This is a genomic window from Saccharibacillus sp. O23 (genome assembly GCF_002205895.1).
In the GTDB taxonomy this organism is placed as follows: Bacteria; Bacillota; Bacilli; order Paenibacillales; family Paenibacillaceae; genus Saccharibacillus.
Genome location: NZ_NJDE01000018.1, coordinates 57,672 through 115,342, shown reverse-complemented (window position 1 = coordinate 115,342; position 57,671 = coordinate 57,672). Strand labels below are relative to the sequence as shown.

The following is a 57,671-nucleotide window of genomic DNA, read 5'->3' as shown; positions in this document are numbered from 1 at the left end:
GTCTGGAATTGATCGAAGTGATCGAGAACCGCAAAAAGCTGCCGGTTCCGTGGCTGCGGCTGGAGTCGGAATTTCCGGCCGCTTTTCGTTTTCGCGGAAATACCGTCTCGAAGATGGAACAGGGCAGCGTGTATCAGACGCATACCAGCGGATTCGCTTTGCTGCCGGGCCGGCGCGTGACGCGTCGGCATTTCGTCGTCTGCGAAAATCGCGGAATCTTCCGGCTGTCGACGGTGTTCATGACGGCCGGGGATCTGCTCGGGTTCGTTATTCGCTCGCGCTCGCTGAACGTCGAAAGTCCGCTGATCGTCTATCCCGCGCTGCTGGAAGATCGCGAGCTGCCTTATGCTTGGCATAGCTGGCAGGGGGAATTCGCGGTGCGCCGCTGGATCTTGGAAGATCCGTTCATGATCGAAGGTTCCCGGGAATACGCGCCGGGCGACCCGATGAACCGAATCGATTGGAAAGCGACCGCGCGGACCGGTGGGCTTCAAGTCTATAAGCAGGGGCATTCGGCCGATCCGCGGGTGATGATCGTGCTGGATATCGGCAACGTCGTCGCGGGTCTGGCAAGCGGGAGCGGCGAAGCCGAAGCCGAGCGGGCGATCAGTCTGGCCGCCACCTGCGCCGATCGTTTGATCGCGTCGGGCGTGCCGGTCGGATTCGTTCATAACGCGCATACGCTCTCCGCTCCGCGAGTACTTGCGGGAAGCGGAGCACCGCATCGGCATCTGCTGCTGGAAGCGATGGCCGGCATCCGGCTCAAAGAACGGCAGACGCTGGCCGAGACGTTGAACGGCGAAGCGCGGGAACGCTCCGCGGCCTGCGATTACTTGATCGTCAGTTCGGCGGACGAGGCGGAGATTCGGCGAGCCGCCGAACCGCTGGAGCGCATGGGCCATCGCATCGGCATTTTCCGTCCGACGGACGATGCTTCCGCCGCTTCGGCCCGTCCGGAATCGCCTCGCGAGCCGGATCTGCGCAAGGAGGTCGGCGCATGAAGAAAACGGGATTATGGAATACGGCGCTGCGGTCCGCGCTCGGCGAAACGCTGCCGATCTATCCGCTGCTGCTGATCTTGGCGGTCTACGTGATCGAAATTCCGCCCGTCTTGCTCTGGGCCGCGTTCGGACTGGGCGTGCTCGGCGGCGGCGTCGCGGCCAAGCGCCTGCGGCGGGAACCGGCTTATCCGGCTTCGGCGGCGCTGCCGATCCTGCTCGTCGCGGCGATCGCGGCCTCGCAGCCCGAGTTCGCGTTAGGGCAGATCTTCTGCTTGCTGATCGTGCTGCTGATCGCGGGCAGTCGTGGCGTGTACCGGGAATTCCGCATACCGCCGAGCAGCCGAGCGGAGACGCTGGCGGCTTCCGCATGGTTGGCGGCCGGAATCGTCTTATATCGGCTGTCTTTCGTTTTAAAGTTGGGGCTGAGCGAATACCGCTTCTCTCTCTATCTGTCCTGCGCGCTGACGCTGGCGCTGATCCTGCTTCGCCGGAACACGCATCGGGTGAGGGAGTCGCAAGGATTGTCCGCGAGCGAAGAAATGCCCGCCAATCGGCTGTTATACGCGAATCGGGGATTCGTGGCCGTACTGCTGCTGTTGATCGTGGGCGCAGGTCTGCTGTTCCCGTCGAACAATCCGTTCGGCGGCCTGCCTCGTGCGCAAGAAACGCAAGGCGTTCCGGTCGTTGCGGACGGATCCGCGCCGACGCGCGAACCGGCTGTCGAATGTTTGATCCTCTACGAGAAAGAGCGCGATCAAGCCGAGCAAGAAGGAAGGCCGGTCTCGATCGATCGTCTGCCGCCTCAATGTCAGCAAGATTATGCCGATGCGGCGAACGAACGGGACGACGGCAGCTACAAATGGATCGATTGGGTCGTCGCGATTAGCGCAGCGGCGTCGATCGTGCCGGCAGCGTATTACTCGCTGAGGTTCTTGTTCGTCGTATTCGGCGAGTGGCTGCCCGATTGGTTCAAGCGGCTGCTGGCGAATCTGCGGATCACCGCCGGGATCGAAAGCCGAGAAGACGAAGAAGCTTATCGGGATACGACGGAAATCATCGGTTCCCGTCGTTCGGGCAAAGTCCGGTCCGGACTTTCGCGGTTCGCCGAGCCCGCAAGCGGCCCGCGCCGCGATTATTTCCGATTGGTTCGCGAAGCCGTGCGGCGCGGCTACGCGTTCCGTCCGTGGTTGACGCCGAGCGAGACAGGCCGCGAACTTGCGGCTCAGCCCGCTTATCGCGAACTCGACGAGACGCAGGTCGAACAAGTGATCGAGCGCTATAATCAGACGCGTTACGCCGAGAAGCCGAAGCAAGGCGACGGATGAACCTTTTTTCTTCAAAGCAAGAAAAACCGCGAACTTCCCGATGAAGTTCGTGGTTTTTCGCATGCCGGAATTCCAGGCCGAAAAAGCGGAGTCAGCCGCGTTTGCGCATCGCGGCCCGCGCTTCTTCCGAAAAGCCGATCGGCGAACAGCCCGGACAGCCGGCCGGGGTTCGTCCGTCTTCTTGAACGGAACATCCCGCGCAAGCGCCTTGTTTGCTTTTTTTCCAGAACCGAACGAACACGCGGGCCGAATACGCCAAAGCCAGCCCGATAATGATCCAGTTGATCATAAACGTTCTTCCTTTCGCCGGGATTCAGCCGAGACCGATCAGCTGGCCTCCCTGATAGATGACGAGCGCGACAATGTAAGCCAGCACAAGCGAATAGCCCATCGAGAAGAAGGTCCAGCGCCATGAAGCCGTCTCTTTGCGAATCACGCCGACCGTAGCCAGACAAGGGATATAGAGCAGAATGAACGCGATAAAACTAAAAGCTTGAAGCGGCGTGAACGCCATCGAGACTTGATGTTCCAGCCCCGCCATGTCCGGCACTTGATAGATGATGTTCATGGTCGAGACGACGACTTCTTTCGCCATGAATCCGGTAATCAGCGCCGCGCCGGCCTGCCATGTTCCGAAGCCGAGCGGTACGAAGAGCGTAGACAGGGCGCCGCCGATCGAAGCCAAAAAGCTGTCGTTCATCCCGACGCCGAAGCCGCCCGGTCCGGTGTTCGACAGAAACCAGATGACGACCGAACCGGCCAAGATGATCGTGCCCGCTTTGCGCAGGAACCCTTTGACTTTTTCCCACGTCATGCGCAGCAGCGATAACGGCTGGGGCATGCGGTAAGGAGGCAGCTCGACGATAAACAGCGACGGTTCGCTTTTCATCAAAGTGCGGGAGAACAGTTTGGCCAAAGCCAGCGCCAGCGCCATGCCGAGCAGATACAGCGCCATCACGACGGCCGCCCGATCGGAAGCGAAGAAAACGCCGGCGAACAGGGCATAAACGGGAAGACGGGCCGAACAGGACATGAGCGGCACCAGCATCGTGGTCAGCAGACGGTCTTTGCGCTGCTCCATCGTACGCGCGGCCATGATCGCGGGAACGTTGCAGCCGAAGCCGATGATGAACGGGATAAACGCTTTGCCGCTGAGGCCGACGGCTTCCATCGTGTGGTCCATCAGCAGCGTGATCCGCGCCATATAGCCCGAGTCTTCGATAAACGAAATCAGCAGGAACAAGATGGCGATCTGCGGCAGGAAGACCAGCACGCCGCCGACTCCGCCCACGATGCCGTCCACGATCAGGGAATGGGCGAAATCGGAAGCTCCGAGTGCCGTCAAGAGCGAAGAGATCCAGCCGCTGAGCGTGCCGGAGATCAAGCCGTCGAGCAGATCGGACAAGACGCTGCCGAGCCAATCGAAGGTGAGCTTGAAGATCAGGAACATCATCGCCAGAAAAAGCGGGATTCCGAAGATGCGATGGGTCAGAATCGCATCGATTCGTTCCGTCGCGGTATGCGTGCGCTCGCTCGAACGATCGATCGCGATACGGCAGATCTCTTCGATGCGCGAGGCGCGAACCTGCCGCAGGTAAGCGGGCAGATCGCGGTCCGAGCCGGAATCGTACAGTTCTTGTTCGATCTGCGCGATCAAACGATCGAGCTCTCCGCGATCCGACCGAGCAAGCAGCATCTCGCGAACCGTTTCGTTTCCTTCCATCAGTTGAAGAGCCGTCCAGCGGGGAGCCGCAAACGAGGACGAACCTTTCCCGCCCAGAAATTCGCTCAAACGGTCAACCCCGGATTCGACGACGGGGCCGTAATCGACGCGAAAGCCGCCGCGCCCGGATTGCCCCGATTCGCCGAGCGCCCGAAGCACTTCTTGGCAGCCGGTTCCTTTGCGGGCGACGATCGGGACGACGGGAACGCCGAGCGCCCGTTCGAGCGCCGCCGCGTCGACGGCGATGTTCCGATCGCGCGCCACGTCGACCATGTTCAGCCCGATCAATATCGGACGTTCGCACTCCAGCAGCTGCAAAGTCAGGTAGAGATTGCGTTCAAGCTGAGAAGCATCGACGATATTGAGCATGCAGTCCGGTTTTTCTTCCATTAAGAAGCGTGCGGCGACGCCTTCGTCCGCCGTGAGAGGAAGCAGGGAATAGAGACCGGGAAGGTCGACGATCCGCCCGCCGCGGCCGCGAAGCGTGCCTACCCTTTTCTCGACGGTGACTCCCGACCAGTTGCCGACGGTCTCGTAAGAACGGGTGAGCATATTGAACAGAGACGTTTTGCCCGTGTTCGGATTGCCGAGCAAGGCGTACTGATTCATACCGGCAGGACCTCCATGCGGCCCGCTTCTTCGCGGCGAATGCCGATCAGTTGGCCGGAACATTCGAAAGTGAGCGGTCCGCCCATAGGCCCGAGGCGCAGCACCTTCAGCAGACTGCCTTCCTCGACGCCCAAATCGCGCAGCCGTCGGCGCAGCAGGGGGTTGACGTCTTCGAGCGCGCCGAGCTTGGCCGAGCCGCCCGGTTTGATCTGAGCCAGCATCGTGCGCCGGCCGTTCGAATCCTGTATACGAAGCATCGGAATCCTCCTGTAACGTTCGTTTTCATTGAGAATGAATATCATTAACTTTTTCTGTAATGTATCATCGGAGAGCGCAAAACGGCGGTGACAAATGTCACAGGACAAGGGAATTTCACTTTACTTTATGCGCCTGCTTAAGTATGATGAAAAAGCGAAAAATAAGGTCGTTTCCGACTCCGATGTCGCCCGGCGGCAAGCCGAAAAACGGGCGTATGATAGACAGGTTCCGACAAGGGAACCTTTTTTCTTGCTTCGACGAAGAAATTTGTCTCATTTTGACGAAGCGCGGCAGGAGATAGCAAGACGGCGTAGAATCTAAAACGAAGGTGAGACTGATCCGATTTTATGACATCCCAGCAGGACGGAAGTGAATTAATGAACACAACTTGGGCAACGCGCCGACTGACTATTTACACCTTTTCCGTCTTTCTTCTCGTTCTTGCGTGTGAAGCGGCCGATTACTTCTTCCGCACCGCAGGCGGCGACAGCCGATGGGCCTCCGCATTGACTCTGATGACGGCGTGTTTCTCGGTAACGGCGTGCTTGACGGTCTATTTCCATGCCACGCCTTTGTTCGATCGCCGAATCGGCAGCTACAGCAAACGCATGGTCAATCTCATGGGCGCCGCCGGCGCGGTCGAGCTGCTGTACTTGGCGACCGACCTCCATCGTTTTATGACGGTGCCGGCCGCGAACCGTTCGGGAGCGGAATGGCTGCTGTCTTTGGCCGCGTTGGTCTATGCCTCCGGCCTGCTGCTTCTGTTCTTAAGCCCGGACCGCAAAGACGGCGCTTCGCACCGGTTGTTGTATTTCGCTTTGCCGCCGATCGCGGCTTCCGCGGCGGGCTTGCTGTTCTTCCTGCGTCTCGAACTTCCGGCCGCGGCGACGCGAGTCGTCGATCTGGGACTGGAGATCTCGGCGCTCGGCGTCGCCGTCGCGGCGGTGAGCCTGTTGTTCGCGCGTTATCGCCGGAACAACGTCAAAGCGCTGTGGGTCGCGATCCAATCTCTGGGACTCGTCGTGGCGGCGCAGATCCTGATGCTTCAAGCCGGAACGTCTTCGGGAGTTCCGTTCCTGCTCGCGTCGGGACTTCACAGTCTTTCTTACGCGATTCTCGTCAGTCAAGGACTGCGTTTGGCGATCGCCGAACCGCTGCGCGAACGCCGCGAAGCGGAGGAACGCATCGAATTTCTGGCTTATAACGACGACCTTACGGGTCTTCCGAACCGCCGCAGTCTGCATGCCAAGCTGAACTCGCATTTCGGCAAAGACCATGCGGGCAAGACGGCTCTCATGGTATTGAATATCAATCGTTTCAAAACGATCAACGATTCGCTCGGTTACGAAGCGGGCGACCGCCTGCTCGGAATCGTCTCGGAACTGCTGCAAAATCATGTCGAAGAGCCGGAGGAAGTGTTCCGTACCGGCGGAGACGAATTCGCGGTCGTGCTTCCGGAGAGCGGGGGAGAAGAAGCGATGAACCGCGCGCACGCGCTGCTCGAAGAGTTCGAGCGTCCGGTCAACGTGGGCGGCATGGAGCATTATATCGCGTTGTCGGCCGGCATCGCCGTGTATCCGGAAGACGGCAGCGCGGCCGACGGCCTGCTGCAGAGCGCGGACGCCGCGGTGCATCTGGCCAAAGAACAAGGTTCGGAGGTCAAGCGTTTCTCCAAAGGGATGACCTTGAACGCGCGCGAGAAACTGATCTTGGAGAGCGACTTGCGCAAAGGTTTGGATCGCGGCGAGTTTTACCTCGAATATCAGCCGAAAATGTCGGTGGAAAACGGACGGATTCTGGGCATGGAAGCGTTGGTGCGCTGGAATCATCCGAAACGGGGACCGGTATCGCCGGGCGAATTCATTCCTTTGGCGGAAGAAAGCGGCTTGATCGTTCCGCTCGGCGAATGGGTGCTGTACGAAGCCTGCCGCCAGAACAAAGAATGGCAGGACAAAGGCTACGCGCCTTTATGCATGTCGATCAATCTTTCGATCCGCCAATTCCGCCAGATCGGCTTGGCCGACCAAATCGAACAAATGCTCGAAGATATCGGGTTGGATCCGCAGTACGTGGAACTCGAGATTACCGAGAGCATGACCGTGGATAAGGATGCCGCGTTCGAACAACTAAAACGATTCAAACAGTTGGGGCTGCATATCAGCATCGACGATTTCGGCACCGGCTACAGCTCGCTGCATTACTTGAAGAACATGCCGATCGACCGTTTGAAGATCGACCGTTCGTTCGTCAGCGAAGTCATGAGCGGGCAGAGCGACGCCGCGATCGTCTCCACGATCGCTTCGATGGCCCATCACTTGAAACTCAAAGTCACGGCCGAAGGCGTCGAGAACGAAGAACAGCTCGAATTCCTGCGCAGCCAGCGCTGCCACGAAGCGCAGGGGTTCTTGTTCAGCCGCCCCGTTCCGGCCGGCCGATTCGAGCGCATGTTTTTGCGGGAGCAAAAGCTGGGCTAAAGTCGGAAACCGCGTCATAAACAAGCTTGCCGGATAAGCCCCGCGAAGGGCGAGGCGTTTTGTCGAATGGGACAAAACGCTTTTTTTAAAAAAGTGCTTGCAATCTTCTTCGCTGCATGGTATATTATTTCTTGTCCTCACAAGGACGCGCAAGCCAAAAGGCAACATCAAATGTCGGGACGTAGCTCAGCTTGGTAGAGCACCTGGTTTGGGACCAGGGGGTCGCATGTTCAAATCGTGTCGTCCCGACCATCTTATTTTATAACGAAGTTTACATATGCGGGTGTAGTTCAATGGTAGAACTCCAGCCTTCCAAGCTGGTAGCGTGGGTTCGATTCCCATCACCCGCTTACAGCAAGAAGCCCTTTGCAGGGCTTCTTTTTTTGCGTTTATCGCGAAAACGGATCTCGTACGCAAAAAGCTCCGCCGGAATCATTCCGGCGGAGCTTCTGTTCGGAGCCTGCGCATAGTTTCTATCGAGGTTTGGCGAATGCCGCCCGCCGCGTCAAGCCGACAGCGCGGAAGAGAAGCTTACGGCCAATACGGGCTGTTGGCCTGCGCGGACTTCGCCGCCTGCCAAAGGCTCGACTTCGAGGACCGTATCGAGCCCGTCGGGGATCAGGACGGGCGTGATCGGCGATAAGCCGGCTGCCGCGATCACGTTCAGATCGAACTCCAGCAGCGTCTCTCCGGCTTTGACCGCATCGCCGGAAGCGACGCGGGCCGTAAAGCCGCGGCCTTTGAGCGAGACGGTATCGACGCCGACATGGATCAGCACTTGCGTGCCGCCGGCATGTTCCAGAATCAACGCGTGACGGCTCTTATCCATGACGTGAGCGACCGTTCCGTCGAACGGAGCGACGACGCGTCCTTCGGTCGGCAGAATGGCGATGCCGCGTCCCATATGGCCTTCGGCGAAAGCCGGATCGGGAACTTCGCTCAGCGGAACGGCGATGCCGGTCAGCGGGGCTTGAATTTCCAGACGGCCCGAAGGCTGTACGGAAGCGGCCGAATTTTCGGACCCGGACAGCGCCGGAGCGGAAACGTTCGCCGCGGCGGAAGCCATAGGAGCGGCCGGAGCCGTCGAAGCCGTACCGCGCGAAGCTTGCTCGGACGATCTGCCGGCAGAAGCGGAAGAAGTTCCGTCCGCGGTCTCGGCCGCGGCAGGTTCGTCGCGGTAGCCGAACAACCAGGTCAGCGTGAAAGCGACGCCCGCGCCTACCAGATTGCACAGAATATAGAGCGGAAGCTGATTATTCAAGTAGAGCAGCGTGCCCGGAATGACGGTGACGGACATGCCCGTTCCTGCCAAATGGAACAGAGAAGCCAAGAAGCCGCCTGCCGCGCCGCCGATCAAGCCCATGACGAAAGGTTTCATGTAGCGCAGGTTGACGCCGAAGATCGCCGGTTCGGTAATGCCGAGGAACGCGGACAGCGACGAAGGCAGCGCCAGCGCTTTGAGCTTGGCGTTTTTGGTCTTGAGACCGACGGCCAAGCAAGCCGCGCCTTGTGCGGCCATCGCGCAGGTAATAATGGCGTTGAACGGGTTGGAGCCGGTACGTTCGAGCAGTTGAATCTCCAAGAAGTTGAAGATGTGATGCACGCCGGTAACGACGACGATCTGTTGGAAGAAGCCGATCAGCAGACCCGCGATGCCGAAAGGAAGATTCAGCAGGAACGTCGTGCCGTGCAGCACCCAAGTCTCCAGCGAGTGGAAGACCGGACCGATCGCGAACAAGCCCAGCGTAATCATGACCAACAGCGTAAGGAACGGCGTAAGGATCAGATCGAGCGCTTCGGGAACCCTTTTGCGCAGAAACTTTTCGAACTTCGCGCCGATCAGACCGACGAAGAAGGCGGGCAGAACCGATCCTTGATAGCCCACGACCGGAATGAAGCCGAACATCGTGAGCGCTTCCGCGCTGCCGTTGGCGACGGCGTAAGCGTTAGGCAGCGCCGGATTGACCAGCATCAGCCCCAGCACGATTCCGAGCACGGGACTGCCGCCGAACACGCGGAACGCGGACCAAGCGACAAGAGCCGGCAGAAAGGCGAACGCCGTATCGGTCAGCACTTCCGTGAACAGCAGGAAGTTGGGCGGAATGCTGTCTTTCGTCGTGCCGAACCAAGAGAGTACCTGATCCTGCGTCAGCAGGCCGCGCAGACCCATGAACAAGCCGGTCGCGACGAGGACGGGAATGATCGGAACGAAGACGTCGCCGAACGTGCGGATCGCGCGCTGGAACGCGTTGCCCTGCTTTTTGCCTTTGCTTTTGATATCGTCCTGCGAAGTGCTCTCGATCCCGAGTTTCTCGACTTCTTCGAAGATTCGGTTAACGGTCCCCGTACCGAAGATGATCTGATACTGTCCCGAGTTGAAAAAAGCGCCTTTGACCTTATCCGTGCTCTCGATGCGTTTCTGGTCGATCTTTTCTTTGTCGTGCACCATGATGCGGAGACGGGTCGCGCAGTGCGCGAACGAAGCGATGTTTTCTTTGCCGCCGACGGCGTCGACGACTTGCTGGGCGATGTCGCGATTTTCGGACATATCGTTCATTCCTTTCCTCGTTGGGCTTTATTTTAGACGGCGGAAGATCGGCCTGCTATCAGCGATTCGATCGCGCCGCGATCCGGAAGGGCGGAGATGGCGCCCGAACCGGTCGTCGTCAATGCGCCGCTGGCGTTGGCGAAAAGCAGGATGTCGGCATGATGACGGTCGAGCAGAGCCGACAGACGATCCGGATCGGCGTTCAGTTCGAGCAGGCGATGCAGCAGGCCGCCTACGAAAGCATCCCCGGCGCCGGTCGTATCAAGCGCTTTCACCGGAAAGCCGGGCGCGGCGTAACGCCCGCTGCGCGTATACAGCTCCGCGCCGTCCGCGCCCCGCGTGTAGACGACGGCCTGCACGTCGCCGCGCATCAAGGACAGAATTGCCGTTTCCGTATCGGAAATGCCGGTGACGAACTCCAACTCCTCGTCGGAGATCTTGATCAGATGCGCGGCCGGAAGAAATTCCAGAATGGCGCGTCGGCAGTCGTCGGCGCTTCTCCACAGCGGCAGGCGCACGTTGGGATCGAAGCTGACGATGCCGCCCGCCGTTTTGGCCGCGCGAATCGCTTTGCGGTGAGCCGTTTTCATCGGACTGTCCACCAGATCGACGGAACCGAAATGCAGGATGTCTCCGGGCGCGAACCAAGCCGGATCGATCTCGTCTTCGCGCAGCAGCAGATCGGCCGAAGGATTGCGGTAGAACGAGAAATCGCGTTCGCCGTTCTCTTTGAGCGATACGAAAGCAAGTCCCGTGCCGGCTTCGTCGGTTCGGCGGACATGTTCGGCGTTCACGCCCGCATTTTGCAGTTCCTGCAGCAGATAATCGCCGAAAGCGTCTTGGCCCAGCTTCGTCAGCAGGTACGAAGGCGAGCCGTATTTGGCGGCCGCGGCCGCTACGTTGGCCGGAGCGCCGCCCGGAGCGCGCTTGAACGAAGTCACTTCGTGCAGCGGACGTCCGGTTTGCAGCGGAATAAAGTCGATCAGCATCTCGCCGATCGTGTACAGACGGCTCATGATTTCACCTTCCCGTTATCGATAAGATCGGCCGGCAGCCCGCGAGGAATGGCGCCTTCGCCGTACGGCCGGAACGCAGCTTCGAAATCGGCGCTTCCTCCGTTCGCGAAAAAAGCGATGCCCGTGCTCGACGGATCGGGGAAGAGGCGGGCGGTAAACACTTCTTCGCCGTCGCCGACGAAAATTTCGACCGAAGACACGTCGACGAACAAACGGAATTCGATGCGATCCGTCGGATTCAGCGTGCAGCTTCGCGTCGTCCCGTAAGCCGGGTTGACCGGGACGCCCGATGCCGAGCGGTCCAGCATGACCCGGCCGGTGCGAGTATCGTAGCTCAGTACCGTACGCTCGTCGCCGCCGACGCGGAATTCGATGCCGACCGTTCCCGCTTTATCCGCGTCCGTCAATCCGCCGACGGTCAGGCTCAGTTCATAAGCCGTTCCTTCCGCGTTTTCGAACGACCGGCGTTCGTCGCGCAGCTTCGAAGCGAAAAGCCGTTCTTCGCCCCGCAGAGCGTTCAAGCTCTCCGCAGGCCGCTGAATCAGACGGCCGTTCCGTACGGACAGCTCGCGCGGCAGCGTCAAGCAGTGCGCCCAACCGTGTTCGTCCGTCGGGTATTCCAGATCGGGCAGCCCCATCCAACCGATCAGAATCCGTTTGCCGTCGGGACCTTCCGTCGTTTGCGGCGCATAGAAATCGAATCCGCGATCCAATTCGGCGAATTCGCCGTGCGCGAACTCGCGGGTCGCCGTATTCAGCGGAGCGCCGAGCAGATAGCCGGATTGATGAACGTTCCGCCGACCGTCGCCTTGCGGTTCCAACCCTTGAGGGCAGAGCAGCAGCACGCCCGCGCCGCCGAGTTCGAAATAGTCGGGACATTCCCACATGTAGCCGAAGGAAGGAAGATCCGTTCCGATCTCGCCTTCGAAGTTCCAATGCAGCAGATCGGTCGAGCGATAGAGCACCGCGGCGCCCGTCAGGTCGCTTCGCTGCGCGCCGATCACGCAGAGATACGATTCGCCTTCTTTCCAGACTTTGGGATCGCGGAAATGTTCGGTATAACCGGCCGGCACTTCGGCGATCACGGGCAGCTCCCGTTTGACGATTCGGCCGTCTTCGTCCATCGAGGCCAAACATTGATAAGGATGGCGCGTCCAGTCCGCGTCGCGAACATTGCCGGTATACAACAGATGCGGCGTCCCGTCTTTGACGATCGCGCTGCCGGAATAAGCGCCGTGCGAATCGTACGGACCGCCGGGCTCCAAGCCGATGCCCGCGTCGTTCCAGTGCGCGAGATCCGGCGAGGTCAGATGATACCAATACTTCATGCCGTGATCCGTCCCGAGCGGGAACCATTGATAGAAAAGATGATATTCGCCGTTATGCCAGACGAAACCGTTGGGATCGTTCAGCAGTCCGGCATGCGGCTGGATATGGTAGCGCTGGCGCCAACTACAGGCAGCGGCCTGCTCGGCCAATCTTTCCAGCTCGCCCGGCTCCGCCTGTCCGATCAATCTGTACTTTTGTTCGTTAGTCATTTTCATAAGAGCGGACATTCCTCCGGATGATTTTACGGAACCGGTTCCATTTTGTTTTAAAAAAGGAACCGGTTCCAAATCAGGATAAAAGAGATTCGAAAGCGATAAGCGAAATAAAAGGTTCATTACGGATAAGCTTACGGAAACTTCGGTTCGGCTCCAGTTCTCGACGTTTGCGAATCGATAAACTGGAACCGGTTCCGATTGCATTATACCGAAGGCTTGTTCAGATTGTCAACGCTTTCTTGAGCAAGGAATTCGACGTCCAATATCGTGCGTTGTTCGATTTCTTCGCCGGCAGCCAGCTTGTGCACCAGCCTTGCGGCCAGCTTGCCCGCTTCGAAATAAGGGAAACGCACCGTCGTCAGCGCCGGATGGATGATCTCCGTCACTTCGTATCCGCCGAATCCCGTAATCGACAATTGTTCGGGGATCGACAATCCGCGCAGATGAGCCGTCTTGACGACGCCGAGCGCGATATTGTCCGTGGCGCAGACGATCAGGGTCGGCGAACATTCGTCAAGAATCCGTTCGGCCGCGAGGCGCGCGTCGGCGATCTTGAAGCTGCTCTCGTATTCGAACACTTCGCAGTCTTCGCCGCATTCGGCCACGGCGTCGCGGAAACCTTCTTTGCGGCGCAGTCCGACCGCTTCGTCGTCTTCCGTCACGCCCAGATACGCGATGCGCCGGTGTCCCTGCTGCAGCACGTACCGTCCCATCAGCAGTCCGGCCCGATAATCGTCGTATACGACGCTGTGCAGCTGATCGCTGCCTTGTCCGACCAGAAGCACCGGGATTCCGGCGGCTTCGGCGGCGCGCAGATGGTCCGGGGTAACGCGCGCCGGCATCAGGATGATCCCCGCTACTTTTTGCCGAGCCAATTCCTGCATCGCTTCGATTTCGCGTTCCCGCTCTTGTCCCGCGTTATAGATCAGCATTTGTCCGCCGGCGGCCCGCACTTCTTCGTCGATGCCGGTCATCGTCTGGGCGGCCGCGAACGAATCGAGCCGGGGAACGATGGTGCCGATCAGATTGGTCCGTTTGGCTTTGAGGCTCTGGGCGAACGTATTGGGCACGTAACCGGCTTCCCGGGTAATGCGCTCCAGTTTTTGTTTGGTTTTGGCGCTGACGGAGCCGCCGTTCAGATAACGGGAGACGGTACTTTTGGCAACGCCCGCCATCTGCGCGATATCCGATATGGTTTTGGTCATATGCGTCGATTCCCTTCTTTTTCGCTACGTCGATTTTAGCATGTTCACAGAACTTTTGCAGACGAAGACTATCGAGAAGAGCCAAGCGAACCGATAGTAGAAAAGAAGGGCTTTTTACCCGGGGGAGAAGTACAGGGCACAAGGTCCAATCGGTTGAATAGGGAGCGTCGCGATATGGAGAACGGCATGAACGGCAAAAGGGGAACCGGCATCGGGCTGGCGTTGATCTCGGGAATCGGACTGCTGACGTATCTGGCTTTCGTCTTGAGCGTTATTTTCTTGGCGGGGATGGGACTCAAAGCGGTCTGGATCGCGGCGGCCGGATTGATCGGAGGATAAAAAGCTTGCGCGAGCGCGCGAGTTTGGTTATACTGGCCTCATTCACTTATTCTGTAGAATTCGAGAGGTAACCACCCTTAACATGAAGAACAAGATGTACGACCTCATCTAACTCGGCATAGTCGTTTTTTCGGTTCGATCCTATTCGGGTTGCCGCAAGAACGCGTAACGACAGGCAGGCGCGCGATCGCTTGGCTGCGGCATGAGTGCGAGAGGGATACGTCTGTCTTCCGTCGGGGAGTCGGTGCCTTTTTTGCGTATCTTTTTATTCAAAAAAGTGTCGTTCTTTCCGTGCGCAAACATGCGTTTCTCCATCATCTTCTCTCACCGAGTCCGCAGCGGCGATCCGTCGTTCCTGCGGACTTTTTCTGTATAGAGAGGATGAAGCCTGTATGCGTACATGGATGATCGGAAAAGATTTGGCGAAAGAATGGGACGGCCGGCTGCTGTTCGAAAAAGTAAACGTGGAAGTCTATGAAGGCGAAAGACTGGCGCTGTTCGGACGCAACGGCTGCGGCAAAACGACGCTGCTGAAGATTCTCGCCGGCATGGAAGAACCGACCGAAGGCGCCGTCGAACGGATGCTGCCGCTCGAAGAATGGGGCATGATGAAGCAGCACGAAGAGATTCCGGACGGACTGACCGCGTTGGAGCGGGCTTATCGGGAACACGGCAGGCTGCATGAGCTCAAAAACCGGCTGGAAACGCTGACCCTCCGGATGAGCGGCGGCGGACCGGAAGCGGAAACGGCGCTCGAAGCTTACGGCTCCGCGTTCGAAGCTTACGAGTCGCAAGGCGGTTTCGATTGGGAAAACGAAGTCGAGAAGCAGCTCCGACGCATCGGGATTCCGCAGGAGACATGGAATCTGCCTTATGCGTCGCTCAGCGGCGGGCAGAAGACGCGTGTACGCCTCGCGGCGCTGTTGGCCAAATCGCCCAAGCTGCTGATTCTCGACGAGCCGACGAACCATCTGGACGAAGAAAGCCTGCACTGGCTGGAAGAGCAGCTTCGGTCTTACGCGGGAACCCTGCTATTCGTGTCGCACGACCGGCAGTTCATCGACGAAGTGGCGACGGCGGTCTGCGAGCTGAACCCTGACGGGATCAAGAAATACCCGGGCGGCTACAGCGATTACAAAGCTCATAAAGAGCGCGAACTTCGCGAGCACGAAGCGCTGCACAAAAAGCAGGAACAGCAGCGCAAAGCGCTCGAAGAATCGATCCGCAATTATCAGCAGTGGTTCCTTCAAGCGCATAACGCGGCGACTCACCAGAACGAAGTCAAGATCACGCAGAGCTTCTACAAAGCCAAAGCCAAAAAGAATGTCTCGCGCTACCATGCCAAGCAGAAGCAGCTCGAACGGCTGGAAGCCGAAAGCGTGGGCGGCGTGCGCAAAGCGCCGCAGCTCAAGATGACGCTGGAAGACGAAGGCTTCGAAGCGCGCACGCTGCTGCGGTTCGAGCATGCGGACTTCGCTTACGGCGAGCGCGAGATCCTGCGCGATGTCCATTTCCGGTTGAACCGGGGCGACCGTCTGGCCGTGCGAGGACCGAACGGCAGCGGCAAGACCACTTTGCTGCGCCTCGCGACGGGCAAACTGGAACCGACGAGCGGCGAAGTCAAGCGGCATCCCGGCGTGAAGATCGGCTACTTTTCGCAAGAGTTGGAAGGACTGCCGGTCGATCAGACGCTGCTGGGCAGCCTGCTGGAACTGCCGAACATGACGCAGACCGAAGCGCGGACCCTGCTCGGCTGCTTCTTGTTCCCGAGAGAAGACGCGTTCAAAACGATCGGCGATCTGAGCATGGGTGAGAAATGCCGGGCTGCGTTTATCCGGCTCTATTTCGGCGGAGCCAATCTGCTGGTACTGGACGAACCGAACAACTATCTCGATATCGACACCCGCGAAGTCATGGAGTCGGCGCTGATGCGTTATCAAGGCGCGCTGCTGCTCGTCTCGCACGACCGGATGCTGGTCCGCAAAGCGGCCAACCGGATCGCCGATCTGGACGGGCAGGGTGGCTTCGAACTGTTCGAAGGGACTCTTGAGGAGCAGGAGGAGAACCGCGAACTTCAAGCGCGCAGCCCCGGCGGACGCGAAGAGAACGAGCGGCGGCTGATGCTGGAGCTGAAGTTGGCGGAGCTGCTGCGGGGGGAAGCGGGACAACGCAAAAAAGAAGACGCTGCTCCGATAAGCATCGCCTCTGCCGAAGTTTTCGACGAAATGAGAAAATTGAAAAAGGAATTGCAAGAACTAAACGATTCTAAATTTTAATAGCAAAAAACCAAAAACATAAACCGAGGAAAGGAATGAAATAGATCAAATAAAAAAATAAAGGATTCAGGTTTCTTTTTCGGCTGAAATGTTGGAGAACTTCTCCGAGTCTCGGACTCGTCCGGCAAGCGGCCAAAGCGACGATCAGCAGAAGAAGCAGGATCCAAAGGTTGATTCGGTAATCGAATAGACTGTACAGAAGGATCGGAATGACGATCAAAAAAAGCGAGAAGTACACATGATCCGCAAAGTCTTTGTAAGGTTGCTGCCGGAAACGTTTTTTGACGTTATCGATCAGAGTTTGAGCCATCGAATTACCTCCAGTCATCATAAGAATCGGCGGTCGTATTCATACTTTAAATACGACCGCAGCTTTTACAAGTTTCGATTTATTTCGTATCGGCGTATATTTCTCCATACTGTGTACTAATGACTTTATTAAACGAATTGTTTGTGTACCTCACCACTGACAAATAATAATGATACAATCCGGTATTAGGATTGTAAGACTTAGTTGTCCAATACCCGACGTACGTAGGCTGGACTGCAGCATTTAAACCGAAAGCTTGAAGCGTTGTGAACAACCATGCTTGTACTTTAGTTGGATTCTTAATGAACGGAACCTTGCTCGCTGCCCACGAAAAAATAGCATCTAAAACAACACGTTCTGTTGTGTTTGAAAAAGTTTTGTAAACAGGACCATCTACAAGCATACCTGCGCCTCCCATGTCATGGGAGTTGACGGAAATTCCTGGGCCGTTACTTTGAATGATTTTAACTTGATTATAAACTTGTTCAAGTTGTGAATCTGTCAATTCATTACTTGAAGAAACAGGCAGACCATTGTAGTTATAGTTGTATGATGTTGAAGATACAACAGTGTTGTCGTTACTTGTTTCATTAATTGACTGGGCTGATATTATCGGAGAAATACCAGAAGCGATTAAAGAAGTAGAAATGAAGGCTGTTAGAATCTTTTTCAAATTAAAACCTCCTAATTTTGGATTATACATATACTATTATGTATAATTCTTACTATACTAAAAAGGGGGATTTATTTCAATTTTATTCGATACTAATTTTAAAAGAAATTCATTTCGGAATCCAAACTTGTAATTGACGAGTGTTGCAGAGTTTTAGTAAAATGCATAAAGGTAACAGGAACTACAAGTTCAAATTTTCCGCGATGATGGAGAAGAGTAAGCGCCGCCGCCGTACAGGGAGAAAATGCCGTGGATTGAGAGCATTTTCGCGATCACGCCGACGCCGAAGTTCGCTCCGGAGCCGCTGTCTGAACCGGGCATGCCCGCATTAGGACCGCCGGATTGACGACCCGATATCCTCGTCTCTGAGAGAAGCCCGGCCGATCGGCCGCTTGGTTCTTTGTCCGCCGTAGCGGAGGAAGGCTTCTGAATTAGGGTGGTAACGCGATCTTTTCGTCCCTTGGGGCGGGAAGATCTTTTTGTTTTATCCGGCAAAGGTAATTCTTCAAAGCTTCCCTACGGGAAAGGAGTCTGCGGACGATGAGAGAAAGATTGGAACAACTGAAGCAAGAGGCGCTCGAGCATTTGAAAAGCGTAGCGGACGCCAAGCAGCTCGACGAGCTGCGCGTAAAATATCAAGGCAAAAAAGGCAAACTGACCGAAATCCTGCGCGGCATGGGCGGATTGTCGGCGGAAGAACGCCCGGTCATCGGCCAACTGGCGAACGAAGTGCGCGACGCGATCGACGCGGCGGTGTCTTCGCACGCCGAGCGTTTCGAACGCGAAGAGACCGAACGCCGTCTGGCTTCGGAAACGATCGACGTGACGCTGCCGGGGCGCAAACTGCCGCGCGGCGCGGTACATCCGCTGACGCAGGTCATTCAGGAGATCGAAGAGATCTTCATCGGCATGGGCTATCAGATCGCCGAAGGTCCGGAAGTCGAGACCGACTACCATAACTTCGAAGCGCTGAACCTGCCCAAAGACCATCCGGCGCGCGATATGCAGGATTCGTTCTATATCACGGAAGAACTGCTGCTCAGAACGCATACGTCTCCGGTTCAGGTCCGCACCATGCAGAGCATGGACGGCGAAGTGCCGGTCAAAGTCATCTGCCCGGGCAAAGTGTACCGCCGCGACGACGACGACGCGACCCATTCGTTCCAGTTCCATCAGATCGAAGGTCTGGTCATCGGCAAAAATATCCGGATGAGCGATCTCAAAGGCACGCTGCTGACGTTCATGCAGAAGCTGTTCGGCGAAGACACGCAGATCCGCATGCGTCCGAGCTTCTTCCCGTTCACGGAACCGAGCGCCGAAGTGGACGTGACTTATAAGAAAAAAGGCGCGACCGAACCGAGCTGGCTCGAAGTATTAGGCTGCGGCATGGTACACCCGCGCGTGCTCGAGATGAGCGGTTACGATCCGGAGCAGTACAGCGGCTTCGCGTTCGGCATCGGCGCGGAACGGATCGCCATGCTGAAATACGGCATCGACGATATCCGTCATTTCTACAACAACGACGAACGTTTCTTGAAACAGTTCGCCCGTCAATAAATCGAACGTATCGAAATCGGCAGTATCCATATCCAAATAAGGAAGTGAGCGGGCAGTGAAAGTATCTACGCAGTGGTTATCCGAATATGTGAGCCTGGACGGCGTGACGCCTGAAGAATTGGCCGAAAAAATTACGCGCTCCGGCATCGAGATCGACGAGATCGAGCAGCGCAACCAAGGCGTGACCGGCGTGGTCGTCGGCTACGTGAAACATAAAGAAAAACATCCCGACGCCGACAAGCTGAACGTCTGCACGGTGGACGTAGGTTCGGGCGAAGATCTGCAGATCGTCTGCGGCGCGAAGAACGTCGACGCCGGCCAGAAAGTGCCGGTCGCGGTCGTGGGCGCGGTCCTGCCGGGCGACTTCAAGATCAAGAACGCCAAGCTGCGCGGCGTGGCTTCGCAGGGCATGATCTGCTCGGCCAAAGAGCTGGGCATGAACGACAAACTGCTGCCAAAAGACCAGCAGGAAGGCATCCTCGTCCTGCCGGAAGGCACGGAGATCGGTCTGCCGATCACGCACGTGCTCGGTCTGGACGATGCGGTGCTGGAATTCGATCTGACGCCGAACCGCTCCGACTGCTTGTCGATGATCGGCGCGGCTTACGAGACGGCGGCGATTCTGGGCCGCGACGTCAAGCTGCCGGCGATCGATTTGATCGAAGCGGGAGGTTCCGCTTCGGACAAAGTCGGCGTTACGGTCGAAAACGGCGAGTTGTGCTCGCATTACGCGATCCGCTACATCTCGGGCGTGAAGATCGGCCCGTCGCCGCAGTGGATGCAGAATCGCCTGATGGCGGCCGGCGTTCGTCCGACGAACAACGTGGTCGATATTACAAACTACGTCATGCTGGAATGCGGACAGCCGCTGCACGCGTTCGACGCCGACAAGCTCGGCGCGAACATCGGCGTGCGTTCGGCGCGCGAAGGCGAAGTGCTGACGACGCTCGACGGTCAAGAACGCAAACTCGATCCGTCGATGCTGCTGATCACCGGCGAAGATCGTCCGGCTGCGCTGGCCGGCGTGATGGGCGGCTTGGAGACGGAAGTGACGGAATCGACGGTCAACATCGCGCTCGAATCCGCCAAATTCTCCGGCGCTTCGGTACGCAAGACGTCGAGAAAGCTCGGCCTGCGTTCGGAAGCGAGCCTGCGTTTCGAAAAAGAAGTCGATCCTTCGGCCGTCATCGCGGCGCTCGATCGCGCGGCGCTGCTGCTGGCCCGTCATGCGGGCGGCTCCGTCGCGCACGGCATCGTGGAACAGCGCAGCGGCAGTATTCAAGAGAAGACGATCTCGCTGTCGCTGCCGAAACTGAACGCGTACCTCGGCACGGACATCTCGATGCTGGAAGTCAAAGCGATCTTCGCGCGCTTGAACTTCAAATGCGCGGACAGCGCGGAAGGCATCATCGACGTGCAGGTACCGACGCGCCGCGGCGACATTACGCGCGACGTGGACCTGATCGAAGAAGCGGCGCGCATTCACGGTTACGACAACATTCCGACGACCGTGATCGACGGTCCGACGACGCCGGGCGCGTATACCAAATCGCAAGCGGTTCGTCTTAACATTCGCCGGACGCTGACGCACGGCGGGTTCCACGAAGCGATCACGTATTCGTTCACCCGTCCGGAGAACACCGAACTGTTCCGAGCGTTCTCGGCCGGCACGAACGCGGTTCCGCTGGCGATGCCGATGAGCGAAGAACGCAGCGTGCTGCGTACCAGCCTGCTTCCGATGCTGCTCGAATCGTCGGAATACAACCGCAACCGCAAGAACGCGGATCTGTCGCTGTTCGAGATCGGCAAAGTGTTCCATTCGAACGAACAGAAAGTCACGGTCCAGCCGACCGAACTCACGATGCTCGGCCTGCTGCTTACCGGCAGCAAAACGGAAGACGTCGTAGGCGCGCAGCCGCGCAAAGTCGACTTCTTCGATCTTAAAGGAGCGGTAGAGAGCGTATTGGCAGAATTGGGTCTCGAAGGCCAATACCGCGCCGACGCGCCGGACGGATTCCACCCGGGACGTTCCGCGTCGCTCTATCTGAACCAATCGCCGGACAAACGCGTAGGCGTGCTCGGCCAACTGCATCCGCAGCTTCAGCGCGATTTCGATCTCGAAGATACGTACGTCGCGGAGATTTGCTTGGACGAACTGTACGCGGCCGCGATGCCGGAGATCGAATACCGCGAACTTCCGCGTTATCCGTCCGCGCAGCGCGATATCGCGATCGTGGTCGACCGTTCGGTCGAAGCGGGAGCTCTGCTGTCCGCGGCGCGCGCCTCGGCCGGAGAGCTGCTCGAAGACGTTCGCGTGTTCGACGTGTATACCGGCGAGCATGTCGCTTCGGATAAGAAAAGCGTCGCGATCGCGCTCACGTACCGCAACCCGGAACGTACGCTGACGGACGAAGAAGTCGCTCAGGCGCAGCAGAACGTCGTAACCGCTCTTGAACAAACTTTCGCCGCCGAATTGAGAAAGTAAGCGATCTTTCGGCAGGAGAAGACAAAACCGCATCGAATTCTTTAGGGACCCGGTCCGCCCTTGCGGGACGGGCTCCTGAAGAAGGATGCGGTTTTTGGTTGTCGGGCATGCGGTTCTCGGCGCGGAAAAAGTAAGCCGAATAGGCTTTCTGTTCGGTCTCGGAGCAACTTTCCGATCCGAAAGGCGTCATAATGGCGATAGGATCAAACGACTTTATTAAATGAAGCGGTTCACGCAGGCGAGTCGGCGAGACCGGCTTGCCATAGATGATCGATATAACGGAGAGGAGCGGGCGAAGATGGCTGAAGAACGGAAGACAGTCAACGTGGAGATATACGGAACGTCCTATAAAATTCTCGGAAGCAGCCAAGAATACGTAAAGCGGGTCGCCCACATGGTCGACGAGCGCATGACCGCGATCGCGACCGGTCACCCGCGTCTGGATACCGTACGGATTGCCGTGCTGGCTGCCGTCAATATGGCGGAGACGAACGTCACGAATCAAGGTTTGCAGCAGCAGTTGGACGAAGCGGCCGCGCGTTTTACCGAATTGGAGACGGAACTTGCGAAGCAGCGCGAACGCGGCGCGGCTTACGAGTCCGAAGTCGAGTCGCTGCGCGCGGAAAACGCGAGGCTCGCGGCGGCGGAGAAAGAATTGGCTGTCCGCAGCGACGAACTGAAGCGCGCGAACGGCGAACTCCAGAGCTTGACCGGATTGAAAAAGCAGTTGGAAACGAAGCTGGCCGAAGCGGAAAAAGCCGGCAAAGAAGCCGGAGAAGCGCTTAAGATCAGCGACGGCAAACTGTCCGCGGAACGCAAAGCGGGCGAGGCGCTGAAAAGCGAACTCGCGGCGGCGCGTCAGGAAAAAAGCCGCGGCGACCAGGCGTTGGCGCAAAGCCGCGAACAAGCGGAAAAATGGCGGAGCGAAGGCGAAGACCTGCGCGGCCGTCTGGCCGACAGCGATTCCCGCCGCGAAGAGTTGGAATTGGAACTGGCGCTGCTGCGCGAAGAAGAAGCCCGTTTGAACGGGGTGCGCGTCGAATTGGAATCGCAGACGGCCGAACTCCGTCGTTCCGGCGAACAAGCGTCGGAGCGCAACCTCGCTCTCGGCAAAGAACTCGAAACGCTGCGCGCGAGCGAAGCGGAGCTGCGCGAACGGTCGGAAGCGGCCGCGCTGCGTGCCGAAGAACTGGAGAGCGGACTGCGTTCGCAAACGGAGGCTCGCGAACGTCTCGAAGCCCGCGTCGGCGAACTCGAAGAGAGCGAAAGCATCTGGAGCGAAGAGACGGCTCGTCTGGAATCGGAACTGAGCGAAGCGCGGCAGCGCGAACAGGAAGCGGCCGAGCGCCACGAAGAAGCGCTGGCGCGTCTCGAAGAACTGCGCGTGCGCGAAACCGAGGAGAAAGAGCGGAGAACCGCGCTCGAAGCCGAACTGTCGGACGCTCGCGAGACGGAGAGCGGATTGTTGGACGAACAGCAGCGGCTGCGGCTTGCGCTCGACGAGCAGCGAAACGAACGCGAAACGCTCGAACTTCGCGCGGCGGAACTGGCCGATGCGGAGTCGGCGCGCGCGGCGGAGAATGCCGAATTGGCGTCGAAGCTGGAAGTTTGGCAGGAACGCCGAAACGAATGGCAGGAAGAGAAAAGCATGCTCGAAACGCTTGCGGCGGAAGCCGAAGCGGCGAGCGGCAGGCTCGAACGGAAATTGGAGGAGCAAGCGGCGGAAGCGGCTCGTCTGCATGAAGAGCAGGAAGCGCTGCAAGCGGAAACGGAGCGGCTGCGCGGCGAACTGTCGGCTGTCGGCAGCGACAAAGATCGTCTGGCCGGCGAGCTGGAGCAGGCGCAAAACGAACGTTCCGCTCTGCAAAGCGAACTTCGGGCCGTCGTCGAACGGAAAGAGGTTCTGGAAAACGAACTGGAATCGCTCAAGCTCGAAAAGATGCAGCTTGAAGACGAGCTGTTGATCGTTACGGAAGACAAAGAAAGCTTGAACGGCAAGCTGGAAAGTTCGGACGAAGAAAATACGCGCCTGCAAGAGCGCTTGTCGTCCCTGCAAAGCGAGAAAGAACGCTTGGAAACGGAGCTCGACGCTTCCTCGGAAGAACGGGCGCGTCTCGAAGAACGTCTCGACGCGCTGAACGGCGATCGAAGCCGTCTGGAAACCGAACTGCGGCTTGCCGGCGAAGAGAAAGAGCGCCTGACCGGCGAACTGGAAGCTTCGGTCGGCCGTTATGCGGCGCTGCAAAGCGAAGCGGATACGCTCCGGAGCGAGAAAGACGCGCTGGAAACCGAATGGCTCGCGCTGAGCGAAGAGAAGGCCCGTCTCGAAGCGGAGACGCAAGCGCTCGGCGGCGAGAAAGCGGCGCTGCAAAGCGAAACCGATGCGCTTCGCGGCGAGAAAGACGAGCTGGAGATCAAATGGCTCGCGCTGAGCGAAGAGAAGTCGCGCCTCGAAGCGGAGACTCAAACGCTCGACGGCGACAAAGCTTCGCTGCAAAGCGAACTGGAAGCTCGGCAAGCCGAGTTGGACGAAGCCCGGACGCGCGGCTCGGAGCTGGAAGAGCGTCTGGACGGTTATCGCCGGGCGGAAGAAGGCTGGGACGCCCGCCGTCTGGAGCTGGAAGAAGCGGCCGAGGCACGCGGCGCGCGGATTGCCGAGCTGGAAGCGGAGCTCGGCGGTCTGGAAGCGCGTCGCTCCGAAGCGGAAGCGGCGCGCGCGGAGCTTGCCCGCCGCGTGGACGAGCTGACGAGCAGCGAGGAGTACTTGACCGGCGAAGCGGTCCGGCTCGAAGAGGAAGTGACCGAGCTCGTGCAGCGGGAACGCGCGCTGGAGAGCGAATTGCAGCGGCAGGCTCAAGCCGCAGGCGAGCTTCAGGCGCGGATCGCGGAGCTGGAAAGCGAACGCGGAGCGCTGCGAAGCGAGCTGGAAGCCGCGCGCGGAGAAGGCGCGCGGCAGGCGGAAGCGGCGGAGTCGCTGGAGCGGCGTTTGTCGGCGCTGAGCGAGAGCGCCGATGCTCTGGCGGCGGAGAAATCGGCGCTGGAAGCCGAACTGGATTCGGCCCGCGCGCGTCTCGGCGAGCTGGAAGCGGCCCGTCAAGCCGCCGCCGAAGAAACGGAGCGTCTGGAGCGGCGTTCGGCCGAATCGGATGCGGAACGGGCATCGCTCGCCGAGCGCTTGGAAGAAGCGCGGCGGCGCGAACAGGAACTTCAAGATCATCGCGAGCGCGTGCAAGCCGAGCTGGCGAACCTGCAAAGCGAGCAGGAAGCGATGCTGCGGCTTAACGAAGAACTTCGGGCCGAGCGGGAACGACTGCAAGGACGTCTGGGCGAGCTGGAAGGCCGTTTGTCGGAGCTGACCGGCGAAGTGGACGGTTATGTTCGCCGCGAAGCCGAGCACGGCGCCGAACAGCGGCGTCTGGAAACGCTGGCGGGCGATCTCGAAGATCAAGTGCGTTCTCTGCGCGAGCAGAAAGACGAATTGGAACGCGGTCTTGATGCGCTGACCGCGGGCGAAGAGCAGCGCGCGCGGGAATATGCGCGCTTGGAAAACGAACTGTCCGCTTCCCGCGAACGCGAGGAAGCCGCGGCATCGGAATCGCGCGATCTGAACGCGCGGTTGGACGAAACCCGCCGCGAATCGGCAGCCCTGAACGAGCGCGCCGCTTCTTTCGAAGCGCGGATCGCCGAATTGGAGACGGAATTGGAACAGACCCGTCATCGTCAGATTCTGGCCGTCGAAGCGTTGGACGAAGCGAAAAGCGAAGCCGAACGCCTGCGCGAAGAAGAAAGCGAATGGCAGGCGGAACGCGAGCGGATGTTCTCCCGCGTCGCCGAATTCGGCGGCCGCGAGGCTTCTTGGCGGATCGAGACGGCGCGTCAGCGCCGCGAACTCGAAGAAGCCGGCGAGCGCGAACGCGCGCTGACCAAGCAGAAGGTCGCGGCGGAGCGCAAGCTCGAGGAAGCCGCCGCCCGCGAAGCGAAAACGGCGGAAGAACGCCGGCAGTCGGAGAACGAACTTCGGTCGGCGCAAGCGGCTCTTCGCGAACTCGAAGCGCAAAGCGCTCGTTTGAACGCCGAAATCGAACAGTTGAACGGTCTGCGCGAAGCTTGGTCCGCGGAACGTTCGGAACTCGAAGCGCGTCTCGCCGAAGCGGCCGACGCCGCGAGCGGCGACGGGCAATCGCGCGATCGTATTCAAGACGAGCTGAATCAGGTGACGGAGCAGTACGAAGTGCTCTCGCATCAGCTTCGGGTTCTGCATGTCGAACGCGAGATGGAAAAAGACAAACGCGAAGCGGCGGACCGGGAATGCACGCGGCTTCAGCAGGAGTATGCTTCGCTTCAGAAAGAATATAACGAATGGATGGAACTGCTGGAGCAGGAGCAGCGGCACTGAGATGAATCATGGCTAACGTCGATCGGCTGAACAGACAAGTCCTGAATGCTTACTGGATCGTGGCGGCGATCGTGTTCGTCGTCCAAATCGCTTATTCGCTGGCCGAAGAGGGCAGCGATCCCGATATCAGAATAGGCTCCGTGCTCGTAAGGAGCCTGCTGGTCGTGATCGTCGCCGGTCTGGGCGAGATTCTGTACGCGTCTTTCCGCCGTTACGGGAGGCAGGTCGTGATCGGCATCAGCTTCACGATGGCTTACCTGAACTATTTGAATTTGGGATTATATACGGAAAATACGCCCGGTATTTTGTTGATTTTTCCCATGTTCGTTCCGTTGATCTATTTCGACCGCAGGCTGCTCGATTTGTTCGGCGCCTTGAACATCGCTTTTTATGCCGTGTTTTACTTCGCGATCGAACGTACGATTTATGATCGGAATATCGAAGACTTCGTGCTGCGAATCTCCATGTTGGCTTGTTCCCTGCTGCTGGGGCGGGTCGTACTGAGCCGGGCGATCGAGATCGGGCGGCAGGTCGAGCAGTTGACGAAGACGCAGCAGGACCTGATCGTCGACAAAGCGATCTCGCAGCGTCTGCTCAAGACCGACTCGCTGACGCAGCTCTATAACCATCAGACTTTCTACGAATACCTTGAAGATCTGGTCGAGCAGTGCAAACGCAACGGCTTGAATGTTCAAGTGGCCGTGCTCGATATCGACAATTTCAAAAAGATCAACGATACGTACGGTCATATGATCGGCGATTTGGTTCTCAAAGAAGTCTCGATTCGCGTCGGGATGGCGATCTCGCCGAACGATTTTGCCGCGCGATACGGCGGCGAAGAATTCGCGATCATTTTTACGGAGAAAACGCCCGAAGAAGCCGCGAAATACGCGGAGCGTATTCGAAGCGGCGTCGAACAGGCCAACTATTCGTACATGGGCAATCATCCGGTGACCGTCAGCATAGGGTTATCCGCCTACGAGCCCGAAGATACCGCGGAAACGATGTTCGGCAGAGCCGACGCGGCGCTGTATCGCGCCAAACGTACGGGCAAAAACCGCGTGGTCGGATACGATGCCGATCAGGACGCGCTTTCGCCGAAATAGGAAACTTTAAGTTTCTCCAAGCGCGCCGGACCGAACCGTCGGACTTCGTACGGACGCTATGGCGGCTTCGATCCGGCGACAGCCTTTCCGAACGTTTGGCGGCTACTTGCCGCCGGCCGAATTCGGAAAGGCTGTTTGCTTAACGCCGCATCCGGCTTATTCCGACGCGCGATCATGGTATCCGCGCTTGGAATTCGCTATAATCAAGGGACGGAGTGCCGCTGCGGCCTCCAGAACCGATAAGGAGTTGTCACGTTCTTGAACGATAAAATATTCGAAATTTTGCAATACGCGAGCATCTCGAACGCGCTGGCCGATCAAGCGCAGACCTCGCTGGGCAAAGAAACGGCGAGGGCGCTGAAGCCCGATACCGATCTGGCTACCGTCCAGCGTCTGCTGCAAGCCACGCTCGAAGCGTTCGACGTGGATCGTCTCAAAGGATCGCCGCCGTTCGGCGGCATCGTCGATATCCGTCCGGCCGTGCAGCGCGCGCGCATCGGCGGCATGCTGAACCCGCACGAGCTGATGGGCATCGCCACGACGCTGTACGGAAGCCGTCGTCTGCGCCGTTTTATCCAGACGCTGCACGAAGATCATCCGATCGAACTGCTGAACGAACTGGCCGAGCTGATCTCGGACCAGAAAGACTTGGAACGTCTGATCAATTCGTGCATCGGCGATTCGGCCGAAGTGCTGGATTCCGCGAGCCCGACGCTGGCCGCGATCCGGCGCGAACTGCGCGGCGGGGAATCCCGGATCCGCGAGAAGCTGGAATCGATGATCCGCTCTTCGAGCGTGTCGAAGATGCTGCAGGACCAATTGATCACTATCCGCGGAGACCGGTTCGTGATTCCGGTCAAGTCGGAATACCGCTCGCATTTCGGCGGCATCGTGCATGACCAATCGAGTTCGGGCGCGACGATGTTCATCGAACCGGAAGCGATCGTGGCCATGAATAACAAGCTGCGCGAGACCAAGCTGCGCGAGACGCGGGAAGTCGAGATCATTCTGCAAAAACTGACCGCCGCGGTCGGCGAACAAGCCGAACTGCTGGCGTACGACGTGGACGCGCTGGCTCAGCTCGACTTCATTTTCGCCAAAGGCCGTCTGGCTCACCGCATGAAAGCGACCGAACCGAAGATGAACGACCGCGGTTACCTGCGCATCCGCAAAGGCCGTCATCCGCTGATCGACCAGAAAGCGGTCGTGCCGCTGGACGTGGAACTCGGCGGCGAGTTTTCGAGCATCATCGTCACCGGTCCGAACACCGGCGGTAAAACGGTCACGCTCAAAACGATCGGCCTGCTGAGCATGATGGCGATGTCCGGCTTGTTCGTTCCGGCGGACGAAGGCTGCGAACTGTGCGTCTTCGACGCGATCTACGCGGATATCGGCGACGAGCAGAGCATCGAACAGAGTCTCAGTACTTTCTCCAGCCATATGACCAATATCATCCGAATCCTGAAAGACATGACGCCGAAAAGTCTCGTGCTGCTCGACGAAGTGGGCGCGGGCACGGACCCGGCGGAAGGTTCGGCGCTGGCGATCGCCATTCTGGAATATATCCATCAGTTCAACTGCCGCATGGTGGCGACCACTCACTACAGCGAACTCAAAGCTTACGCTTACGAGCGCGAAGGCGTGATCAACGCCAGCATGGAATTCGACGTGGCGACGCTCAGCCCGACGTACCGCCTGCTCGTCGGCGTGCCGGGACGAAGCAACGCGTTCGCGATCGCGGAACGTCTCGGCCTGCCGGGCAAGATCTTGAGCTTCGCCCGCGGCGAGGTCAAAGAAGAAGATCTGCGCGTCGAGAACATGATCAGCGCGCTGGAAGAGAACCGCATCGGCGCGGAAGCCGAACGCGAAGAAGCCGAACGGCTGCGCCGCGAGATGGAAGAGCTGCGCGCGCAGCACGAACGCGAGCTCGAGAAGCTGGAATCGCAGCGCGACGCAAGGCTTGAGAAAGCGGAGAACGAAGCACGCGAGATTATCGCCAAAGCGCGCAAAGAAGCCGACGAAGTCATCACCGATCTGCGCCGTCTGGCGATGGAAGAAGGCGCTTCGGTCAAAGAGCATAAGCTGATCGCGGCGCGCCGCCAGCTCGACGAAGCCGAACCTGCCGCCCGCGCCAAAAAGCCGGCCAAAAGCAAAGCCGCGAAATCTTCGCAGAAGATCGAAGCGGGCGACGAAGTAATCTTGTCGAATCTGGGTCAGCGCGGCCATGTCATCGAACTCGACGGCAAAGAAGCGCTCGTGCAGGTCGGCATCATGAAGATGAAAGTCGCGCTCGATTCGCTCGAACGCGTCCAGAACGCTCCGGCATCGGCACCGAAACAAAAACCGGTCACGGCGGTCAAGCGTACCAAAGACGACAGTACGCGCTCCGAGCTGGATCTGCGCGGCGCCAATCTGGAAGAAGCGCTGATGGAAACCGACCGCTTCATCGACGAAGCGTTTCTGTCGAATCTCGGTCAGGTCTATATCATTCACGGCAAAGGCACGGGGATTCTCCGCACCGGCATTCAGGAGCATCTGCGCCGCCACAAGTTGATCAAGTCTTACCGCCTCGGCAACTACGGCGAAGGCGGCAACGGCGTGACCGTGGCCGAATTGAAGTGACGGGAAGGGGCGGAGCTTCAAGCAGATGAATGACGTTATCGATTCCATATTGAACACGCCGATCGGAGCGGCGATCGCGTATTTTTCCGTCGCGGTGCTGGAACTGGTCGTGTTTCTGGCGATTTTCGAGGCGGTTACCCGTTACAAATGTTGGGACGAGATCCGCAAAGGCAATCTGGCGGTCGCGATGGCGACCGGCGGCAAGATCTTCGGGATCTGCAATATTTTGCGATTCTGCATCGAATCCGGTTCGACGATCTACGAGAGCATGCTCTGGTCGCTGCTCGGTTTCGGGCTGCTGATGGTCGCGTATTTCCTGTTCGAGTTCGTGACGCCGTTCTTCAAGGTGGACGAAGAGATCGGGAACGGGAATAAGGCGGTGGGGTTGATATCGATGATCTTGTCGGTGGCCCTTTCTTACGTAATCGGGGTTTCGGTGCTTTAAGGCGGCGAAAAGGTCCTATACGTTTAAGAGGCCTTGATCGCAACGGTCGAAAAGTTCGCTTCGGTCGCGTGTTGTAATCGGGAAGCCGGATGAGATTAAGAAGGAAGCTTCCCGATTACAAAGGCGAACGCTATCGCTCCTCCGCCGAACTTTTCTTCCTCTGCTATCCGGCTTATCTAAAACTTATCAGACCTTACAACCTCAAATCCCCTCAAGCCCCGCTTACTCGAGAAGCGGGGCTTTTTGGTAGGGGAAAGGGAGGGCGTAGGATGCGGGGAATGCGGAGACGAAGCGAAAAGCCGCAAAGAGGTCTTTTTTAAGCGGCGGCGGTATGCTCGGATTCGCTTGGGACGGTAGCGTCCGAGCTTTTTTTGGGGTAAGATGGGGTACAATAAAGCAGTAAAGAGTTGACTCGGCGAGTCATCTACCAAGCGAAACCATCTGGAGGCATGCGAAGTGAAAGAAACGAACAAGCTCAAACTGGACATTCTCGAACTTTTGGAAGAAGACGCGCGGCGAACGCCGGAACTGCTGTCCACGCTGCTCGGCGTTCCGCAGGAAGAAGTGCGGCAGGCGGTCGCGGAGCTCGAACAGGACCATGTCATCGTCAAATACGCGACGGTGGTCAACGAAAGCAAAGTCGACGACGAGAAGGTTACGGCCTTGATCGAAGTGCAGATCACGCCGGAACGCGGACGGGGGTTCGAAGGGATCGCGGAACGCATCTATCTGTATCCGCAGGTCAAATCCGTGTTCCTGATGTCCGGCGCTTACGATCTGCTGGTGGAAGTCGAAGGCATCAACCTCAAAGACGTCGCCAGCTTCGTCTCGGATAAGCTCTCGCCGATCGAGTCGGTCTTGTCGACCAAAACGCATTTTATCCTCAAAAAATACAAGCAAAACGGCATTATCTTCGAAGAACACCAAGAAGACCGCCGTCTGCTGATCTCGCCGTAAAGGATGCGAAACGATGATTACTAACCGTGAAGTGAACGAAAACAGCACGCTTCAGCCTTCGGATTCCGAGCACGGCTCCATGGAACGTTATTTGTCGCCGCTGGTGCGGGACATCAAGCCTTCGGGCATTCGCAAATTTTTCGATCTGGTCAGCGCGAGCAAAGACATCATCACGCTCGGCGTCGGCGAACCGGATTTCGTGACGCCGTGGCATGTGCGGGAAGCTTGCGTCTACTCGCTCGAACGCGGATATACGCGCTATACGTCCAACGCCGGCATGCCGGAACTGCGCGAAGCCATTTCGACTTATCTGGACGCGTCTTTCGGCACGTCGTACGACCCGGAGAAAGAAATCCTGGTCACCGTCGGCGGCAGCGAAGCGATCGATCTGGCGCTGCGCGCGCTGGTGCGCCCGGGCGACGAAGTGCTCGTGCCGGAGCCGTGCTACATCTCGTATTCGCCGATCACCTCGATCGGCGGCGGGGTGCCGGTCGGCATCGAGACGTTCGCTAAAGACGGCTTCAAGCTGACGGCCGAAGCGTTGGAAGCCAGCATCACGCCGAAATCCAAAGTGTTGATTCTCTGCTACCCGAGCAATCCGACCGGAGCGACCATGACGGCCGAAGATTGGCTGCCGATCGCCAAAGTCGTCGAGAAGCACGATCTGATCGTCATTTCCGACGAGATTTACGCCGAACTCAGCTACGGGCAGGGCAAGCATGCCAGCTTCGCCGCCGCTCCGGGCATGAAAGACCGGACGATTCTGGTCAGCGGGTTCTCCAAAGCGTTCGCGATGACCGGTTGGCGCATGGGCTATGCCTGCGGTCACCCGGAACTGATCTCCGCCATGTTGAAGATCCACCAATATACCGTGATGTGCGCGCCGGTCATGGGACAGGTCGCGGCGCTCGAAGCGCTGACTCACGGCCTCGGCGAGAAAGACAAGATGGTCGAGTCGTACAACCGCCGCCGCCGTCTGGTCGTGCAAGGACTGCGCGACGCGGGGCTGGATTGCCACGAACCGGAAGGCGCGTTCTACGCGTTCCCGAGCATTCAATCGACCGGCTTGGCGTCCGAAGATTTCGCTCAGCGTTTGTTGGTGGAAGGCAAAGTCGCGGCCGTTCCGGGCAACGTATTCGGACTCGGAGGCGAAGGGTTCATCCGCTGCTCCTACGCGACTTCCGTCGCTCAATTGAACGAAGCGCTGGATCGGATCAGCCAATTCGTGTACAAAGTAAAACGCGAAGGCGCGTAAAACGACGTTCGAATTAAATATTTACGTTTTTCTTGACATACTCCTTCTTGAATAAGTTGCTTTTATTGGAGAGTTTCTATATAATGGGGGCTTGAATCAGGTGACTTATTCAAGGGGGAATGTTTTTTGTCTGCCGCTTCGTTCCTTATGACCGGACATGAATCCGGCTCTGCGCGGTTTCGACCGCAGCATGCCGTTCAAGTCCCCGCAGCTATGGCGGAACGCGAACTGTTTTTGCAGGAAGAGATTCGTCTGCTGCGTGCCCAGATGGAAGAAACGTTCAGACGGGAACAGTCGTTCACCGCTGCTGCAGTCGTCGAAATCAGCAGTCGGCTGGATCTGAAGATCAATGAATATATGCAGCTCGCGCGTTGAGATTTCGGCGCATTCTCCGATCATGACCTTTATTCGAACTCGATTTCGTTGATATGCCCAAAGAAAGAGCCTTCGTTTCGGAAGCTCTTTCTTTTTTTTGCGTTCATGCGATCCTAGCGGCCGATCTTCCGAAAATGCTTGCGGCAGGTCAGTTGTGATATATTGTTAAAGAGCACTTGTTAAAGGTACAATTCAAGGAGGAATAAGAGTGAAGCGGAAATGGATGGGGGTCTGGCTGATGCTCATGGTCGCGTCGATCATGGTACTGGCCGGATGCGGGAAAAAAGACGATTCGATCACGATCTTCATGTCCGACAAAGAATCGGCCAGCCGGGAAGCGATCGATGCGATTCAGAAGAAGCTGGATGCCGATTCGCCGGATCTGCATGCGGAGTTCAATTACTCGCCGTTGTTCGATCTGCAAAAAGTACTCGTCGAATACGCGGCGGGAGGCAATTCGATCGTGATTCTGCCGGAAGACACGATCAAAACGTACAGCAAAGAAGGGGCGCACGTTCCGCTCGAAGATTATTTCGACAAATCGAAATACGAAGCGGGCGTTTTCGAAGGCGGCGTGTTCGTGGAAGGCGAAGACGATCCGGTGATGGGCGAGCATTTATTCGGCATTCCGGTCGAAGACATGAAGATGTTCAAAGACAGCGGTTATGCGCCGAAAGGCATGTTGGCCTGCGTCTTGGTCAATTCTTCGAATCAGGAGAACGCGATCAAAGTGCTTAAGAAGTTGACGGAAGGTTAAACGATCCGAGCGTTCGCGCCCGAATCGAAACGAAGACGGAAGGGAGGCGCAGTCATGCGTATCTATACGAAAACGGGTGATGAAGGACAAACCTCGGTAATCGGAGGACGGGTGCGTAAAGACGATGCTCGCGTGGAAGCTTACGGCACGATCGACGAGCTGAACAGCTTTGTAGGCTATGCGGCCTCGCTTCTGCAGGACGGCCGCTTCAAAGACCTGCGGGAACAGTTGGCCGTCGTCGGCCAAGAATTGTTCGACTGCGGTTCCGATCTGGCGTATACGCCTGCGGCGCAGCAGCCTTATAAGACGCATGCGGCGATGATCGAGCGTCTGGAACTGTGGATCGATCGGCTGGAGGCCGACAATCCGCCGCTCGAACGTTTTATTCTGCCGGGCGGCAGTCCGCCCGCGGCCATGCTGCATGTCTGCCGGACCGTATGCAGACGCGCGGAGCGTCGGGTCGTCGCGTTGACCGACGAAGCGGAAGTCAATCCGGAAGTGCTGCGCTACCTGAACCGTTTATCGGATTACTTTTTCAGCGCGGCGCGCGCCGCCAACCTCAAGCTTCGGGTCGAGGATGTCGAATACGTGCGCGGCGCCAATGTATTTGTAGAGGGTGAATAACGATCGAACCGCATGATTTTCCAAAGGAAAAAGGGATCGAACCGGAGCACGGCTATTACGATCCGATCGTATACGTCGTGCCCGAACGCGAGCAAGGGTGGACGCTGAAGACGCTGATGAGCAGCCGTCTCGGCGTATCGCGCAAATTGACTTCGCGGCTCAAGATGACCGAACGCGGCATCATGCTGAACGGCCGACGGGTCTATATCAGCGTGCATGTGGCGGCGGGCGACGTCGTGGAGCTTCGCATGGAGCGCGAGATCTCGGACGACATTTTGCCGGAAGCCATGCCGCTCGATATCCTGCACGAAGACCGCGATCTCTTGATCGTCAATAAACCGGCGGGCGTGATCGTGCATCCCACGCACGGCCATTACACCGGGACGCTGGCGAACGGAGTCGTTCATCATTGGGCGGAGCGCGGCGAGCAGATCCGTTTCCGCCCCGTGCACCGTCTGGACCGCGAGACTTCGGGGGTGCTTGCGATCGCCAAGAATCCGTACGTGCATCAGCATATCTCGGAACAGATGATCGCGGGTACCGTCGATAAGACGTACTTGGCGATCGTGCACGGAAGCCCGCGGCCGCCGCAAGGACGGATCGAAGGACCGATCGACCGCGATCCGGGCAATCCGCATGTACGGATCGTGACGCCGGACGGTTATCCGGCCGCGACCCGCTACCGGACTTTGGAGTCTTATCCGGCGGTTCGCGCTTCGAAAGTCGAATTGGAGCTCGAGAGCGGGCGGACGCATCAGATCCGGGTGCATATGACGCATATCGGCTGTCCGCTGCTCGGCGACGAGATGTATAAATATACGGATGAAGCGCCGTTGAGCGAGGAAGAACGGGCAGCCGCCGAACGGTCGGACGGTTGGATCGGCAGGCAGGCGCTGCATGCGTTTCGCTTGTCGTTCGTTCATCCGGGAACAAGCGAACGCATGCGTTTCGAAGCGCCGTTCCCGCCGGATCTCGCGGCGCTGGAGCAGCGGCTGAGACAAAGCGAATCTTGATAGAGACACACCATGAACGGAAAGAGATGTGACTGGCAACCATGACCAAACTTAAAGTGTACCATTACGACAAATGCGGCACCTGCCGAAACGCGATCAAATGGCTGCGCGGCGCGGGACACGAACTCGAATTGATTCCGATCGTGCAGCAGCCGCCGACAGCCGACGAACTGCTCGAGCTGATCGCCAAAAGCGGTCTCGAGTCGAAAAAGTTTTTTAACGTCAGCGGCGAAGTGTACAAAGAAATGGGCTTGAAAGACAAGCTGGCCGATCTGGACGAACAAGAACGCGCGAATCTGCTGGCTTCGAACGGCAAGCTGATCAAGCGCCCGGTCGTGACCGACGGACGGCGGGTGACGCTCGGCTTCAAGCCGGAGCTGTACGAACAAAGCTGGGGGACAGAGGAGGCGGACCTATGAGCGAACACGGCGGGATCGAAGGACTGCCGGAAAACGTGCTGGCGCGCAAACCGACGTTGATGCTGGTCGACGGCATGGCGCTGCTGTTCCGGGCTTATTACGCGACGGCGCTCAAAGGCTATATCCGCCGCACCGACGCGGGAGTGCCGACGAACGGCATCTACGGTTTCGTGCGTTATCTGTGGGACGCGATCCGGCAGTTCGATCCGACGCACGTCGCCTGCTGTTGGGATATGGGCGGACGCACGTTCCGCACCGAACAGTTCGAATCGTACAAAGGCAACCGTTCCGCCGCGCCGGACGATCTGATTCCGCAGTTCGATCTGGTCAAAGAAGTCGTGGAAGCGATGGATATTCCGAATATCGGCATGCCGGGTTACGAAGCGGACGACTGCATCGGCACGATCGCCAAACGCTGCGCGCGCGAGCAGAACATGGACGTGCAGATTTTGTCCGGCGACAACGATCTGCTGCAATTGGCCGACGAACGGATCAAAGTCATCATCATGAAAAAAGGCTACGGCAATTATCAAGTCTATACGCCGGAATTCCTGATGGAAGAGAAAGGCTTGAAGCCGTCGCAGATCGTGGACATGAAAGGATTGATGGGCGACGCGAGCGACAACTATCCGGGCGTCAAAGGCATCGGAGAAAAGACCGCGATCAAGCTCGTGCAGGAATACGGCGACGTTCAAGGCATTCTCGCCAATCTCGACAGTCTGACGAAGTCCGTGCGGACGAAGATCGAAAACGATCTGGAGATGCTGCATATGTCCCGTTCGCTGGCCGAGATCCACTGCGAAGTACCCGTCGAATGTCCGATCGATCTGTGCGAATTCCGGATCGACGATTCGAAAGTCTCCGCGAAATTCGAAGAATTGGAAATGAGCAGCTTGGGCAAAATGATGGGCGTGGACGTATTCGGTTAAACGCGCCGGATAAGAAAGATCGGGAGGCCGTTTGCGCAGCGGCCTCTTTTTGATGTCTTTTTACCAAAAAATCGCCAAAAATAGAGCCGGCGACCTACTTAGCAAAGGTTGTTGTCGGTTACCTGTATTGCCCTTTTCTGATAAAGTAAAAGAGTCATGGTTACTTAGCGACCAAATTTCGGGTAACCGGTTCGATTACACGGAGGGGGACAGGAAAGATGAAAAAAGCAAGATGGGGGACGCTGCTGCTGGCGGGGGTGCTGGCGGTTACGGGAGCATTCGGATCGACGGGTGAAAAGCAGGTCGACGCCGCATCTGCGATCTCGGCTAGCGTACGTAAAGTATCGGCCGGAGGAAAGTCGTTTACGGTACAGACGGTCAGTATTCCCAAAGGAACGAAGTCGGCGATCGGTTTGGCTCAAGGGAAGGTCGGCCAGACGCAAAGCTTCGCTTCGATCGTCAAAAACAGCGGAGCGACGGCGGCGATCAACGGAGCGTTCTTCAACTCTTACGGCGGACCGGCCGATCCTTACGGCACGCTGATCTCCAAAGGACAGATCGTGCATACGGGCTATTACGGCACGAGTATCGGCTTCAAAGCGGACGGCAGCGTCTTGATGGATTCGCTTCGCGCGAAGATTACCGGCAGCGTCACGACCAAACCCGACGCCTCCGGCCGGACCCGCACGCAGAGTTGGTACGCGACTTTCGTCAACCGGACGCCGGATTCGGGTCAAGACGTGGTCCTGCTCTACAATCCCGCGCGCGGCGCCAACGTCGGATTCCAAGGCGGCATGGCCGTGACGGTTCGCAAAGGCAAAGTCGTCAAAAAAGAAGCCAACGCCAACGCCGCGATTCCGAGCGACGGTTACGTGCTGGTCTACTACGGTTCGGAGAAAAGAAACGCCGAACGCTTCGCGGTCGGGTCGACGGTGGAAACGAATATCGCTTACGCGAATGCCGACGGCAAAGACATTCCGTGGGTGGACGTCGTGACTTCGGTCGGCGCAGGGCCTCGTTTGCTCAAAGACGGAAAGATCTCGCTCGATGCCAAAGGCGAAGGATTCAACGATCCGAAGATTCTGACCGGCTCGGGCGCGCGCAGCGGCATCGCGATCATGCCCGACGGATCGGTTCTGCTGGCGACGGTGAACGGCGCGACGATGAAGCAATGGGCGCAGGTGATGCAAAAACTCGGGGCGAAGCAGGCGATGAATCTGGACGGCGGCGCATCTTCGGCTCTGTACGCCAACGGCCGGACGCTGACCGGTGCCGGACGTCCGCTCAGCAATACGTTGGTATTTGGCGAATGGGTATCGATGCAGTAAGATAGAGGATATATCGGGCGGCGAAAAGCGCAAGGCCGAGAATCGGCAAGGAGGAGAAGAAAGTGAAACCTATCGTGATCGCATCGGTTAACGTCGGATTGCCCCGATCGGTTCCCAACGGACGCAAGACCGTGGAGACCGGCATCTTCAAACACCCGGCGGAAGGCCCCGTCCATTTGGGCAAAACGGGCTTCGAAGGAGACGGACAAGCCGACCTGAAGAATCACGGCGGCCCCGACAAGGCGGCTTGCGTATATTCGACGGACCGGTTCGCGTTCTGGGAAGACGGCATTTTGCCCGCGCTCGGTCCGGGGGCTTTCGGCGAAAACTTGTCGATCTCCGGCGGGGCGGAAGAAGACTTCTGCATCGGCGATATCTTCGCGATCGGCGGAGCCGTCGTGCAGCTCAGCCAGCCGAGACAGCCCTGCTTCAAGTTGTCGGTGCGTTACGGAGTGCCCGAACTTCCCGCGAAAGTGCAGGAAACGGGCTACAGCGGGTTTTATTTCCGCGTGCTTCAAGAAGGCGAGGTTCAAGCGGGCGACGCCTTGATTCTCCAGCAACGCCATCCGGCCGGCATGACCGTCATGCGGGCCAACGAAATCAAGTATAAGCTCAAAGACGACGCCGAAGCGATTCGCAGCCTGCTGGCGGTCGAAGAGCTGGCCGAAGGCTGGAGCGGTTCGCTCAAGAAACGGCTGGCCGAGCTGGAAGCAAACGCTTGACTTCGCTTCTTAATCGAGGCTATGATAATAACAGCAGCATATAACTCGGAGGAAGCACCTCTCTTACATTCCCATGTAGGAGAGGTGCTTTTTTTGCGTTTATCGGCTGACATTGAGAGATAGGCGGGGATCGTATGGCGATCGTTTTTTTGAACCGGATGGAGATTGAACGCGAGCAGGAAGTGGGAGCCGCGCAAGTATGGATCGAAGAATCGGACGGATTATGGAGCAGCGGATGGAGCGAACTGGACGCTTTCGAAGAAACGGACCGGGAGATCTGGTACGAAGGGGCGGTCTGGAACGAGATGTTGGCGGTATACCGCCATCAGTTGGCGGCCAAGCTGGCGGAAGGCTATCGGCCCGTGATCCGCGATACGTTTCAAGAATTTCTCGAATCCGGGCAGCGCGGGCGGTATACGCAGAAACTCGTCTGCTACAGCGAGCTGAACGCGGACGAAGAACTTTATAAACGTCTGGCGGTCTGGCGCCGGGCCAAAGCGACCGAGGAGCATCGGGCGCCGTATCTGATCGCGACCAACCGCGCTTTGCGGCTTGTCAGCACGTTCCTGCCGCAGACGATCGACGAACTTCGCGAGCTTCCGGGGATCGGCGAAAATACGGTGCAGCGTTACGGAGAAGACCTGATTCTTCAGACGTCGGGCATGGAGCGCAAACACGCTTTCCCGCTCGATTGGGTGGATCGGCGTCTGGACGAAGAGACCTTCGAAGCTTGGACGTACAAGAACAAAGAGCGCAAATTCAAACGCGAAGCCGAACGGGTCAAAGCCACGCGTCTGCTGCTTCAAGCTTCCGAAGGCAGCGGCGAAGAAGTCGTATCGCTGACGCAAATCAGCCAAGAAAGCGGGTTGGAACGGCGCGAATTGATCGAGATGATGGAGAGTCTGGAGAAAAACGGCTGCAATCTCGACGCGATCATCGCGCACGAACTGCGTTTGATGCCCGAACAGCAGCAGCTTGCGGTTCGCGAAGCTTATGCGGAGACGGGCGATACGTTCTTGAAGCCGGTGCTCAAAAAGGTATACGGAGAAGAACTTCCGAGCGAGCCGGGACTCGATATTCTGTACGAGCAGCTGCGCATGATCCGGATTCGCTGCCGCCGGGAATCGGAACGGCTTGAAGCCCTTGATCGCGCTCAACGTCAAGACGCGAATACGGCGGCGACAGAAGAACCGACGCAGCCGGAGATCGTGGTGGTTCCCAACGCGGCAGCCAAAACCAAACGGCGTCAGGAAACCGGAGCGTAGTTTACGTTCAGCGTACCGGACGCGAAAAGGAAAAAGGGCATAAAAAAACAGCCTTTCCGAGCCGTCCGAACAGGAAGGCGGGAAAGGCTGTTTTCGAGTCGGCTTATAACCAACCTTTTTTGCGGAACAGGAAGTACATGGTCAAGCCGAGCACGATCATCAAGCCGATGACCATCGGATAGCCGTACGTCCAGTGCAGTTCCGGCATATGGTCGAAGTTCATTCCGTAAATGCCGGTTACCACGGTCAGCGGCATGAAGATGGTCGTGATCACGGTGAAGATCTTCATGATCTCGTTCGCGCTGTTGGAGATACTGGATTGGTAAGCTTCTCGAAGGTTGCCCATCAGATCGCGGTACGTATCGAACGCTTCGGAGACTTTAACGGCGTTCTCGTAGATGTCGCTGAAATATTTCTGCAGTTCGTCGTCGATCAACCGCAGGTCTTTTTTGTTCAGGATATTGATGACTTCGCGCTGCGGAACCAGAACCTTCTTCAGCCATAGAATCTCGGCTCTCAGACCGATGATATCGTTCAGGTGCGTCCGCTTGGTGTGCATCAGAATATCTTCTTCCAACCGTTCGATCTGGTCCTCGATCCGATCGCCGACCGCGAAGAAATTGTCGATGACCCGGTCGATGAGCAGATACATGAACCGGTCGGGCGCGTGGACTTCTTCTTCCCACATGATCGGTTTGACGGTACGGAGTTCGTGGATTTTCTGGCGGGTCAAGGTAATCACGAAATGCCGCCCCAAGAAAATGTTCAAAGCGCGCATAAAAATTTCTTCGTTGTCGAAACGGATACTGTTGACGACGATGAAATAGTGGTTGTCGTAAATTTCGATCTTCGGCCGCTGTTCTTCTTCGTTCAGCATATCTTCGACGGCCAGATCATGCAGCCCGAAAGTGAGCTGAAGCTGAGTGATATCGTCGAGATCGGCGTCGATCCAGTAAAAGCCTTCTTCTGGCGGAGTCAGCGTATCGGCCAGGTTCTCATTGTCGATCAGCGTAAAAACGCCGTATTTCACGTGCCGGATTTTCATGCGGTTCACTCCTTCGAAATAAGACTGCTCGGCAGTCCTTGAAATAGTCTCGAATTTGCGGGAGAACGCAGGAAAAAACAGGCCGGCGCCTTGTAACGGACGTCGTCCTTGCACGGCTGAAAAAAGATCAGGCGCCAGGATGCGTGCCGACGGGCGAGCTTTCAGTCATGGAAAAGCGGACGCCGTCCGGCCGTTTTTTCTGCTGTCGAATAACTTGCTGCGTTCTCTTACGCTTGGGCCTCGGGTCGCCGTCCATCTGAAATTCACCTCTTTTTTCAACATTGTTTTCATAAAACCCTTGTTAAGTATAACGCGCGCCACTAGGCCTTTCAAGGCCTTGTTTGTGATGGGTTATGCTTACCTTATCGGCTTCTCTCGGAGTAAACTGTAGAGAGGAAAAATAAGGTTCGGCACCGGTTGCCCGGAAGCGCCGAAACGTTGGGAGACGTGAGAATATGGCGATCCGAACCGCGGATACGATCCGGAGCGCGTTCGGCGAATTGTTGGACGGCGAAGGCTTCGCGATCAAGGGCAAATGGCCTCGTTGGAGCTTGGAACGATCGATCGGCGGACATACCGATAAAGTGGAGCTGCTCTGCGAACCGTTACCCGGGCAAGACCGGGACCTGCGGCGCATGAACGTCAATTTTGCCGTGCGGCATCCGCGAACGGGCCGGGACGTCTGGATGAACCGCCCCGGCGAGGAATGGTTCGAATACGGCGACGAAGCACGATTGCGAGAGGAACTGAATTCGTGCCTGTCGCGGATCTTCGTAGAAGTATTACCCTGGATGGAGCGGATGCGAAGCGAGTTAGGATAAGAAAGCGGTACCCGCAAAGTCGATCGTTCCGCCTGCGAAATTATTGCGATTGCCCTGTAAGCTGCTTCTTGCCTGAATACTCAAATCGTGTATAATTGATCTAAAGTTATCCCGGCCGAACGGTCGGAAATCCGACAATTGAATACTTCCTCCGACGCTTAGGCGTCGGTCGAACAGTGGAATCTTATCAAGAGCAGGTGGAGGGACTAGCCCGATGAAACCCGGCAACCGGCGACTTTGTCGTACGGTGCTAATTCTTGCAGTTACCATGCGATCCAAGACGAGGCACGAGTCGTTAGGCGCCTATCGTCATGGTCAAGCGATCCAAGACGAGGCACGAGTCGTTAAGTGCCTATCGTCATGGTCAAGCGATCCAAGACGAGGCACGAGTCGTTAGGTGTTTATCGCATGGGCGTAATTAAGGTTGTCATAGTGCGATCAGAGACGAGCCATCGGCGCGTCGGCAGTACTTATCGTCACGACAGCGTAACGCCCATGTCCGTATGTACGCCAAACGCTCTACCCCGTCCCTCGCGGCCGATCCTTAGCCATCGCACCCCCGGTAACTGACAGATGAGAGAGGCGCTAGCTTTGTATAGACCTTTCTCGGCCTTCCCGGCCCCGAAAGGTCTTTTTTGTACCCATTCGTACACGCAAGAAGCGCTTTGAATGCCGAACGCCCGATAAGTCGACGTTCAATGTCCGATCAGGACGCGTAAGCCGATCTTTTCTGTTCGAGACCTGCTTATGCGCCGTAACTCAACGTCAAAACACACGAAGGAGTGAAGCGAGATGCCGATTAAAGTGCCTGACAATTTGCCCGCCAAGGAAGTGCTGCTGCAGGAGAACATTTTCGTGATGGACGAGAGCCGGGCATACAGCCAAGATATTCGTCCGCTCAGAATCGCGATTTTGAATCTGATGCCGACCAAAGAAACGACGGAAACGCAGCTGCTGCGCTTGATCGGCAATACGCCGCTGCAAGTCGACGTCGTCTTGCTTTACCCGAGCTCGCATACGTCCAAGAACACGTCGGAAGAGTATTTGAACACCTTTTACAAAACGTTCGACGAGATCAAACATCTGCGTTTCGACGGCATGATCATTACCGGAGCGCCGGTGGAGCAGCTCGAATTCGAACAGGTCAGCTATTGGGAAGAGATTCAGCAGATCTTCGAATGGACCAAGAAAAACGTCACTTCGACCATGCATATCTGTTGGGCTTCTCAGGCCGGTTTGTATCATCATTTCGGCGTCAGCAAGATCCCGCTCGAAGAGAAATGTTTCGGCGTGTTCCCGCATACGTTGAACAAGACCAATATCCAACTGCTGCGCGGCTTCGACGAATGTTTCTTCGTGCCTCATTCCCGCCATACCGACGTGCAGCGCAGCGATATCTTGAAGAGTCCGGAGCTGGAAATTCTGGCCGAGTCGGAAGAAGCGGGCGTGTATCTGGTCGCGACCAAAGACGGCAAGCAGATCTTCGCGACGGGGCACTCGGAATACGATCCGCTGTCGCTGAAATGGGAATATGACCGCGATGTGGCGAAAGGATTGGATGTCGCGATTCCGAAAAATTATTTCCCGGGCGACGATCCGAGCCGCAAACCGCTGTCTTCGTGGAGAGCGCACGCCAACTTGTTGTTCTCCAATTGGCTGAACTATTACGTCTACCAAGAAACGCCTTTCGATCAGGTGGAACGCAAAGGCGAAGAAGCTTTCAGCGATTACGGAGCCGGGATCTGAACCGCGCGATTCGGGCGAGAAGGATCGAATATCCGCTCGCCCGGAATCCGACTCCTGCCGCAGCTTCGCATTTCAGGAATGCGCAGCATTACCGCGATATTTCGATCAACTATTTCGTGCTTCGGCCCGCAGCTTACGACGGACGCGCCGACACACTTTCAGGAGGAAACAGATGAAAGACGACAGACAGCTCAAAATCGAAAGCGCGCTGGCGCAAATCGGCTCGCTCGAAGATCCGAACACGGGCGGAGTGACCTTCCCGATCTACCATTCGACCGCTTATCGCCATCCGGGACTGGGCCGCAGCACCGGCTTCGATTATACGCGTACCAAAAATCCGACCCGTGCCGTACTGGAAGAAGCTTCGGCGAAGCTGGAATCCGGCGACGCCGGATTCGCGTGCAGTTCCGGCATGGCCGCGCTGCAAACCGTCTTCGCGCTGTTCGGGCAGGGCGATCATCTGATCGTCTCGCTCGATCTCTACGGCGGCACGTACCGCCTGCTGGAGCGCGTGCTGTCCAAGTTCGGCGTCACCGCTTCTTACGTCGATACGAACGATCTGGACGGGATCGAGAAGCTGCGCACACCGAATACCAAAGCCGTATTCATCGAGACGCCGACCAATCCGCTGATGATGGTCACCGATATCCGGGCCGTCGCCGATTGGGCGAAACCGCACGGCATCTTGACGATCGTCGACAACACGCTGCTGACGCCTTTCTTCCAGCGTCCGATCGAGCTCGGCGCGGATATCGTCGTGCACAGCGCCACCAAATATCTGGGCGGACATAACGACGTGCTGGCCGGACTGATCGTCACCAAAGGCAAAGAGCTGTCCGAAGAAATGTTTTTCCTGCATAACTCGATCGGCGCGGTGCTCAGTCCGGCGGATTCCTACCAATTGATGCGCGGCATGAAGACGTTGGCGCTGCGCATGGAACGTCACGAGAGCAACGCGATCGCCATGGCGCGTTTCCTGCAAGACCATCCGCAGATCGAAGCGGTCTACCATCCGGGATTGCCCGATCATCCGGGACACGACGTGCAAAACAAACAGTCGAGCGGCAATACGGGCATCTTCTCTTTCAAAGTCAAAGACGCGCGCTGGATCGAGCCGATTCTTCGGCATATCAAGCTGGTCGCTTTTGCCGAAAGTCTCGGCGGCGTCGAGTCGTTGATGACCTATCCGTCCATCCAGACCCATGCGGATATTCCGCAGGAGATTCGCGACGCGATCGGCGTGGACGATAAGCTGCTGCGCTTCTCGGTAGGGATCGAGCATATCGACGATCTGATTGCCGATCTGGACGGAGCGCTGAAGGCGGCTCTTCAAACGACGGAAGGAGCGGAAGCCTAAGATGACTAACGAATCGAACGACAAACAGCCGCACGGAAACGAAGAAAGCCTGCGTACCGGCACGGAAGCGGCGGCGCAGCCTCAAGGACGCGCAGCGGATCAAGCCGGAGCGGCCGCGGATCAGCTTCGGACGCCGGAAGAAGCCGCGGCGGCGCTGGCGAACCGCCATTTCGATACCAAACTGATCCATTTCGGAGCGGAGATCGATCCGGTGACGGGCGCGTCGAGCGTTCCGGTCTATCAGGCATCGACGTTCCATCATTTCGATATCTATAATCCGCCGCAGTACGATTACAGCCGCTCCGGCAGTCCGACGCGTCAAGCGTTGGAAGATTATATCGCGCTGCTCGAAGGCGGAGCGGGCGGTTACGCGTTCGCTTCCGGCATGGCCGCGATCTCGGCGGCGCTGATGATCTTCTCGGCGGGCGATCATCTGATCGTGACGGAAGACGTCTACGGCGGAACTTACCGTCTGCTGACCACGATCTTGAGCCGGATGAACATCGAGACGACGTTCGTGGACATGACCGATCTTGAGCAGATCAAAGCCGCGCTCAAACCGAACACCAAAGGCGTGTTCATGGAGACGCCTTCGAATCCGACGCTCAAGATTACCGATCTGGGCGCGGTCGCGGATTGGGCCAGAGAGCATGACCTGATCACGTTGGTCGACAATACGTTCATGACGCCTTATTATCAACGTCCGATCGAACAGGGCGTCGATATCGTGCTGCACAGCGCGACCAAGTTCCTCGGCGGTCACAGCGACGTGCTGGCCGGTCTGGCCGTGGCGCGCACGCCGGAGCTTGCGGCTCAATTGAAGAAGCTTCAGAACGGACTCGGCACCGTGCTCGGACCGCAGGACAGTTGGCTGTTGATCCGCGGCATGAAGACGCTGGGCGCGCGCATGGATCGCAGCGAGATCGGAGCGCGCAGATTGGCGCAGTGGCTGTCGGAACGCGAAGACATCCAGGCCGTGTATTATCCGGGCCTGGCGGATCATCCGGGCCGCGAGATTCAAGAGAAACAGTCGACGGGTTACGGCGCGGTCGTCTCGTTCGACGTCGGTTCCGAAGAACGGGCGAAGCGGCTGCTCAGCCGCGTGAAGCTGCCGCTGGTCGCGGTCAGTCTGGGCGCGGTGGAGAGCATCTTGTCGTATCCGCCGATGATGTCGCATGCGGCGATGCCTCGCGAAGTGCGGCTGGAGCGCGGCATCGCCGACGGACTGCTGCGTTTCTCGGTCGGTCTCGAGAATATCGACGACTTGATCGCCGATCTCGATCAAGCCTTGGCCGACTGACTTTCTCCCGCTAAAGGGAGCAGGCTCTTTTTTCTGCTAAAATGAATTCGTCCTAACATGAAATCATGAAGAGAAAAGAGGGATCGTTATGCAATGGGCGGCCAATATTCTGGTTGCTGTAATCGCGCTGCTGCATGTCTATATTCTGGTATTGGAAATGTTCATGTGGAACAAACCGCGCGGGATGAAAGCGTTCGGACTCGAGCAGAAATTCGCCGACATGACCGTATCGCTGGCCGGCAATCAAGGCTTGTACAACGGCTTTCTGGCTGCGGGGCTGATCTTCGGCCTGGTCTATCCGCAAGCCGAAGCGGCTGCGCATATCCAGATCTTCTTCTTGGTCTGCGTGATGGTGGCCGGCATTTACGGCGCGGCGACCGCCAAAGTCAAGATCTTGTTTATCCAGACGGTGCCGGCGTTGATCGCGCTGATCGCCGTGCTGCTGGCTTAGTCCGCATCCCGGCAGTCGGCAGTACCGAATAACCGGTTCGCTTCGGCGGGCCGGTTGTTCGTTTTTTCCGAAGCGCGAACTTCATCATATTTAATTCTTTGCCGAAGTATGATAGGATTAAATGTATTGCAGTGCTTGTTACAATTTTAATTATTTAAAATAGAGATTTTGCGGTACGGATCGAACGGATTTTTCTAACTTTATTTGAACTTATTTTCACAAAGGAGGCTGCATGGCAATGAGTGCGGTTGATACGATATTGGACAAAGCTTTGCGCGGAGGACGTTTGGACACGGAAGACACGATCGCCCTGTACGAATCCGACGAGATCGAGAAACTGGGGCATGTCGCCAACGAAATGATGCTGCGCAAAAATCCGGACCCGATCACGACGTTCGTGATCGGACGAAACGTGAACTATACGAACGTCTGCGACGTCTTTTGCCGGTTCTGCGCGTTCTATCGTCGTCCGGGCTCGCCGGAAGGGTACGTGCTTCCCGACGAAGTCATCCTGCAAAAGATCAAAGAAACCGAAGACGTGGGCGGAACGGAAATTCTGATGCAGGGCGGGGTCAACCCGGATCTGCCGTTCGAATATTATCTGAACATCCTGCGCAAGATCAAAGAACATTTCCCGAATATCACCATGCACTCGTTCTCTCCGGCGGAGATCATGAAGATGCAGAAATTGTCGGGCATGTCGATGGAAGATACCATTCGCGCGATCCACGAAGCGGGTCTCGACTCGCTGCCGGGCGGCGGGGGCGAGATTCTCGACGACCGTACGCGCCGCAAGATCAGCCGTCTCAAAGGCTCTTGGCGCGATTGGATGGACGTCATGCAGACGGCGCACAAAGTCGGCATGAACACGACGGCCACGATGGTCATCGGATTCGGCGAATCGTACGAAGAACGCGCCCTGCACATGATGAGAGTACGCGAAGCGCAGGACGAGTGCATCCGCAACGGCTATGATTCAGAAGGATTCTTGGCCTTTATCTCGTGGACGTTCCAACCGGACAACACGAACATGAAAGTGGAGAAGCAGACGCCGGAACAGTACCTCAAGAACGTGGCGATCAGCCGGATCGTACTCGACAACATCAAGCACTTCCAGTCTTCGTGGGTCACGATGGGACCGGAAGTCGGCAAGCTGTCGCTGCAATACGGCTGCGACGACTTCGGCAGCACGATGATGGAAGAGAACGTCGTCTCCGCCGCGGGGACGACGCACAAAGTGAATATCGAGCAGACCTTGGAGATTATCCGCGAAGCAGGCAAGATTCCGGCGCAGCGCGATACGAAATACAATATTCTCAAAGTGTTCGACGACGAAAGTTATAAAGTTCAGCGCGATTTCATCATGCAGAACTAATCGAAGACCGGACATTCGGCTTCGGCAAAAATAAAGCAAACACCCCGTTCGCACGACGGAATCCCTCGGGACTTCCGTTAGCGAACGGGGTGTTTTTTGGTGATCGTAATGAAGGATAGGCTTACCTGCAAACTCTAATTGGCTTTCTTCAGCAGCAGATACAGAAAATACGGCGCGCCGATAAACGCGACGACGATCCCCGCGGCAAGTCCGTCTCCGTCGCCGAAATTGCGGCCGATCGTATCGGCGAGCAGCAGCAGCCATCCTCCCGCCAGCAGCGATATCGGCACGAACTTCTGATGCGCCGGGCCGACCAGCCCTCTGGCGATATGGGGAGCCATCAAGCCGATAAAAGAGATCCCGCCCGTCACGGAGACGGCGGATGCGGCCAACGCGACGGCGGCGAGCAGCAGCACGATGCGATCGCGCTGCACCGGAACGCCCGCGCCTACCGCCGACGATTCGCCCAGAGACAGCAAGTTCAACGCGCGGGATTTGATCAGCGCGACAGGCATCAGCACGACCAGCCAAGGCAGCAGAGCCAGTACGAACGGCCAGTCGGTGCCCCAGATATTCCCGGCCAGCCATCTGGAGATGAAATCGACTTTGACCCGGTCCACCGAGGAGATCAATACGATCATGATGCCCGATAGGGCGGTCGAGAACCCGACGCCGGTCAGGATCAGCTTGATCGGCTGAACGCCTTCTCCCGGTTTGTAGGCGAACAGGTAGATCAGCATGGAAGTCAGCAGGGCGCTGGCGAACGCGACGAGCGGCAGCAGATAGACGAACGTTCCGACCTCGATCGGCGCGAACAGGAAAAAGATCGCGACGCCGACGCCGGCTCCGGAATTGATGCCCACGATGCCCGGATCGGCCAACTCGTTGCGGGTAATGCCCTGCAGGAGCGAACCCGATAACGCCAGCGCCATCCCGGCCAGCAGCGTGATCAGGATCCGCGGCAGGCGAATCGAAAACAAAACGAATTCGTCTTTGAACGTGCCCTGCCCGAGCAAAGTCGGCAGAATCCGGTCATAAGAAACCGTCGAAGCGCCGAGACCCATGCTGACGAATATCGTCAGGGCGATCAGCAGGACCAACAAACCGACGATCGCCTGTTCTTTGCGCAGCAGCCGAAGACGGCGAATTCCGATTTCCGATTTCATGATAACGACTTCCCTCCTTTGCGCACGATGAACAGGAAGAAAGGCAGACCCAATATCGCGATGATCGCGGCGATCGGCGTTTCCAGCGGAGCATTCAGCATCCGTGCGGCGATATCGGCGAGCACCATGAACATTCCGCCGCAGACGGCCGACAGCGGCAGAATCGAGCGGTAATCCGTTCCGGCGAACGCCCGGACCAGATGCGGAATCATCAATCCGACGAAAGCCAGATTGCCGACCAGCGCGACGGACGCTCCGGCCAGCAGCGTAATGACCGCGTACAGCGCCAGTTTGATCCAGCGCGTATTGAGTCCGAGACCGATCGCCGTCGATTCGTTAAGGCTCAGAACGGTCAGATGCCGCGAGAGCATGACGGATACGGCGACTCCGGCCAGAATGATCGGCGCAAGCAGCCGAAGCTGTTCCCAAGACGTGCCGATCAAGCCGCCGGACGTCCACATGGAGACGCTTTTGGAGATTTTGAACTCCAAGCTGATCGCGTCCGCGGCCGCCGACAGCAGCGCCGAGACGGCCGCGCCGGCCAGCACCATGCGCAGCGGAGACAACGCTTTGCCGCGCAGCGCGAGCAGACCGAATACGAACAGCACGCCGACGCCCGCGCCGATGAAGCAGGCGATCATGACGCCGAAATAGCCGGCGGCCGGAATAAAAGCGAACACGACGGCCAGAGCCGCGTTGGCGCCCGCCGTTACCCCGAGCAGACCGGGGTCGGCGAGCGGATTGCGGGTCAGTCCTTGCATGATCGCGCCGGAGACGCCCAATGCGGCTCCGACCAGCAGCGCGCCGATCTCCCGAGGCAGGCGCAGTTCGCGAATGACCGAGATTTGTTCGCTTACGGCGTTCGTTCCGCTGATCGCGCTCCAAATATCCGCCACCGAAACTTCTTTGGCCCCGACCAGAATCGAAGCGACGAACACGAGCGTCATAGCCAGCAGGCCGAGCAGCAGTTTGAACGGAAACGAGCGTACCGGAGAAAAAGCAGCGGACTTTTTCATGACGGCCGATTATTCGCCCAGGAAAGATTTCTTGAAGAAATCGAGCTGATAATCGAGCGACAACGCGTCGTTGAAATAGAATCCGGTGGCATCGGCTTCATAGACATGGCCGGCTTTGACCGCGGGAATATTTTTGTACGTATCCGTTTGTTGGAACGAGTTGTCTCCGGTCAGCGTTTTGCTGAAGATCACGTAATCGCCCATATACTCCGGCAGGACTTCGAGCGACAGATCGTAATAACCCTGCTTCGAAGTGACTTCTTTGACTTTCTCCGGCATTTTCAGTCCCATCGCTTGATACAGGACTTCCGTGCCGCGTCCCCATGCGTCGCCGAACAGGTATAACGCTTTGGCGTCGCCTTCCATGACGGTAACCGTTTTGTCCGCGCCGATCTTGGCTTTGATGTCTTCGCCCGCCGCCGCCGCGCGTTGTTTGAAGTCGGCGACCCATGCGGCCGCTTCTTCGCCTTTGCCGGCGGCTTTGGCGACTTCTTCGATCTGAGTCAGGTAATCGACCTTATTGTATGTATAGGTGACGAGCGGAGCGATCTGTTTCAGCTTGTCGGCGTTCTTCACGTCGCTGGAAGCGAAGATCAGATCGGGCTGAAGCTCGATGATCTTCTCGACGTCGTCGGCCGAGACCTGAGCCACGTCGGCCAATTGGTCTTTGAAATTCGGATTGCCTTTGGTCCATTGATCGACGCCGACGACGGGAACGCCGAATTTGAGCAGCGTGCCGGTATAGCTGGACAAGTCGACCACGCGCTGCGGATGCGCAGGGACTTCGATCGGGCCGTTTTCGGACTGATAAGTCACGGTACCGGAAGCGCTGCCGGTCTCGGAACCGGAAGATTGTTCGGACGCCGAGCCGGATGCCGCTTCGGCCGCGGGTTGAGACGACTTTTGCCCGCAGGCGCTAAGGATCAACACGAACATCAACGCGAACATCAACGCGAACAGCAGAGGGAGAAGCTTTTTTTGCATGGAAAACACTCCTTTTAGTGAATATTCGATTTGATAACGATAATCGTTATCATCTAAACGCAATATCCACACATTACGGGGGCTTGGCGGGTTTGTCAATAAAAAGCTGCGCAAAAAGCCCGCCGACGGACTGCGAAAGCAGCCGGTCAGCGGGCTTCGATAGCGGATAAAAGCTTAAGCGGTGCGCGTCGGATACCTTGTCAACACGAATCGAAAAGGTACTTGCCTAAAGGCTAAACGTGTACGCTTGCCGATTGTTCCTTGATCGCTTTTTCCAAAAACTCAAGGACGGCGCGGTATACTTTCATTTCGTTTTCTTTTTTCGAGAACCCGTGGCCTTCGTCTTCGAGCACGATATATTCGACGTTCGCGCCTTTGTCTTGCAGCGCTTTGACGATCTGATCGGATTCCGCTTTGACCACGCGAGGATCGTTGGCGCCTTGGATGACCAGCATCGGCTTCGTCATCCCGTCGAGATAGGTGATCGGCGAGTAGGCGGTCAGCTTTTCTTTGTCCGCGACCGGGTCGCCGACCCATTTGTTCATGACCGGTTTCCAATGCTCCGGCACCGATTCGATAAAGGAGAAGAGATCGCTCGGACCGAAAATATCGACCACGGCTTTGAAATAATCGGCGTGGCGTCCGTGCAGCAGCAGCGCCATGTAACCGCCGAAACTTCCGCCCATCAGCAGCAGTTTGTCGCGGTCGGCGTAGCCTTTTTCCACGATCCAGTCCAGTCCGGCGATATTGTCCAATCTCGGTCCGTCGCCCCAGTCGCCTTCGACGAGCTTGCAGAAAGCCAAGCCGTAACCCGTCGATCCCCGGAAGTTCGGCGCGAAGATGTTGAAGCCCCGATTGACGAGGAATTGGAACAGCGAGCGGAACGCCAGACGTTCGGCCGCCTGCGGTCCGCCGTGCGGCCACAGAATCGTATGCCCGTTCGCGGAGTCTTCGGGAGCGCGGAAGAAGAGCGCTTCGATCTCCAGCCCGTCGAACGACGGATAGCTCAGCACTTCCGGCCGTACCAGCGTTTCTTCCGCGATGCCCGGTACGACGTAGTTCGTGCAGCGCGTCCATTCTTCGGAGAGCCGTTCTTTTTTGAAAATGTTGGTCGGACTTACGGAACTGCGGCCCAGAATGTACAGATTGCCGCTCTCCGCCACCTTGAGCGAAGAGACGACATCCACCGGAATCGGCACGCCGCCGAGCGCGCCGGATTCCAGATCGTACGTATAGAGATGATCGCTGACCCCTTTGCTTGCGGTCAAGTAGAGCTGATTGCGTTCTTTATCGTAAGTGACGGACGTAAAGTCGATGCCTTCGAGTTCGAGCAGTTTGGTCTTGCTTTCGGTCTTGACGTCGAAGCTCGCCAGATACGTGAAGTCGCCTCCGGCATTCGTCAGGAAATACAACTCGCTGTCGCCGGTGAACGTGCAGTCCGTGACCGTGTATTCGCCTTGCGCTTCCGGATCGAGCGAGACGTGTTTGTCTCCGTAGCAGACGAAGCCCGGCGCGTAAGTATTGGCAAAATGTTTGATGTAGACCAAATATTCTTCTTTCGGACTGACGTCCGCCAGAAAAACGGAAGCGTCGCCGGAACCTTGCAGCACCGATACTTCCTGACCCGTCGTCAGATCGCAGCAGAGCGCGCTGAGGTAGGTCGCGTCTTCTTTGGTCGACGTATAATAGAGGCGTTTGCCGTCTTCCGACAGGATCGGCCCCATATGGCGGTGGCCTTCTTTCACGCACAGCGGAAGCAGCTCGCCTCCCTGCGGCTGAAGCGCGTAAAGCTGGGAGTTCTCGTCGCCGTCCCGGTCGAACCCGACGACAAGGAATCGCCCGCGTTTGTCGTATCGGATCGCTTGGCAGCTCTGGCCGTTAAAAGTAAGCGGATACGGAAACGCGTTCGGAAGGTCCATGGCCCACAGATCAAACTTGCCGCTGAGGTTGGTGCTGAACACGAGCTGTCCTTCGTCGGGACTGATCGCAAAATCCTCGATCGCAAACGTACGGAAAAACTGCTCGACATCAGGTTTTTTGAACGATAGCATGGAATCCTCCTTATGGTCGGCTTTGCGCCGTGGAATAGGATGGTACACGATGTAGTATTCGCGACAGGTACGCGGAATCCTGCCTGATTTTATGAAAAACCGCGGCTTCCAAATTCGGGAAACGCGAGTGTTTCCGAGAAACGGGGTAATAAGAAAGAATGGACACTGTGCATACGAACATAAGAAGACAGGAGGATGCGGTAAAAATGGAAAAAGAAAAGCGATTCGACAAGGCGAACATCGAAGTGGTCGCATTCGACCTGGACGGCACGCTGATCGATACCTCGGAAGCGATGCTGGAGGTCTATCGGCAGGTGTTCGAGAAAGCGATCGAAAACGGCGACGCGAAAAAACAGCCGTCCAAAGAAGAGGTCTATTCCACTTTCGGGATGATCGGAGAAGAAGCTTGGAAAAAAGTCGCTCCCGATATGCCCGAAGCCAAACACCGCGAATACAAAAAGCTGCACGACGATCTGCTGAACGATAAAATGCGCGAACGCTCGTTTACGCTACCGGGCGTGCCGGAGCTGCTGCGTAAACTGGCCGAGACTTACGAACTGGCGACGGCCAGCAACTGCGGCGAGAATTATCTGTCCAACGTGCTGCGGCAGGACGGATTGGCCGACTCGATCGCTTACAAGCTCTGCGCCGGAAGCGTAGGCGCCGAGCGCAAAAGCGAAGTGTTGAACGAACTCAAGAAGCAGAGCGGAGGCACGCGCATCGTGATGGTCGGCGACCGGAAGTCGGATATCGACGCGGCCAAAGAAGCCGGGCTGCCGGTGATCGGGGTGGAATCGGAGTTTGCCGAACCGGGAGAATTGGACGAAGCGGACGCGGTGATCGCGAACATTGCCGATCTGCCCGACCTGCTGCTCGGCTGAACGCAAAGAGTTTGCTCCCCGCGGTCTTGACGGCCGCGAAGCGCGGCTTTATAATGAACAGCAGCAAAAGCAACGACGAAGACATGGATGCCGGGCAATCGGCACCGCTCCAGAGAGAGGAAACGACGGCTGCAATTTCCTCCGGACCGGCCTGCATTCACCCCTTCCGAGCTGCGTTTTCGAACCCGATCGCGAAGCGATCGGTCAGTAGAGAACGCCGGAACGCACTTCCGTTATTGACGTGCACAATGAGGGCTTACCGTCCCGCCAGTACCTTTAATGTTGACAAGGTACGAGGTCTATCGACCGCCGCGCGGACCGGAGCCGAATCAGGGTGGAACCACGGGCATAACGCTCGTCCCTTCGCGGGACGGGCGTTTTTTTGCGTTCGCTCTCGCGACTTATTTTCCCAACATCGAAGGAGGAATTTTGATCATGGCTATCTCTATCAGCCTGCCGGACGGCTCCGTCCGGGAATACGCGGAAGGCAGCACGATCGAAGACGTTGCGGCTTCCATCAGCAGCAGCCTGCGCAAGAACGCGCTCGCGGGCAAACAGAACGGCATCGTGGTCGACCTGTCGACGAAGCTCGAGAACGGCGCCGCGATCGAAATCGTCATGCCGGGTTCGCCGGAAGGTCTCGAAGTGGTTCGCCACAGTACGGCCCACTTGACCGCGCAGGCGGTTCGTCGTCTGTTCGGCACGAAAGAAGTGCATCTGGGCGTTGGTCCGGTCATCGAAGACGGCTTCTACTACGACATGGATCTGGAACACGGCCTCAATCCAGAAGACCTTCAGAAGATCGAGAAGGAAATGGAACGCATCGTCGGCGAGAACCTGCCGATCACGCGCCGCGAAGTCAGCCGCGAAGAAGCGCTTAAGATCTTCGGCGAGCTGGGCGACCCGTACAAAGTCGAGTTGATCGAAGCGCTGCCGGAAGATTCCGCGATCACGATCTACGATCAAGGCGAATTCTTCGACCTCTGCCGCGGACCGCACGTGCCGTCGACCGGCAAACTCAAGGTCTTCAAACTGCTGAGCGTGGCCGGCGCTTACTGGCGCGGCGACAGCAAAAACAAAATGCTGCAGCGCATCTACGGTACGGCCTTCTTCAAAAAAGCCGAACTGGACGAGCATCTGCATTTCCTCGAAGAAGCGAAAAAACGCGATCACCGCAAGCTCGGCAAAGACCTGAAAATGTTCACGTTCAACAATCTGGTCGGTCAAGGCCTGCCGATCTGGCTGCCGAACGGCGCGAGACTGCGCCGCACGCTGGAGCGTTACATCGTGGATCTGGAAGAAAGCTTGGGTTACCAGCACGTTTATACGCCGGTCATGGGCAACGTCGAGCTGTATAAAACGTCCGGCCACTGGGATCATTATCAAGAAGACATGTTCCCGCCGATGGAACTGGACAACGAATCGCTGGTTCTGCGTCCGATGAACTGTCCGCATCATATGATGGTGTACAAGAGCGACATGCACAGTTACCGCGAACTGCCGATCCGGATCGCGGAACTCGGCTTGATGCACCGCTACGAGATGTCGGGCGCGCTGACCGGCTTCCACCGCGTTCGCGCGATGACGCTGAACGACGCGCATATCTTCTGCCGCCCGGATCAGATCAAAGAAGAATTCGGCCGCGTCGTGAAACTGATCGCCAAAGTCTACGAAGATTTCGGCATCGACAGCTACCGCTTCCGTCTGTCGTACCGCGATCCGCAGGATACGGAGAAATACTTCCAGAACGACGAGATGTGGGAGATGTCCCAACGCATGCTGCGCGAAGTCGTGGAAGAACTCGACCTGCCGTTCTACGAAGCGGAAGGCGAAGCCGCGTTCTACGGACCGAAGCTCGACGTGCAGATCAAAACGGCGCTGGGCAAAGAAGAAACGCTGTCGACCGCGCAGCTCGACTTCCTGCTGCCTGAACGTTTCGAACTGGAATACGTCGGCGACGACGGCCAGAAACACCGTCCGGTCGTCATTCATCGCGGCATCATCAGCACCATGGAACGCTTTACGGCCTTCCTGCTGGAGAACTTCGCGGGCAATCTGCCGCTGTGGTTGTCGCCGATGCAGGCGAAGATCATTCCGGTATCGGGCAACTACAACGAATACGCCGAGCAGGTCGCCGACAAGCTCAGAGAAGCCGGCATCCGCGTAGAGACCGACGTGCGCAACGAGAAGCTCGGTTACAAGATCCGCGAAGCGCAGCTCGAGAAATCGCCGTACATGTTCGTCGTGGGCGAGAACGAGAAAGAAGCCGGCGGCGTCTCCGTCCGCAAACGCGGCGAAGGCGACCTGGGCGCCAAGCCGCTGGACGAAGTGATCGCGCTGCTGCAAGAAGAAATCCGCACGCGCAAGATCTAAATCATCGTCGGGCGCAGCCTAAGACCGTTCCTTTCGGGGAACGGTCTTTTGCCGTACTCTCACCGCTTCGCGATCCTTCGTCAGCCGCAGCCGACCGCGCATCTCCGCCCCAAGACCGAGCCGGCTCCTCTTCCGGCCCTGCCGCAAGTTCGCTCCGAAGCCGTAACCGGAATTCATTCCCGCGCCGCTTATAGGCGATGCGATTCTGCGTCATACTGAAAAAAAACGAAGAGGAGGCGCGGAAGGATGAAGCGCAAAGTGAAAAGATTGCTGAAGGAGGCCTACGGCCGGCTGTTCGGACAAGGGGCGGAAAAAGAAACCCGCGCGGCGGGACTCGCCGCTCGGCGGGTAAAAGAACTGCGAACGGGAGCAGGCGAGAGAAGGATGAACGATCGGCGCGAATTGAACGAGGAATGGGCGCTCGACTCCCGAAGATTGCTTTTCTGAAGCCGCGCCGCGAGCGGGTCGGCGAAGCCGTCTCGGTCTCGAGACCGAGGCGGTTTTCATTCCCGCGCCGCTTTTGCCCGCAGAGCGATTCCGGTACACTGAAAGCAGGATAAAGATCGTACCCGGAACGCCCGAATCGCGGTGTCCGGCCTATATACGAGGAGGAGAGCCTAATGAAAAAAAGTGGAGCATTGTGGCTGATCGCGATCGGAGGCATCTTTCTCGCCTATCAGCTCGGCTACGTTACCTTTAGCATCGGAGACCTGATTCGCACGTTCTGGCCGAGCATCTTGATCATGATCGGCCTCTCGCAGCTGCTCGGCATGAAAAAACACAGTTCGAGCGCGATCGGCAACGTGATCATGGTCGTGATCGGCGGATATTTCCAAGCGCGCAATCTGGGCATCGACGTGATCAGCCCGGGCGAATTCTTCAAGTTCCTGTTCCCGGCGGCGCTGATCTTCGGCGGCATCTACGCGCTGGTCAAACCTAAACGTTCGCCGGTATACCCGCCGGCTCAAAAGGAGAGTCCGGAAGACATGTACAATAAGAACTACCCGCCGACGCCTCCGGTTCCTCCGGCTCCGATCGAACCGCTGGAATCCCCGCTCGATCGGATGTTCGTGAATCTGGAAAAAGATCAGACCGAAGCGGATCGCAAGCAGTCCCGAGAAGAAGAACGCAGCCGTTACGAATGGAAGCCGGAAGATCCGGAGCGCGAATCCGGCGGACGCGACGGCAAGCCTTCTTCGTCCGAATTCCAGAAAATCGGGGACATGGCTCGCGATATCGGCAAGCAAACGGCCGACCAGGTTCGCAAGATCGACTTTTCCCGTATTGCGGACGAAGTGAAAAGCGAAGTCGACAGCGCGATGAAAGATCTGAAGAAATCGATGAAAAGCGACCATGAAAAACACGGTCACGGCAAAAGCAAAATTTCGCTCGAAAAAGATCCGTTCCCGGAAGATTTTGCGGACGGAGGCAGGTTTTACGACGGATGCGGCGAAGATTCTAATTACCGGTTCGGCGGTTACGACCGCGAAGCGATGAAGAAAGCGCGTCAGCAGGCCGACAAAGAAAAGAAAGAAAAAATGGTCAACGA

44 protein-coding genes, 2 tRNA genes, 1 pseudogene and 1 riboswitch (2 of these 48 cut by a window edge) are annotated in these 57,671 nt (G+C 57.6%); of the genes and pseudogenes, 34 read left to right on the top strand and 13 right to left on the bottom strand.

The annotated features are described in order from the left end of the window. Both CDO73_RS19750 and CDO73_RS19745 read left to right on the top strand, forming a co-directional pair. A protein-coding gene (locus tag CDO73_RS19750; protein ID WP_179218766.1) for a DUF58 domain-containing protein crosses the window boundary here: on the top strand, positions 1-1,001 show its 3' portion. The gene continues 133 nt to the left of window position 1, outside the view; the window shows 1,001 of its 1,134 coding nt (coding positions 134-1,134); the start codon falls outside the window, past its left edge; its stop codon occupies positions 999-1,001. After that, on the top strand, positions 998-2,326 hold the full coding sequence (locus tag CDO73_RS19745; RefSeq protein WP_088490243.1) for a DUF4129 domain-containing protein: 1,329 nt from the start codon (positions 998-1,000) through the stop codon (positions 2,324-2,326). Before CDO73_RS19750 ends, CDO73_RS19745 begins: the two co-directional genes overlap by 4 nt. 91 nt (positions 2,327-2,417) lie before the next feature. On the opposite strand, the gene CDO73_RS19740 is transcribed toward CDO73_RS19745, so the two are convergent. The 3 genes from CDO73_RS19740 to CDO73_RS19730 are packed head-to-tail and all read right to left on the bottom strand — an operon-like array spanning position 2,418 to position 4,915. Further along, the gene (locus tag CDO73_RS19740; protein WP_088490242.1) at positions 2,418-2,615 is read right to left on the bottom strand and encodes a FeoB-associated Cys-rich membrane protein; all 198 of its coding nucleotides are present in this window, start codon (positions 2,613-2,615) and stop codon (positions 2,418-2,420) included. A gap of 24 nt (positions 2,616-2,639) precedes the next feature. Continuing rightward, complete coding sequence (feoB, locus tag CDO73_RS19735; protein ID WP_088490241.1) at positions 2,640-4,658, bottom strand: ferrous iron transport protein B; 2,019 nt, start codon at positions 4,656-4,658, stop codon at positions 2,640-2,642. Further along, the gene (locus CDO73_RS19730; protein ID WP_088490240.1) at positions 4,655-4,915 is read right to left on the bottom strand and encodes a FeoA family protein; all 261 of its coding nucleotides are present in this window, start codon (positions 4,913-4,915) and stop codon (positions 4,655-4,657) included. Before CDO73_RS19730 ends, feoB begins: the two co-directional genes overlap by 4 nt. A 516-nt stretch (positions 4,916-5,431) precedes the next feature. On the opposite strand from CDO73_RS19730, the gene CDO73_RS19725 reads away from it, so the two are divergent. From CDO73_RS19725 to CDO73_RS19715, 3 genes are all read left to right on the top strand, one after another. Continuing rightward, positions 5,432-7,390 (top strand): putative bifunctional diguanylate cyclase/phosphodiesterase, encoded by a 1,959-nt coding sequence (locus CDO73_RS19725; RefSeq protein ID WP_256972783.1) that lies wholly within the window; start codon positions 5,432-5,434, stop codon positions 7,388-7,390. 175 nt (positions 7,391-7,565) lie between these two features. After that, positions 7,566-7,642 (top strand) — tRNA-Pro (locus CDO73_RS19720). 27 nt (positions 7,643-7,669) lie between these two features. Then, positions 7,670-7,740: transfer RNA gene (locus CDO73_RS19715), tRNA-Gly, on the top strand. Positions 7,741-7,895: 155 nt separating this feature from the next. On the opposite strand, the gene CDO73_RS19710 is transcribed toward CDO73_RS19715, so the two are convergent. From CDO73_RS19710 to CDO73_RS19695, 4 genes and pseudogenes are all read right to left on the bottom strand, one after another. Next, positions 7,896-9,938, bottom strand: a complete 2,043-nt coding sequence (locus tag CDO73_RS19710; protein WP_179218771.1) for a sucrose-specific PTS transporter subunit IIBC — start codon at positions 9,936-9,938, stop codon at positions 7,896-7,898. Positions 9,939-9,970: 32 nt separating this feature from the next. Then, complete coding sequence (locus tag CDO73_RS19705) at positions 9,971-10,954, bottom strand: carbohydrate kinase family protein (RefSeq protein WP_088490237.1); 984 nt, start codon at positions 10,952-10,954, stop codon at positions 9,971-9,973. Continuing rightward, a complete protein-coding gene (locus CDO73_RS19700; protein WP_088490236.1) occupies positions 10,951-12,498 on the bottom strand; it encodes a glycoside hydrolase family 32 protein in 1,548 nt (515 codons plus the stop codon). The genes CDO73_RS19705 and CDO73_RS19700 overlap by 4 nt, the downstream gene beginning before the upstream one ends. Positions 12,499-12,701: 203 nt before the next feature. Continuing rightward, positions 12,702-13,715: pseudogene (locus CDO73_RS19695) on the bottom strand (LacI family DNA-binding transcriptional regulator); the annotation flags it as partial. A gap of 162 nt (positions 13,716-13,877) precedes the next feature. Here CDO73_RS19695 and CDO73_RS26840 point away from each other — a divergent pair. Both CDO73_RS26840 and abc-f read left to right on the top strand, forming a co-directional pair. After that, positions 13,878-14,042, top strand: coding sequence for a hypothetical protein (locus CDO73_RS26840; RefSeq protein ID WP_179218764.1), 165 nt, complete (start codon positions 13,878-13,880; stop codon positions 14,040-14,042). A gap of 392 nt (positions 14,043-14,434) precedes the next feature. Beyond that, complete coding sequence (gene abc-f / locus CDO73_RS19690) at positions 14,435-16,318, top strand: ribosomal protection-like ABC-F family protein (RefSeq protein WP_088490234.1); 1,884 nt, start codon at positions 14,435-14,437, stop codon at positions 16,316-16,318. A 389-nt stretch (positions 16,319-16,707) separates the two neighbouring features. Here the strand turns inward: abc-f and CDO73_RS26535 are convergent, their stop codons facing one another. Continuing rightward, on the bottom strand, positions 16,708-17,301 hold the full coding sequence (locus CDO73_RS26535; RefSeq protein ID WP_143536157.1) for a hypothetical protein: 594 nt from the start codon (positions 17,299-17,301) through the stop codon (positions 16,708-16,710). A 540-nt stretch (positions 17,302-17,841) separates the two neighbouring features. On the opposite strand from CDO73_RS26535, the gene pheS reads away from it, so the two are divergent. The 17 genes from pheS (at position 17,842) to CDO73_RS19600 (ending at position 39,556) form a co-directional block, all read left to right on the top strand. Next, on the top strand, positions 17,842-18,858 hold the full coding sequence (pheS, locus tag CDO73_RS19680; protein WP_088490232.1) for a phenylalanine--tRNA ligase subunit alpha: 1,017 nt from the start codon (positions 17,842-17,844) through the stop codon (positions 18,856-18,858). A 55-nt stretch (positions 18,859-18,913) separates the two neighbouring features. Next, a complete protein-coding gene (gene pheT / locus CDO73_RS19675; protein ID WP_088490231.1) occupies positions 18,914-21,343 on the top strand; it encodes a phenylalanine--tRNA ligase subunit beta in 2,430 nt (809 codons plus the stop codon). Between the two features lie 298 nt (positions 21,344-21,641). Next, on the top strand, positions 21,642-25,739 hold the full coding sequence (gene zapA, locus CDO73_RS19670) for a cell division protein ZapA (protein ID WP_179218763.1): 4,098 nt from the start codon (positions 21,642-21,644) through the stop codon (positions 25,737-25,739). Positions 25,740-25,747: 8 nt separating this feature from the next. Then, complete coding sequence (locus CDO73_RS19665) at positions 25,748-26,845, top strand: GGDEF domain-containing protein (protein WP_088490229.1); 1,098 nt, start codon at positions 25,748-25,750, stop codon at positions 26,843-26,845. A gap of 258 nt (positions 26,846-27,103) precedes the next feature. Next, a complete protein-coding gene (locus CDO73_RS19660) occupies positions 27,104-29,467 on the top strand; it encodes an endonuclease MutS2 (RefSeq protein ID WP_088490228.1) in 2,364 nt (787 codons plus the stop codon). Positions 29,468-29,492: 25 nt separating this feature from the next. After that, entirely contained in the window at positions 29,493-29,912 is a 420-nt protein-coding gene (locus CDO73_RS19655) for a DUF350 domain-containing protein (RefSeq protein WP_088490227.1), read from the top strand. A 456-nt stretch (positions 29,913-30,368) separates the two neighbouring features. Next, positions 30,369-30,869, top strand: a complete 501-nt coding sequence (locus CDO73_RS19650; protein ID WP_088490226.1) for an Lrp/AsnC family transcriptional regulator — start codon at positions 30,369-30,371, stop codon at positions 30,867-30,869. Positions 30,870-30,882: 13 nt separating this feature from the next. Next, positions 30,883-32,124 (top strand): aminotransferase class I/II-fold pyridoxal phosphate-dependent enzyme, encoded by a 1,242-nt coding sequence (locus CDO73_RS19645; protein ID WP_373446992.1) that lies wholly within the window; start codon positions 30,883-30,885, stop codon positions 32,122-32,124. Positions 32,125-32,250: 126 nt separating this feature from the next. Next, positions 32,251-32,499 (top strand): aspartyl-phosphate phosphatase Spo0E family protein, encoded by a 249-nt coding sequence (locus CDO73_RS19640; RefSeq protein ID WP_256972779.1) that lies wholly within the window; start codon positions 32,251-32,253, stop codon positions 32,497-32,499. Positions 32,500-32,707: 208 nt separating this feature from the next. After that, positions 32,708-33,256, top strand: a complete 549-nt coding sequence (locus tag CDO73_RS19635; RefSeq protein ID WP_256972777.1) for a hypothetical protein — start codon at positions 32,708-32,710, stop codon at positions 33,254-33,256. Positions 33,257-33,310: 54 nt separating this feature from the next. Further along, entirely contained in the window at positions 33,311-33,880 is a 570-nt protein-coding gene (locus tag CDO73_RS19630) for a cob(I)yrinic acid a,c-diamide adenosyltransferase (protein ID WP_088490225.1), read from the top strand. A gap of 77 nt (positions 33,881-33,957) precedes the next feature. Continuing rightward, complete coding sequence (locus CDO73_RS19625; protein WP_256972776.1) at positions 33,958-34,893, top strand: RluA family pseudouridine synthase; 936 nt, start codon at positions 33,958-33,960, stop codon at positions 34,891-34,893. A gap of 41 nt (positions 34,894-34,934) precedes the next feature. Next, on the top strand, positions 34,935-35,312 hold the full coding sequence (locus tag CDO73_RS19620; protein WP_088490223.1) for an arsenate reductase family protein: 378 nt from the start codon (positions 34,935-34,937) through the stop codon (positions 35,310-35,312). Beyond that, on the top strand, positions 35,309-36,241 hold the full coding sequence (locus CDO73_RS19615; protein WP_088490222.1) for a 5'-3' exonuclease: 933 nt from the start codon (positions 35,309-35,311) through the stop codon (positions 36,239-36,241). Before CDO73_RS19620 ends, CDO73_RS19615 begins: the two co-directional genes overlap by 4 nt. Positions 36,242-36,459: 218 nt before the next feature. Continuing rightward, positions 36,460-37,569, top strand: coding sequence for a phosphodiester glycosidase family protein (locus tag CDO73_RS19610; protein WP_088490221.1), 1,110 nt, complete (start codon positions 36,460-36,462; stop codon positions 37,567-37,569). A gap of 62 nt (positions 37,570-37,631) precedes the next feature. After that, the gene (locus CDO73_RS19605; protein ID WP_088490220.1) at positions 37,632-38,291 is read left to right on the top strand and encodes an MOSC domain-containing protein; all 660 of its coding nucleotides are present in this window, start codon (positions 37,632-37,634) and stop codon (positions 38,289-38,291) included. A gap of 134 nt (positions 38,292-38,425) precedes the next feature. Continuing rightward, positions 38,426-39,556 (top strand): HRDC domain-containing protein, encoded by a 1,131-nt coding sequence (locus tag CDO73_RS19600; protein WP_088490219.1) that lies wholly within the window; start codon positions 38,426-38,428, stop codon positions 39,554-39,556. Between the two features lie 103 nt (positions 39,557-39,659). On the opposite strand, the gene corA is transcribed toward CDO73_RS19600, so the two are convergent. Further along, positions 39,660-40,601: a magnesium/cobalt transporter CorA gene (gene corA / locus CDO73_RS19595; RefSeq protein ID WP_088490218.1), complete on the bottom strand. Its 942-nt coding sequence runs from the start codon at positions 40,599-40,601 to the stop codon at positions 39,660-39,662. 455 nt (positions 40,602-41,056) lie between these two features. On the opposite strand from corA, the gene CDO73_RS19585 reads away from it, so the two are divergent. From CDO73_RS19585 to mqnC, 6 genes are all read left to right on the top strand, one after another. After that, entirely contained in the window at positions 41,057-41,422 is a 366-nt protein-coding gene (locus CDO73_RS19585; protein WP_088490216.1) for a hypothetical protein, read from the top strand. Between the two features lie 181 nt (positions 41,423-41,603). Next, positions 41,604-41,709: riboswitch (SAM riboswitch) on the top strand. A gap of 505 nt (positions 41,710-42,214) precedes the next feature. Then, the gene (gene metA, locus CDO73_RS19580) at positions 42,215-43,168 is read left to right on the top strand and encodes a homoserine O-acetyltransferase MetA (RefSeq protein ID WP_088490215.1); all 954 of its coding nucleotides are present in this window, start codon (positions 42,215-42,217) and stop codon (positions 43,166-43,168) included. A 172-nt stretch (positions 43,169-43,340) separates the two neighbouring features. After that, positions 43,341-44,525, top strand: coding sequence for a PLP-dependent transferase (locus CDO73_RS19575; RefSeq protein WP_088490214.1), 1,185 nt, complete (start codon positions 43,341-43,343; stop codon positions 44,523-44,525). Position 44,526: 1 nt separating this feature from the next. Beyond that, complete coding sequence (locus CDO73_RS19570; protein ID WP_088490213.1) at positions 44,527-45,825, top strand: trans-sulfuration enzyme family protein; 1,299 nt, start codon at positions 44,527-44,529, stop codon at positions 45,823-45,825. A gap of 88 nt (positions 45,826-45,913) precedes the next feature. Beyond that, positions 45,914-46,276 carry a DUF1304 domain-containing protein gene (locus CDO73_RS19565; RefSeq protein WP_088490212.1) on the top strand — a complete coding sequence of 121 codons (363 nt, stop codon included), beginning with the start codon at positions 45,914-45,916 and terminating at the stop codon, positions 46,274-46,276. Positions 46,277-46,514: 238 nt separating this feature from the next. Beyond that, positions 46,515-47,651 (top strand): cyclic dehypoxanthinyl futalosine synthase, encoded by a 1,137-nt coding sequence (mqnC, locus tag CDO73_RS19560; protein ID WP_088490211.1) that lies wholly within the window; start codon positions 46,515-46,517, stop codon positions 47,649-47,651. A gap of 134 nt (positions 47,652-47,785) precedes the next feature. On the opposite strand, the gene CDO73_RS19555 is transcribed toward mqnC, so the two are convergent. From CDO73_RS19555 to CDO73_RS19540, 4 genes are all read right to left on the bottom strand, one after another. Beyond that, positions 47,786-48,817: a FecCD family ABC transporter permease gene (locus CDO73_RS19555; protein ID WP_179218762.1), complete on the bottom strand. Its 1,032-nt coding sequence runs from the start codon at positions 48,815-48,817 to the stop codon at positions 47,786-47,788. Continuing rightward, on the bottom strand, positions 48,814-49,833 hold the full coding sequence (locus tag CDO73_RS19550; protein ID WP_088490210.1) for a FecCD family ABC transporter permease: 1,020 nt from the start codon (positions 49,831-49,833) through the stop codon (positions 48,814-48,816). The genes CDO73_RS19555 and CDO73_RS19550 overlap by 4 nt, the downstream gene beginning before the upstream one ends. A 9-nt stretch (positions 49,834-49,842) precedes the next feature. Next, positions 49,843-50,817: an iron-hydroxamate ABC transporter substrate-binding protein gene (locus tag CDO73_RS19545; protein ID WP_088490209.1), complete on the bottom strand. Its 975-nt coding sequence runs from the start codon at positions 50,815-50,817 to the stop codon at positions 49,843-49,845. A 233-nt stretch (positions 50,818-51,050) separates the two neighbouring features. Continuing rightward, positions 51,051-52,868, bottom strand: coding sequence for a S9 family peptidase (locus CDO73_RS19540; RefSeq protein WP_088490208.1), 1,818 nt, complete (start codon positions 52,866-52,868; stop codon positions 51,051-51,053). Positions 52,869-53,074: 206 nt separating this feature from the next. On the opposite strand from CDO73_RS19540, the gene CDO73_RS19535 reads away from it, so the two are divergent. The 4 genes from CDO73_RS19535 to liaF form a co-directional block, all read left to right on the top strand. Beyond that, positions 53,075-53,749, top strand: a complete 675-nt coding sequence (locus CDO73_RS19535; RefSeq protein WP_179218761.1) for an HAD family hydrolase — start codon at positions 53,075-53,077, stop codon at positions 53,747-53,749. A 435-nt stretch (positions 53,750-54,184) separates the two neighbouring features. Then, the gene (gene thrS / locus CDO73_RS19530) at positions 54,185-56,122 is read left to right on the top strand and encodes a threonine--tRNA ligase (RefSeq protein WP_088490206.1); all 1,938 of its coding nucleotides are present in this window, start codon (positions 54,185-54,187) and stop codon (positions 56,120-56,122) included. Between the two features lie 246 nt (positions 56,123-56,368). Then, on the top strand, positions 56,369-56,569 hold the full coding sequence (locus tag CDO73_RS19525) for a hypothetical protein (protein WP_088490205.1): 201 nt from the start codon (positions 56,369-56,371) through the stop codon (positions 56,567-56,569). A gap of 173 nt (positions 56,570-56,742) precedes the next feature. After that, positions 56,743-57,671: the 5' portion of a cell wall-active antibiotics response protein LiaF gene (gene liaF / locus CDO73_RS19520; RefSeq protein ID WP_088490204.1), read on the top strand. The gene runs 364 nt beyond the window's last position; the window shows 929 of its 1,293 coding nt (coding positions 1-929); it begins with the start codon at positions 56,743-56,745; the stop codon falls past the right edge of the window.

Excerpts from the sequence above, each read along its gene's own strand:
- CDO73_RS19630 (WP_088490225.1), top strand. The coding sequence starts at position 33,311 with ATGCGTATCTATACGAAAACGGGTGATGAAGGACAAACCTCGGTAATC.
- CDO73_RS19525 (WP_088490205.1), top strand. The coding sequence starts at position 56,369 with ATGAAGCGCAAAGTGAAAAGATTGCTGAAGGAGGCCTACGGCCGGCTG.
- CDO73_RS19710 (WP_179218771.1), bottom strand. The coding sequence starts at position 9,938 with ATGTCCGAAAATCGCGACATCGCCCAGCAAGTCGTCGACGCCGTCGGC.
- CDO73_RS19665 (WP_088490229.1), top strand. The coding sequence starts at position 25,748 with ATGGCTAACGTCGATCGGCTGAACAGACAAGTCCTGAATGCTTACTGG.
- CDO73_RS19700 (WP_088490236.1), bottom strand. The coding sequence starts at position 12,498 with ATGAAAATGACTAACGAACAAAAGTACAGATTGATCGGACAGGCGGAG.
- CDO73_RS19740 (WP_088490242.1), bottom strand. The coding sequence starts at position 2,615 with ATGATCAACTGGATCATTATCGGGCTGGCTTTGGCGTATTCGGCCCGC.
- CDO73_RS19585 (WP_088490216.1), top strand. The coding sequence starts at position 41,057 with ATGGCGATCCGAACCGCGGATACGATCCGGAGCGCGTTCGGCGAATTG.
- corA (WP_088490218.1), bottom strand. The coding sequence starts at position 40,601 with ATGAAAATCCGGCACGTGAAATACGGCGTTTTTACGCTGATCGACAAT.
- feoB (WP_088490241.1), bottom strand. The coding sequence starts at position 4,658 with ATGAATCAGTACGCCTTGCTCGGCAATCCGAACACGGGCAAAACGTCT.
- CDO73_RS19565 (WP_088490212.1), top strand. The coding sequence starts at position 45,914 with ATGCAATGGGCGGCCAATATTCTGGTTGCTGTAATCGCGCTGCTGCAT.
- CDO73_RS19620 (WP_088490223.1), top strand. The coding sequence starts at position 34,935 with ATGACCAAACTTAAAGTGTACCATTACGACAAATGCGGCACCTGCCGA.
- abc-f (WP_088490234.1), top strand. The coding sequence starts at position 14,435 with ATGCGTACATGGATGATCGGAAAAGATTTGGCGAAAGAATGGGACGGC.
- CDO73_RS19615 (WP_088490222.1), top strand. The coding sequence starts at position 35,309 with ATGAGCGAACACGGCGGGATCGAAGGACTGCCGGAAAACGTGCTGGCG.
- mqnC (WP_088490211.1), top strand. The coding sequence starts at position 46,515 with ATGAGTGCGGTTGATACGATATTGGACAAAGCTTTGCGCGGAGGACGT.
- metA (WP_088490215.1), top strand. The coding sequence starts at position 42,215 with ATGCCGATTAAAGTGCCTGACAATTTGCCCGCCAAGGAAGTGCTGCTG.
- CDO73_RS19545 (WP_088490209.1), bottom strand. The coding sequence starts at position 50,817 with ATGCAAAAAAAGCTTCTCCCTCTGCTGTTCGCGTTGATGTTCGCGTTG.
- CDO73_RS19645 (WP_373446992.1), top strand. The coding sequence starts at position 30,883 with ATGATTACTAACCGTGAAGTGAACGAAAACAGCACGCTTCAGCCTTCG.
- thrS (WP_088490206.1), top strand. The coding sequence starts at position 54,185 with ATGGCTATCTCTATCAGCCTGCCGGACGGCTCCGTCCGGGAATACGCG.
- CDO73_RS19550 (WP_088490210.1), bottom strand. The coding sequence starts at position 49,833 with ATGAAAAAGTCCGCTGCTTTTTCTCCGGTACGCTCGTTTCCGTTCAAA.
- CDO73_RS19600 (WP_088490219.1), top strand. The coding sequence starts at position 38,426 with ATGGCGATCGTTTTTTTGAACCGGATGGAGATTGAACGCGAGCAGGAA.
- CDO73_RS19610 (WP_088490221.1), top strand. The coding sequence starts at position 36,460 with ATGAAAAAAGCAAGATGGGGGACGCTGCTGCTGGCGGGGGTGCTGGCG.
- CDO73_RS19570 (WP_088490213.1), top strand. The coding sequence starts at position 44,527 with ATGACTAACGAATCGAACGACAAACAGCCGCACGGAAACGAAGAAAGC.
- zapA (WP_179218763.1), top strand. The coding sequence starts at position 21,642 with ATGGCTGAAGAACGGAAGACAGTCAACGTGGAGATATACGGAACGTCC.
- CDO73_RS19535 (WP_179218761.1), top strand. The coding sequence starts at position 53,075 with ATGGAAAAAGAAAAGCGATTCGACAAGGCGAACATCGAAGTGGTCGCA.
- CDO73_RS19540 (WP_088490208.1), bottom strand. The coding sequence starts at position 52,868 with ATGCTATCGTTCAAAAAACCTGATGTCGAGCAGTTTTTCCGTACGTTT.
- CDO73_RS19705 (WP_088490237.1), bottom strand. The coding sequence starts at position 10,954 with ATGAGCCGTCTGTACACGATCGGCGAGATGCTGATCGACTTTATTCCG.
- CDO73_RS19555 (WP_179218762.1), bottom strand. The coding sequence starts at position 48,817 with ATGAAATCGGAAATCGGAATTCGCCGTCTTCGGCTGCTGCGCAAAGAA.
- CDO73_RS19730 (WP_088490240.1), bottom strand. The coding sequence starts at position 4,915 with ATGCTTCGTATACAGGATTCGAACGGCCGGCGCACGATGCTGGCTCAG.
- CDO73_RS26840 (WP_179218764.1), top strand. The coding sequence starts at position 13,878 with ATGGAGAACGGCATGAACGGCAAAAGGGGAACCGGCATCGGGCTGGCG.
- CDO73_RS19655 (WP_088490227.1), top strand. The coding sequence starts at position 29,493 with ATGAATGACGTTATCGATTCCATATTGAACACGCCGATCGGAGCGGCG.
- CDO73_RS19575 (WP_088490214.1), top strand. The coding sequence starts at position 43,341 with ATGAAAGACGACAGACAGCTCAAAATCGAAAGCGCGCTGGCGCAAATC.
- CDO73_RS19725 (WP_256972783.1), top strand. The coding sequence starts at position 5,432 with ATGACGGCGTGTTTCTCGGTAACGGCGTGCTTGACGGTCTATTTCCAT.
- pheS (WP_088490232.1), top strand. The coding sequence starts at position 17,842 with ATGAGAGAAAGATTGGAACAACTGAAGCAAGAGGCGCTCGAGCATTTG.
- CDO73_RS19745 (WP_088490243.1), top strand. The coding sequence starts at position 998 with ATGAAGAAAACGGGATTATGGAATACGGCGCTGCGGTCCGCGCTCGGC.